The following is a 43,564-nucleotide window of genomic DNA, read 5'->3' as shown; positions in this document are numbered from 1 at the left end:
GCGGCTACTTGTTTCATTGACGGTAGGACCGGTGCCTGCGCAGGCTTCGGTTTAGGTGTCCGGGTTCGTCGCTCTCATCCGCGGCTGCCCACGATTTTTCGTGTGGCTCTCAACTGGACTGCGCCGCCCGGGCACCGCCGGGCAGGAGAGGCTCAAGAAGGGATTGCTCTGCTCTAAGTAGCGGTGCCCTCCACGCCCAACGACCACCACGGTTCCAGGCAATGGAGGACATCATGAGTGAGCAGGTTCAACAGGTGCAGCGGGTTGTGGTCGGGATGGACCCGCACAAACGCACGGTCACGGTCGAGGTGATGGCTGCTGATGAGACGGTGCTTGGCGGGGGGCGGTTCGACACCACCGTCGAGGGGTACATAGCGATGCTGGAGTACCTGACCGCCTGGCCTGACCGGGTCTGGGGCATCGAGGGCTGTGAGGGCATCGGCCGGCACATCGCCCACCGCCTCCTGGCCGACGGGCAGGACATCGTGGACGTCCCGGCGAAGCTCTCAGCCCGGGCCCGAGTCTTCGCGACCGGGCAGGGCCGCAAGACGGACGCGACCGACGCGCACTCCGTCGCGCTGGTCGCCACCCGCATGGCGGGGCTGCGCCCGGTCGTGTCCAACGACGAGCTCGAGGTGCTGCAGCTGCTGGTGGACCGGCGCCGCTCGATCGGTGAAGAACACACCCGCAAGGTCAGCCAGTTACACCGGATCCTGTTGGAAATGTTGCCCGGTGGCGCGAAGAAGCACCTCTCCGCCGCGCAGGCCCGGGCCATCCTGTCCAAGGTCCGCCCGCGGGATGCGGTCGGCAAGACCCGCAAACGGGTCGCGATGGAACTCGTGCTCGACCTCGAGCGGATCTACACCCGGAAGAAGGCCGCGGACAAGGAGCTCACGGCGTTGGTGGCTGCGACCGGTACCGGCCTGCTGGGCCTGCACGGCATCGGGCCCTCCGGCGCGGCGCGGTTGCTCGTCGAGGTCGGGGACCTGTCCCGGTTCCCGAACCGCAACCACTTCGCGTCCTGGACCGGGACCGCACCCATCGACGCGTCCTCCGGGGAACACGTGCGTCACCGCCTGTCCCGGAAAGGCAACCGGCAGATCAACCGGGTACTGCACATCATGGCCACCGTCCAGCTGCGCACCCCGACCGAGGGACGGGCCTACTACGACCGGAAGAAAGCCGGCGGGAAGACCTCGATGGAAGCGATGCGGTGCCTCAAACGGCGCCTGTCCGATGTCGTTTACCGCACGATGCTCGGCGACTACACCGCCGGCAAAATCATCAGCCCGGCAAGCCAGGTGACGGGTCCGAGAGGGCAACGGGGCAACGTCTCTAACTCCAGCGCGACCGGCTCCAAGCCCCACCCCGGCCCTTCGGACAAGCCACTTCCCGGACCCGCCAAGCCCCAGCCTACGACCCCACTTCGACGGGCCTCTTGACACAGAAGGGAGCCAGTTGCGGACGGTTCGGCGTGCGGTCATTCGCGGCGGTTAGACGTGGGTCCCCGAGAACTCTTGTCGCCGCGGCGTGCGAGGAGCCAGGTCAGGCTTCGAGGAGCAGCTCGAACTCGAGTTCGTGGTCGATTCGTACTCCGGTGGCGTCACGTACCGGGATCGTCGGCTTGAGCTTCCTCGACACATGAACGGCATGCCGGTGCAGGGCGCACAGATCCATGCCGAGGCGCTGGTAAAAGCCGATAGCGGCAAGGTTGTTGTTCGTGGTCACGAGCCAGACCCGCCGGCACCCCCTTGCTCGCGCCTCAGCGGCACAGCGCCCCATCAGCGCCCGCCCGATGCCCCGCCGCGGCTCCGTGGTGCCGATGGCGACGACCTCGTACGCACGGTCCTTGACGTCGACCAGGACCAGCCCGACGCGCCGACCACCCAGCGTGGCCAAGTAGCCCGGTAGCCCGGCAGCTTCAACGAGCTCCCCAAGCCTCGCCACGGACGTCGACGTCCACTCCAGCACCAGCGTCTCCGCCACCCAGTCGCGATCACCTTGAGCGATCTGCCTGACCAGCGGAATGGAGTCTGACGGCACGCAACCATCATCCACCCGCTCACGAGCGTGCGGCCATTGCCGCCGCCACCGCGCACCTGCCGGTGTCAGGCACGTCGAGAGACGGCGGAGAGACGCGACGGAAAACCGGCTCCGGGCAACGTCCGACCATCGGCATGACCGGTAAACCCGGACAGCTCCTGGCGCCGAGCGGTAGCACCGGCAGTCGTTACAGGTTGCGTGGAGGCGCAACCCCCTGAGTGCGTTCAAATCTCAGCGATACACGCCGAGGTGTCTGCGGGGGTGCGTCTGGAACCGAGCGACAAACGCGTTCGGATCTCACGGTCATAGCCATCGCGCACGCCGCGGTTACCGTCTGGGTCGAACGACCTGCTCACCCCGTCGACCTGATCACCAGGACGAGAGCAGGAGAGCGTGGGACGCGCTGCGGAGGTCATCTCCGTGGGCGGTCGCGCTCGTGTCTCGGCACGACAATGGCCTGTCGCTGGTGACCGGCGCCAGATAATCGAGGCGGCGCGGGGAGATCCTCTGAGGCGTCGTCTACCAACGGCAGGTAACGGCTGCGTAGATGATCTCTTAGATGGGGCAACGTGAACTGGACGAGGCCATGGCCGGCGGGTTCGATAAGTTCGGCTTCGATCAGGCGGCGGCGGTACTGGTTGGCGTTGTTGCCGTCCGTGCCGAGCCGGGTGGCGACATCGGAGATACGGCTGGGGCCCTCGTCGACGGCCATCGCTGTCACGAACGCGCGGTCAACGTCGGAGATGTCTTTCAGGGCTGCTTCGTGTACCAGTCGCCCCAGCCGGGCGACTGCTTTGTCGACACCCACGTGGGCGTCAGCCAGGCTGATCACGTCGTGCTCACGGTTGGAGTTCCAGGCGTGGTACCCGACCAACTGCACCAGGAAGGAGTACCCCTCGGCGAGCACCTCAAGTGCTTCGGGCGTGATGCGCCTGCCGGCTTGTTCAATCGGAATCTGAATCGCGTATCGCACATCGGGTAGTGGAACGTCCTTCATGGAAAAGCGTTCTGCACGACGGATGAACGTCATCCCTGGCACCGTCAGCAGGTCATCTACCGCAAGCGGTAGCCCCGCCGCTACGAGGGCAACTTGCCGGTCTTCTCGGAACGCGTGCTGCACCGCCTGGGTGATCCTCTCTAGATCCTGCCCTGCTCCAGGGTGGAGCTCATCCAAGGACAGCACCACGCCCAGACCCGGGCTCAAAGCGTCGGTGAGCTTCTCCAGGTAGAACCGAAACGAGGGCGTCACCGGGTAGTTCTCGGTGCGGGTCCGGGTCATCCCTCCCCCGATCCCGGGCAGGCTCACGTTCGCACCCGTGACGTGGTTCTCGATGGCGTCATCCGCGTACGCACCCAGCAGGGCCGGCAGCTGGGTGTCGCGGATCTCATCAGCGACGCCTCGACGCGCAGTCTGCGAGATCACCAGCCAGCCTCGCTGCCGCGCAGCATCCTCCAACGCGTTGAGCATGACCGTTTTACCTGACCCGCGAGGACCGGTCACCAGCATCGCCCGACCGGGCGCGCCAGGGCCGGCATCAAGGGCATCGGTAAAGACCTCGAGCTCCTCGGCGCGCCCGGCCAGCACCGGGGGCGAGGCCCCGAAGGAGGGCCTGAACGGGTTGGTAGACCTTCCCTCACATTCCTTTTATAGGTTTTTACATTCGCTACATTTCGAAGAGCAGATCGGATCGGTCCGCGTACCAGCCCTGTTTGCCGTTAATCGAGGACTTCCCCGGTGTGGGGGTCATAGGGCGGCTCGTCGCTGTCTGGTGACGGTGGGGTGTCTCCCTCGACGACCCGCAGTCGCGGGCCGGAGTCATCGGACGGGTCGGCGGGTCGTTGGAGGCCGGCTTCGTCGCGGGCGAACTGTTCTCGTCGGTGTGTGACGGCGTCTTCGGCGACGTGGCGGGAGAAGCGACCGCGGGCGGGCCATTCTTGGTGGCCGTCTTCGCAGTGGGTCTTGGTGCGGGCTCGCATGCGTTCGGTGAAAGCGGGTAGGGCGTAGCGGTGCCATTCCTCGAGGTGGTCACTGGTCAGGCTGAGACCGGCCCGGTGTCGTTGGTCGGTTAGGACGGCGATCTCGTGGACCAGGTGCGGGTGCTCGGGCCAGCAGGCGGGGATGGCCATGGAGACGTCCCAGACGTATTCGATGTTGTGCCAGGTAACGGCGGCTTCGAGCCAGACCCATAACTCGTGACGCAGGAGGGGATGGCGGACACTGGAGGGCTCCCACGGTCTGGGTAGCATCCGCAGGTTGCCGAGAGCCTGCTGTTGCTCCTTGGTTCCGTTCAGGGCGAGGTCAAGCTCGCGGTAGCACTGGAGCAGTCCGCGGCCCGGTTCGGGGAAGGGGCGCAGCATCGGGGCTGGGCGCAGCTGCTTCGCGCCGGGGTTGCCGCTCATGATTGCAGCTCGTGCGGCTGGGCTCGGTCAGTGTCGGAAAGGCCGTGCCGGCGCGCTTCGGCGAGGGCGGCGATGGCGCGATCTTCCGGGCTGATGGTCAGGCGGTGGTTCGCGACCAGCTTCGCGCGGGTGTCAGCTTGTTGAGCGAGGAGTTCTCGCCCGGCAGGGCCTTTGATGCAGCGACGGAGCTTGGCGATGATGGGTTTTCCGTTCTCGGCCACGACCAGGGCCCGGCCCTCCTGCAGTTGCCTCACCTCGGCGCCGGTGAGGATGGGAATGTCCTCGCCGACGACGTTGCGCCCGGCCATCTGCCCGGACTGCCAGGTGGTTCGGGAGATGCGGACCGGGCCCAGCAGGTCGCTGATCTCCTGGTTGAAGGCGACGTCTTTGCTGCCGCCGAACAGGATGAGGTTGTTCGTCAGGCCCAGCAGGGTGCGGGCTTCTTGCTCGCCGAAAATGGCTGTGAGCTGGGGGCGGGTCTGCGCGGCCCAGATGAACGAGAGACCTAACGCCCGCTCGTTGGCCATCCGGGTGCGCAGCGTCGGTAGTGGTGCGGTGGAGGGAAGCTCGTCCAGGCAGGCGAGCAGGGGCGGGCAGAGCCGGCCCCACGGTGAGCTGTTCGCGGCGGCGAGAGCAGTGTCCAGGACGTGTTCGGCAACGGCAGTCATCAACGGGGACGCGCTGGCGTAAGGGTCTTCACGGCCCAGGAGGTAGATGGTGCCGCCGCGGCGGATGAGTTCGGCGATGTCGGTTCCGGGGTGTCCGAGTCGGGGGACGCAGCGGCGACGGATGGGTTCTTGGAAGAACAAGGACATGGCCTGCTGCACGGTGGTGACGGTGTTGCCGGCCGTGCGGTCATCACCGTTAAGGGCGCCGTTGAGCAACCCGTGCCAGAAGGGTGCGGCGTGGGGGTGTTCGCGCAGAACCTCGGTGGGGTCGGTCGCGCTGAGGGGGTTGGCCACCCAGCGCAGCACGTCCTGCAGGGTGCGCCCGGTCAATGCGGCAGCGTGGAAGAACGTCATGAGCACCTTGGCGGCCTCGGCGGCGTAGAACCGGGCGGAGTCATCACCGTGGCCGCCGGCCACGGCCCCTTTGACGGTGCCGGCGGTGAACGCCTTGGCCCGTCGTTCGGCGACCATCGGGTCGACGCACCCCTCGATCGGGTCCCACACCAGTTCGGGTAGGCCTTGTGCCAGGCCGAACGGGTCGAGCACGACGCAGGGCCGGTCGTTGGCGGACCGGGCGGTGAAGCTGAGCAGCAGGTCGTCGAGCTTGGTCAGGGTCACCAGCGCAGCACCGGGGGCCGCTAGCAGGGCGGGGATGAGCAGGTCGAGGGTTTTCCCGCTGCCCTGCGGGCCGATGACGCCGGCGGTGCGGTCCCACGGCACGAATAGTGGGCCGCTCCTCGGCTGCCAGGCGGTGCCGAGGGGCCAGCCGACCTGGTGGGGTTGGAACTTTGGCGGCATCTTCATGCGCGGTTCTTTCCGTAGAGGTCAGGCCGGATGACCGATGCGGAGCGGCGCAGCCGGCGCCGGCCGAGGAGGTTCTCGACCTCGGCGCGGGTCGCCATGCCACGCATGCGGCCCGGGCCCCACCGAAGCAAGCTGATCGTTCCGGCCCAGAGCATCAGCGCCAGGGAGATCGCCTCGGTGAGGGCGATCCAAACCTGGGTCGCCCTGGGTGCAGCGACGAGGTCGGGCTGGGGGGTCAGACCGGCTGCCGCATCGCCACCGAGCACGCCGGGCAGGCTGGTGATCAGTTTGTCGCTGGCTGGCCAGGTGATCCCGGCCCCGGCGAGCATGTTCGCGACGGTGCGCCCGGCGTGCACTCCGAGCACGAGCAGTAGTAGAACGGCTAACGTTACGGCACAAGGGATCTCCCAGGTGAGTGGATAGGGGTTGGTGCGGCGTGACTGTTGCATGGTGCCTCCTCTTCCACCTAAGCCGTGGTGGTTCATCGGGCGGTCAGTCACGCCTTGGTGAATAACTCTTGAGCCGTCACCGGGTGGCTTGCTGGCTGATAGGCAGGCCGCTCGATCCCGGGGTAGTCGCGGGGTCTACCGGTTCGGGCGCCCTTGTTGCAGTTGGGGCGGCGCGGTTGCCGTGTCGAGGCGCGGACGGTGGCGCCGGTGGTGTTCTTGCTGGTGGCGCCAGAGCCAGGCGTGCGGGTCCTGGCCGCCGTTGGTGCCATCGAGAGTGGGTTGCTCCCAACCTCGTTGCCGCACCACCGAGTGCCAGTGGTAGCTGGGCTGAGCCGGGTCCTCACCCGGGCGCGGGGCCGGCAGGTCGTCTGGCTCCTCGACGTTCACCTCCTGGGCACGACGACGCTCGAGACGGTCTACGGCCTCGCGTTGGTCGACGTCTTGTTGCTGTTGGGCTCGACGCGCGTGTAAGCTCTCCTCGCGGCTGACCCGGTCGTTCGGATCGGCGGTCATGAGGTGGTGGTGGGCTGGTCGGACATGTTCCCGACTCGCCAGATCTCGAAGATGTGCGCCCGGCCCTGTTCACCTTCGTAGCTGAAGTGTCCGACCCCGTCGCGGGTGGAGCGGGCTTCGATGGTGCTCTTACTGGCCGGGTCCCAGACCATGACAACGTGTCCGATCCGGGCAGGTCCGAGGTAGGAGTCCCAGAAGATGAGGTCCCCGGGTCGTTCCTGTCCGGGCTGGACGCGGGACCCGTTGCCTTTGGCGAGCCAGTCCCGTTGCGCGCCGGCGGTTCGTGGCATGGTGATCTTCACTCGGGCATAGGCGTTCTGAACCAGCGATGAGCAGTCCCAGGCGTTCGGTCCGTTGGCGCCCATCACGTAGGCGTCACCGGTTTGTTGACCGGCCCAGGTCAACACCGTCTGCAGGCGGTCGTTCGTCAGTGGAGGAAGCGCCGGGTCTCCTTCGCCGGTGGTTCCGCAGTCGGTGGGGTCGCCCAGTACGGTCCCGCCACCGTAGGCCCGCGCGTAGAACAGCACGTCGTTGACGTACCAGGTGGCGTGGTTGTAGGCCAGGATCGCGGTGGTCACGCCGGTGGGGCCGCTAGCGACGCCGGACTTGGTCAGGTAGTTCGCGGCCGAGAAGATGCTGTCGGCGTCGTTGTGGATGTCGGCGCGGCCGTCTCCGTCACCGTCGAGGCCCATGGTGGCCCAGGTGGCCGGCATGAACTGCATCAGCCCTTGGGCGCCGGCACTGGAGGTGGCGTTGTTCCTGCCGTGGCCGGTCTCCTCCATCCCGATACCGGCGAGCAGGGTCCAGGGCAGCTTGTAGGTGTTCGCGGCCGCGACGTAGAGCCGTTTGATGTCTTCCAGGATGGGCAGGGCCGGTGCGGTCATAGAGTTTTGTCGGGGGGTTCCTGGCCCGGGCAGGGGGAACCCGATCCCGCCTTCAGCGACCCCGACGGGCAGGCTGGGCGGGGGCGCCGCGGGGTTCGTTGTCGGGTCGGTGGTGACGCTGGGTGCGACAGCGCCCCCGGTCAGGGGTGCCCCGTGTTGCGCCATGAAGTCGACTGGGTCAACGGGCTTACCGTTGATGTGGATGCGCAGGTGCAGGTGTGTGCCGGTAGAAGCGCCGGTGGTGCCTTCGACACCGACCTTCTGCCCGATTGGGAGAACCTGCCCGGTGGAGACGCTCACGGAGGATAGGTGGGCGTAGCGGCTGACGATCCCGCCGGCGTGTTCGACATCGACGGCGTTGCCCCACCCGTCGGTGGTGGGCCCGGCGAAGGCGACCCGGCCAGCGGCGATCGCCACTACGGGTCCGGGGCCGGGTTGGGAGACCAGGTCGACCCCGTCGTGCAGGACCCACTTGTGGTACACGGGGTGGTAACGCTCGCCGAACCCGGAGGTCTTGACGTAGGCCTGCTGGAACGGTGGCCGCCAGTCCCCGGTGGGCGGGATCTGCCCCGCACACGAGATGGTGCGCAGCTCCTCGCCGATAGCGGGGGTCGCGGCGGCGGCGATCATGACGGCCACCCCGAGCGGCAACGCGAACAGGATCAGTAGGACGGCCAGGATCTTCTTCACGACGGTGGCCGGTTCACGCGGCGCTGGCGATGTTCTCGTTGGTGTAGGTCAGGGCCTTCTCCACCGGGGTGAGCACGGTCTGGACCTTGTACAACTGGTCACCGACGCACCACAGTGCTCGACCTTTGCCTTGCATGGCCCACCGCGTGACCTGGTCGCGCGCCAGTGCCCCGAGCCCGAGCATGCTCTCCAGCTCTTGGGCGACGCCGAGGTCTTGCCCGTGCAGGATCTTGATGTCGGCCAGGTGCAGCAGGTCTTTGGCGATCGCGACGGCCTGGGAGCCGCTGTCCCCGGCGGAGAGCAGGTCTGAGGGTTTGTGGGCGATCGCGAACTGGATGTCGCCGTCGCGGCGGCTCAGGCGTAGGTCCGCGTCGAAGCTCTTGACCGCTTCGGTACCCAGGCGCAGCTGCTTCCAGGACTCGTCACGCACCACCACCCGCAGATCTCCCGGGGCGGCCATCTCGCGCATCCCGCGGCCCCAGGAGTTCAGGCAGGTCAAGGCAATCCCGACGGCCTCATCGCCCAGCGGTTCGAGCCGGGACAGGCTCAGGGACTGGATGGGCGCGCCCCAGTCGACCTCGATGGTGGTGTGGTCATCGAACAGCCCCGCCAGGGCGCCGTCGACCAGCTGGCCCAGAGCGTCGCGCAACAGCCTCGTGCCGTCGAGGAAGTGTCGTTCGTCGGCGTAGCGGCATTGCTCGACCAGCTGCGCGGACGGGGTGTTCAACAGGTGCCACAGAGCGGGGATGGTGGTCTCGCGCAGGTGGGACTGGCCGTGGCTGTACCCGGTCAGGTGCTGTAGGGCGGCCTTGACGACAACCTCGTCGCTAGGCCCGAACGGCACCTTCAGGTCCCCGATCCGTTGGGAGCCGACGAGCCCGCGCACCAGGGTCAGCCACCGGGCGAAGACGATCGCGGCGCGGCCCTGAGCCTGCTCCGCGCTGAGGGCCTCCCAACCGGTCATCAGCGGCCCGAAAGCCAGCGGGTTGATTCTGGTAGCCAGTCCGTGGCCGATGACGAACGGCTGCACGCCGAGGAACCGGCACAACGCCTCATACTCGTCTTTCGGGTCGCCCAGGATGAGGGTGCGGTACCCGAAGTCCATCATCCGTAGGCAGAACGCCTTGGTGGTGGCGCTCTTGCCGCGTCCGGGTTTGCCGAAGCTGAAGATGTTGGGGTTCGTGACGGGCACGGCGTCGTCCAGGACCCACCCGATGGGGTCGGCGTGGAAGGCTCCCCCGGAGAGCATGTCCGGGCCCATCTGAGCACCGGTCGGAGGCAGGCCGGGGGTGGAGATGAACGGCCACAGCACCGGGGCCTGGTCGCTGGTCATCCGCCACGTCGAGACTGGCGCCGTCGCCGGCGCCCAGCCGCGACCGGGCCGGCGGGCCCCTCGTCGGGGGGCGTGTCGGAACAGTCGGGCCGCCTTGGGCACCTGGATCGGGGCGGGCACCGTGGGCAGCTCGTGACCGAAGTCGGACAGCAGCTGGGACATGTCCCGGCCACCGGACCCGGAGCGAACCCCCTTCATCTCAGTGGGCCTTTCTGGTGAGGCTGATACCCAGCGGCACGGTGGACGCGGCGAAGGCCACGTCCTGGGCCAGGTCCAGTCGCAGCGGCGCGAAACCGGCCCGGCGGACCGAGGCGTCGAGGCGCCGGCCGTACTCGGCGACGCGGGCCGTCTTGGGCGCGCTCACCGTACACACGGCATACGGACGGGTCAGGGCGTTACCCCTGGCCAGCTTGGCGTCGAGACGTCGGACCTTGTCGGACTCGTCACGGGACTTGGAACGCTGCTTGACCTTGGCCCGGTTACGCATCTCGTCACCGATGTCGGCGGCCCACTCGCTCGTGGCGCTCTGCCGCTGCGCGGCGGACTGGGACAGGATCGGGTAGGCCACCATGATGCTGCGCCGTTCGCCGGTGCCGGTCGGGGCGAGGACCGGTGCCAGTGCCCCCATGACGGCCCCCTTGACGGGCAACTTGATCGTCGAGGAGATCGAGTTCCAGGCGTCGTGGCTGTAGTGCCGGGCGGCGGGGTCGGCCCCGGACGGTCCGGCCATGGCCCACGGCACGTCGGCGTTGACCTCGGGGTCGGTGTTGGCCGCCGTGAGAGCGTCGATGATGCCGGCGCGGTCTCCTGGGGCGAACCCGGTGCGGCACGCCAGGGCCAGTTGCGGGCTGGTCAGCCAGTTCACGCTGGTCATGCCCATCCCGCCACGGAGCTGCGCCTCGAGCTCGCTCGCTGCGCCCAGCAGCACCCGGGCGCGGCCATCGACGCCGCCACCAGCCTCTTTGGCCGGCTTGGCCAGCCGGGCCTCCGGGGCCACCAGGGTCACGAAGGCTTCGGTTCGTACGCTGGCGGTGGTGAGCATGTTCTGCAGGTCGTCGTTGACCTGACGGGCTACTTGCGGCCCGTCGCCTTTGCGGTGCCGGCTGATGTACTGGTCTCGCTCGGCGCCGTCCTCTGGGACGGTGCGCACCACGAAGATGACCTCGTCGATCAGTTCGGTGCGTTCGGCCAGATCCAGCAGCTCGCTGAGCCCGGCGCCTTGCCGTGCCCGTTCGTGGGCCTCTTTCAGACCGATCCCGGGGTGGACCATCGCTGCGGTGACCGCCCAGGTCTTGGCCCGGTGGTCCTGGATGATCGCCGTGCGGGTGAATGTGACACCGAACGGGGGCCCGTCGTGGATGGCGACTCCTTGCAGGATCCCCGGTAGATCGGGCTCTTGAAGCACCTCGGCCGCGCCGCGGGCGGCCAGCGGCCGGAACCGAGTCCACCCGGCCAGCCCGCCCACGGCGAAGGTCAGGCAGGCGCTGAGCCACCCGATCGCCGAGCGTCCCCGTACCGGGGTCACGGTGAGCAGGACGATGAACACCCACAGGACCGCAAAGAGGCCCGCGGCCGCCCATGACCCGTGCTGTATTGACCCCGCGATCGGGAGGAACGCCAGCGCGGTGATGCCCAGCTGCCAACCGGACAGGCCGAAGAACCACCCGATCCGCGCCCGGGAGTAGTCCGAGTAGAGCACTGCCATGTCGAGCTCCTTTCCTAGACCGGGACGGCCGACGCGGCGCCGGCTCCCGCCGCGCCACCGCCGGCGGCTCCTGCGCCGCCGGCTCCACCAGGGCCGCCGTTGGGCCCGCCGCCTCCCCCGGCCGAGCTGGGGTCACCGCCGCCCGTCGGGATGGGCGTGGTTTTCGGGCTGTGTGAGGCGCCGGCGCTTCCCGCCCCGCCCGTGCCGATCGCGGGGCTAGCACCCCCACCGGAGTTACCGCCGCTCCCGGATGAGTCGGAGTTGTCGGCCCCGTTGATCGCCGGGTTGTCGTCCTCACGGCTCGGGTTCTTGCTGTTCTTGTCGCGCTTGTTCGAGGAGAAGTCCGGGACGTAGTTGTTGTGCCCTACTCCCATCTGGTTGGTCAGGTCCGCGCCGATCACGGCGCCTCGGGTGCCGAGGGACTGCATGACGCCCAGGCCGGCCACGAACGCTCCGGCGGCCCCCGCCGCGAACCCACCACCTGCCCCCTTAGCGGCGCCGCCGCCGCCACTTCCGCTCCCGCCAGCAGCACTGGGGTTGCCGCCCTGGGCGCCTTGCCCGAAGCGGGTGCTGGTGGTGTCCTCCCCGGCGGTCTCGCCCTGGGAGCGGCCGTGCTCGTCGGTGGTGGAGGCTGCGGAGGAGGTGCTGTCACCGGCGCCTCCCTTGCCGCGCAGCAGGCCACTGAGGCCGCCCTGGGACTGCATCCCAGCGCGCATGGCCGCCCCGGAGGTCGTGCCCGGGTCGGTGAAGGCCAGCAGCTTGAACAGCGCGAGTGGGCTGAAGCAGCCGATGCAGATGAGAATGACGCCGGGGACGGCAGTTCCGATGGACTTCTCGACACTGTTGGTCAGGCCGGTGGCCACGCCCGAGGTCAGCTGCACCCCGATTCCGAGGACGAGGATCATCAGCACCGGGGTGAGGGCGGCGGCGTGGAACCAGCGGAAGCTCTTCCAGAACCAGCTCTTGCCGACGTTGGAGGCTAGGCCGGCCGCTGAGATGGGGGTGGTGGCCGAGAGCACCATCATGGCGCCGGCGCGGGTGAGCATCACCAGGAGGTGCCCGACTGCGGCGAAGACCATGAAGATGCCCATGACGCCCAGGACCGTGGCCACGGTGCCGTCGACGATGTCTTGGGTGGAGACGCGGGGGCCGAAGGCGCTGAACTGCGCCCAGTTGTCGATATGCAGCAGGGATTCCATCAACGATTTGGTCAGGCCACCGCAGGCGGCGATGACGGCTACGCCGTAGCCGACCCAGGCGACCCACACCATCAGGAACTGTGCGGTCCCGACGAGGATCTGGGCCACGGACCGGCCGTCGCGGCGGAACGCGGCGATGCCGACCTGGGCCAGGGTGAGGATCACCATCAGAGAGATCGCCACCCAGAAGGTGACCTGGTATAGCGCCCGGGCGGGTCCGGTCTCGCTCAGGTCTGGGGTGGTGTACGCGTCCACGATCGTCAGGACGAGCTTGAGCAGCCACAGGCCTGCGTTCCAGAACCCAAGCATCGCGGCGGTCCAGGCATCGGCGACGACTTTCCCGGCCGCGGACGCGAGGTAGTCGAAAGGGTTGCCCATCAGTCGGTGCCTTCTCCTGGCCCGGTCCAGGTTCGCCACCCGGCGGCGATCGCCAGGTCAGTCCCGGGCCAGGTCGAGGGCGCCGTAGCGGGGCTGGACCCGGGGGCGATCATCCACCGGCCGCCATCGGCGCCGCTGGCCCACTGCATCCGTTCGCAGTACCCGTAAGCCATGCGCGAGTCAGTCTTGATAACCGCGCGCACATCGAGCAGGACGCAGGCCAGGACCCAGTCGGGACCGTCGGTGCCTTTGACCTGGCCGGCCACCGGAACGGTGGTCACGCTCACGGTGGGGTCTTTGGTCTGGCCCTGCCGGGCGGTCGCGAGGAACGCTTGCACGTTGCCGGTCAGTGGCCAGTGCTCGATGTTTGTGGCGCCGGGCAAAGTCCACTGCTGGTGGACCTGGTTGGTCTGTGGGATTGACATGCCTTGAAGGACGGTGGCCTCGATCGCCGCGAGCTGGCCGACCGCCCCGGCAGGGGTGTGGGTGAAACCGGTCGGGACCTGAGCGGGGCCGGTGCGGGTCGCCGGGGGAACCTGCACGAACGGGCCGGGGGTCGCCGCGGGCGTGCCCTGGCGCGAATCTTCCGGGGTAGCCGCCAGCATGGGCGCCGCCGCGAGCTGGTCCCGGTGTGCCTGGCCTAGGGCGGCTGCGACCTTGTCCGCGGGGTCGACCGTCACGAGCGGGGCTAGGCTCCCCGCGTTCTGACCGATAGGACCGTTGGCGGGTTCGGCCTGGCCGGTTGACCGCAGCGCGTAGTGGGCCGCGAACCCGAGACCGACCGCGAACGCTAGGGCCGCGAGGAGCCCTGCGGTCAGGATGGTTATCAGGCGCACCCGGCCCCAGCCGCTGGAGTCAGTGTCGGTGTTGGTGCTCGCGGTGCGTCCCATCAGACGGCAGGTGCTGGGGTAGGGAGTGTGCAGCCGGAGCCGGTCATGCTTGTCACGATGCCGGGCAGCACGAGGTAGCAGATGATGGCCACGAAGACGACGACGATACCGACGATGCCGGCCTTGCTGGCGTGCGGCATTCCGAAGATGCGGCCGGCCACAATGGCGCCGATCGAGACGATGATGCCGAGGCCGAACAGAATGACAACCCCCCACAGCACGTAGCCCATGATCTGGTCTGTGTACTGCTGGGCTCCTGGGGGGGCGACGGGGCACACCGCTGGCAGTGCGGTCAGGTAGCTGGCGGTCGTGGTGCGGTTCATCGGGGTCGTTGTCCCTTCGTGACGGTTGTTGACTCGGTGAGCCGGAGCAGCTGAGCTCCGGTAGCGAGCAGCCGCGGGTGCAGGAGGTGGTGGGGGTTCAGGCCTCGAACGGCTAGGTTCGGGTCCTCGGGTAGCTCAACGAGGCGCCCGGCCCGGTCCAGGGAGCGGGTCAGTGCGCCCATGGTGGGGCTCACTTCGCGGTGCCATTTCTTGCGGGAGGGGCCACGGACGGCGGCGACGGTCTGTGCGCCGTCCAGGATCGACAGGACCCCTTCGAGTCGCCGCATCCCGGGGATGGTGGCCGTGGTGACCACGACCAGCCACGGGGCGAGCAGGACGTGGTCTCTGACCCATGAGTTGGTGGCCAGGACGTGACCGATCTCCCAGCCGATGTCCAACACTGTCAGCTCGACTGGGCGAGACGGTGAGGCTGGAGGTGGAACCTTGGCGACGCCGTCCATCGCGGCGGCGCCTCGCTCGATCAGCACGCGGTCCCGGCTGCCTTGGACCCACCCGTCGCTGGTGATGCCCAGCTCGGCGTCGGTGGCGGCCGGAAGCCCCGACGCGGTGGCGGTGGCGCATTCGACCAGCCGTGAGGCCCCCGACGTGGTGGCCGCGATGGCCAGGGCAGTCGTGGTCGCTCCCGCACCGCCGAGGCACCCGATGACGGGAAGGACCCGCTCGTGCGGTTCCCATGAGATTGCGCCTTCGATTCGCGAACGATGGGAGTCGGGTTTCGCCGCGAAAGTTGAGGCCTCTTTCGGCGCGTCGGTGCGAAACTGGCCGTTCTGGATGGCGTGCCACGCGCGCTTGAGCTCGTCGACGGCGACCACGGGCCGGGGGGTGAGCTGGGTGTTCACCGATGCTGCCCGCCCAACGACTCGCGCCGGGCGCTCAGCACGGCCCGGAGGGTGTCGGTGTCGAGCTGGGACAGGGCGAGCTTGGCCTGCTTGACCTGGCGCAGCCGGTTCAAGCAGGCATCGAGTTCGGCCAGCGTGGCCTCTTCGGCCCCGGCTGTTCGCACCAATGCATCGAGCTGTTCCCGATCGGTCACTGTCATCACCTCGAGCCCGAAAGCCACCCGGGTGGCCCTGACGGTCACCATCAGGCGGAGATCTTCGCGGCGGCGCAGGCTTCGCGAAGTGACTCGATCGAGCGGCGGGTTCGCCGACGGATCGTGATGGCCGAGACCCCGACCCGCTGCCCGACCTCGTGGGAGACAGCGTTGGACAACAGCCCCGCGTGGCCACGGCCCGAGCGGGCCGGGGCGTGGCGGTCCGCTACTACTGCCACCTGCAGCAGCAGGTCCCGGTCGGCGTCGTCGATGACCTGCAGGGCGCAGGCCGCGGTGAGTAGCTCGGCCAGCTCGTCGCCGGTGGGTGCCACGTCCTCGGTCGCGATCTCCTGCCACAGTCGTTCGCTGGGGTCGACCGGGACACTTCTGCTCCAGGTTCGGTCGGCGCAGACCCCTACCCCGAGATCTCGCATCACGCTCTTGCGGGTGTTCATCAGGATGTTCGCCGCCACCCGGTGGCCTCGCTGCCAGGGGAAGGTGCGGGCCTCGACCCACAGCTGGGCCGCGAGCAGCTGGTCGATCCTCGGGGTCAGCGTGGCCAGGCGGGCGGCCAGCAGGCTGGCTCCCGGCAGCAGAAGCCAGGCCAGTGCCCCGGTGGCGGCGACGTCGTCGCGGCCCTCAGGAGAGGACAGCTCGGCCAGGGCGAGCAGGACCGCGTCGGCGCGGTGAGGCTCGGCCGCGCGCAGCCAACCGGGTAGCCCGAGCAGATCCTGCACCTCGCGCAGCGCTGGGTGGTCGCGCTGCCAAAGAGGCCACCGGGCCCGCGCCAGGGCCAGTACGTCGTTCTCCGGATCGTTGAGACCCAGGTGGGTTGCGACACTCATCTCGAGTTCCTTCCGCCGTGTGGACACGGCATGAAGGTCTCGCCTGGTTCTCCCCGGCTTCGTCCCCAACGCGGCTATTCACAGCGGGGGGACGTCGGGGGGCGGGAAACGATGGTGGGGGGTACAACCCGCTGACCTGGGTAAACGGGTTCGTACCCCAACATGTCAAAGTTTTCGGGATGTCCATCCCGACCATCGCTACACCCACCAGCTGACGATCAATTGTGACCGAACCCGGCGGCGGCAGAGAGCTACCGATTGTGCGAAAGAAGTGACCGTGCCTCGCACTACGTGGCGCAGGGATCGCCGTTCCGATCTGCGGTTGTGACCGGGTGTCGTCGTCCCGACTCGGGGCGGGACAACTCGTGTCGTACGCGGGGTCATCGTCGCGGACGAGGATGCCTTTGGCGACGAGTCGCTTCCACCTGTGGTCAAGGAGGTTCGAGGCGATCCTTATCGAAACACGGTGAGCAGCTCACGGAAGTGGCGGCGGTGCCCCTGACGATGTGTTGCCCAGCACGAGCATCGACCAGTAGTCGCCGCGGGCCTGGACGGCGGTCTGGATGGCACATCTGAAGCGGGGCCGCACGGGGTGATCCTTCGCGGTTGACGACACCTCCTCGTAGTACTTGCGTAGGGCAATCACCATCCTCGAGGAGTTCCCATGGCGACCCGCGCTGACCTCAACATCTCCCTCGACGGCGTCTCCACGCCCACGGATCCGACACCCGAGAAGCCGAAGGGCGCCGACTGGGAGCGTCTGACTGCGGCCTACGCCGCGACCCGCACCTTTCGCGAGCGGGTGCTGGGCGAACCAGCGGTGCGGGGACCACGGGCCTAGACGACGCGTACGCCGCGGCCCACTTCGAGGGGGTCGGTGCCGAGATCATGGGGGCAGAGATGTTTGGCCTGCATTCCTTCCCCGATGACGCTAGCTGGACGGGTTAGTGGGGCGAGGAACCGCCGTTCCGGGCGCCCGTGTTCGTGCTGACCCACGCCCCTCGTCCAACGGTGACGATGGCCAACGGCACCTCGTTCGAGTTCCTCTCGGTGACTCCAGCCGTGGCACTCGAGCGTGCCCGGGGGGCTGCGGGCGGTCAGGACGTGCGCATCGGCGGCGGAACGGGGGTCGTACGTGACTTCCTGCGTGCCGGCCTCGTGGACCACCTCCACGTCAGCATCACGCCGATCGTGCTGGGGCGCGGCGCTTGGCTGTGGGACGGCCTGAGGATGGTCGACAGCGACTTCACCGTCACGAGCGAGACGGCCGAGAGCGGCACCATCCACGTGACCTACCGGCGCTGACCCCCGACCATTGCCGATGGCCTCGCCTCGTGGGTCTGGGCGCCCTCTTGTGAGATGCAGGACGACGCCTGTTCGCGGCGGGGTGACACAGACCTGGACGCCCCATTCGCGGCGAAGTGACGCACTATCCGCGGCCCCTCGGAGACTTCCGGTAGGGTGCGAATCAGATGAACACCGATACGACTATCGATATTTAGCGCTCTGCGTGGACGACCTCTACAAGGCTGTCAGCGATCTCGTCGATAGTAGAGACAGCGGTATTCAGCGCTAGCAGGCCGGCAAGCAGGGGGGAATGACGCTGAACCTCGTCCTTGGAAATGTGGTGCCAGATGGGGAGAACAAGATTCTCCCCTGAGTCCATCTTCTTTCCAAAGAGTGCGTCCAACTCGGCTTGCGTCCACTGCTTCGCGAAGAAGTTGGGCGAGACTATGACGACACCAAAACGGCAGCCAGCGATCCCGGCTTCGATCTCCTGCCTGATGCTTTGGCCAACCTTGATTTTCAGCTCGTCAAACCACACGGTGACTCCGCGTGCTTCGAGGGACTCCCTGAGCGGACGGGCGATCTCGTCCTTATCCTCGCTTGCGTGAGAGAGGAACACGTCGGTGATAGAGGAGTTCCTAACCGGCTCGCTGCCAGAGAGAGCGGAAGTTCGTTCGCCGAAAGAGCTGGCAAGCTGGCGTGGCGCGAACTGCTCGGAGGACTTCTGAGCGGTGCGGCGCAAGTCTGTGAGAGCCTTGGTTTGAGCGTTAGATCGATCCTGCTCGTACTTCTGCTGGGCCTTGGACACCTTGACCTCGGCCTCAGCCAACTTCTTCTCTAGTTCAGCTCGCTTACTCTCCGCTGTGTTGGCTTCCTTCGTGGCACGCTCTGCCTCGGACAACTTGCTCCGGATGGTGGACGCGCTCTTGCTCTTGCCCGCAGCAGCTTGAGCCTCGGTTGCCTTTTTCCGCTTGGTGGCGACGACGGTCGAGGAGCGGGCGATGTCAGTTCGGATCCGGTTCGCCGCTTCACGCAGGCGACGAAGGTCGCTCGCGCTGCTCATCGAGTAACTTCCAAGGCGAACGCTTGTAATCCCATCATCGCTTGATCGTATTCGGCCCCACCGACATTCACGGACAACATCTCGATCGGTCTCGAGGCCACGAGCATGATGCGCGCCCACTCCGACTCGTTGGCGCGCGTCGTGTCGACCCATGGTCGCTCGTTGGCAGACCCGCCTCTTAGGCACTCGGCATGGGGTGAAACGCGCGCCGATAGGCGGCGATGTGACGCGCCTCGGTCGCTGGATCTGTCCCGTGTGGCCTCGAATCCAGGAAAGTCTGGCGACGTCTACTCGGGGTCGTCACCGTTCTCAGTGTGATCGTCGCTCACATTCTCCCCGTGCGCTTCTTTTGCTTCGTGCTCGTCCTGCGGCAACCCCGTGCCTGCAAGCAGCGCGGTCAAGTCAGCCTCGGCGGTCGGGTGGCGGTATCCCAAGATGCGCAGTGCCGCGCGCGCGAGCGTCTCTAAGTCGGAGTCGGGCTTTGCGTCGAGCATCATCTCTGTGAAGTTGGCCGTGATCTCCGACCGCTCGTCACCCACGCCAGTCGCTACCGTGACAGATGGGAGATGGAACGAGTCGTCAGCGGTCCGGATGAACGCCTCAACACGCTGTTTCATGTCCTGCGTCGACTCTTGAGCCCCGTACTGGCTCCTGGTCTGGAGGCCACGAAGGTCCACCGCCGTCACCGTGTACGCCTCCAGGCTGGGCAACAAATCGCCCCAGCGAGCGGGTGTCAGGTCGCGATTCGCAATCTTCATCTTCTGGGCCTTGTTGGCGAACGTGAGCCGCCAGTCGCCGATCTCCGCTGCGAGGAGGTTTCCCTTCGCGGACCATCGGGGTGTGCGATCGAAGTCCTCGACTCCGATCGCGTCCGACCTCAAACTCATCAGCACACGCTTGGCACGCCAAAGCCCGCTTGCGGCTGAGGCGAGCGGCGTCAGATCGAGGTCGGCGAATTGGCTCCACATCTGCTCGATGTCGGTGAGATTGATCAACCGAGCGACAGCTGTCCAGAAATCACGATCGCGAGTGACACCTTGCAAGCTCAGCAGGTACGGCACGAGCTCACGGATCTCGGTCTCGCTGAGCTGCCCTGATAGCAAAAGTGCCTCGACACTTGGCTCGTCCGCGAGCGCCTGCTCAACGATGCCGAACACGCGGTTGATGCGGAGCACAGCATCCTCAGTGAAGACCGACGAGACGGTCTCGGAGAACGCGGCTAACTCCCGTTGCTCGATCTGACGGTCTCGAGGCAGAACGAGGTTCTCGACGTCGGACTCGACTATGGCGCCCTTCGCATTGCGTACGATGCTGGCCCTTACGAGCCCTAATACGGGGTCGGGGCGCTGCGTTGTCGGGGTCAGGTCGTCAAGTGCCGGCACCGTGGTCACCAGTACCCGGCTCCCGCGGTGCTCATTAGCCTGGGCACGGACCTGCCGGGTCTCCTCTTCGGGCTCGGCGGACGCGAGCGACAGGTAGAACGCCGGCAGGTCGTTGCGATTGAAGTTGTCCAGGTCGCCGGATGCTCGACTCGACCGCAATGAGTGCCGCAGGAATATGGGGCGATCGAACGCCTGCCGCCCTTTACCCCACTGCATCACGAGATCGGGCACGTAAGAGTGGTTGAAGTAGCCGGTAATCTCGGCAGTCGCCGTCGGATCCAAGTTTCGCATCTCCTGCGCCACGACCTGATGGACTCGATGGCCGGCCTCCCGAGCGTCGGTCGTGTCCAGCGCGGCCGAGATCCGCTCCGTGAACGTGCTCATGCCCGATACCCTTCCTTCCGCAGGTGATGCAACGCCAAGCCCGCCTCGTCCTTGCTCAGGCGTATATCCACCTGTCGCTGACCCACCACCAAGACGCCGATCCGCTGAGCGACGATTGCCAACAAGTCATCATCAATCTCGGCCCCGTCGAGGAGGCCGAGGTGGTCTTCCACGCATTCCCGCAGGTGCTTGACGGTCAACAGTTCGCTCCACTTCGTCTGGGAAAAGGGGTGATACGTCACCCACAGGAACTCCCGCTCGGCGTCCTCGCCTATCGAGTCGGTCATGTGCACCGTGTTCGCGTACGCAACAGCCAAGAACTCCCTGTAACCCTCCGCCTGACCACCGACAGTGGTGTACTTCTTGCACTCGACGCTCACCGGGCGCGGGCGGTCTCCGGGCCTCCCTACCGTGTTTCCTTCAAGATCGAGCGCCTTCTTGGTGCCGTCTGGACATGGTCGTGTGCACATGGGCTCGCTGTCCCAGACCGTGTAGGTGAACGCGAATCTCATCGTGGCCTCCAGCCACTCCTTGATTTCGTGAAGCCCCTCATACCCGAGCCGTTGTGCAGTTTCCTTCGCCACTCAACCCGCCTCCTGGCAGGTGACTCTAGTGGCGGCGCGTCCTCAAGGCGCGCATACCGGCACAGAATCGCGGCAGAGCTGCGGCGCGGAGACTGAGGGGGGCGCAGCCATTCGCGGTCCAACCCATTCTGGGCGTGGCCCACTCTGGGCGGTAGGCAGCACGTTCGAGACACGCCCTATCTGGGCGGAAAGACGCATCTCATCGGCCGCCTAGGGGGACGGCCAGACGGCTACCGGAAATTTCATGATGCATACGGGGACAGCCGGGTCCTCGTGGCGGGGTGCGGTCGGTTCTGACCAGGACTTAAGGCCGGAGGGTAAGGGTGCTGGTAGGAAGCTGCGCCCACCTGCGGTTTGTCCAACACCTCAGCCAGTCAGCTGGCCTGACGTGTGCCCTTGGCATCAGTCCAATTCTTGCCGGCGATGATCTGCTGGGTCCGCTCACTGAGCTCGGTAGGCGCGTCGTCGTCATCGGAGCGGTTGTACACCTCGTCCCGCAGGAGTCTCTGAGCCTCGCCGGTGTGGCCCTCGGCGTTGGCTATGGCGGCTAGGTCCAGGCGGGGGATCTCCTCATCGGGGGCCGCCAGGGCGGCGGTCTCGGCGGCTAGACGGGCGCGCCGCAGGTCGCCGGTTTGCAGGCTGTAGGTGGTCACCAGGTGGGCGACGTCGACGATGGCGCAGATCATGTGGTGGTCGAGCCGGTCGCCGTCGGCTAGCCAGGACCAACCTCCCGGACGTAAACGGTCGAAGGGGCGGCCTTGGACGAGGCGCAGGGCGGAATCGAGGTCGTCGATGCCGTGCGCGCCTTGAGCCTCCCCTCGGGCCCGTAGCCGACGGAACAGGTCGACATCCTTGAGGAGGTCGAGGATCTCGTAGACGGCGACCCCTCGGTTGCGTGCTGCGGGCGCTTTGCGCGCGTCGGGCAGGTGGTCGTCCCCGGTGCGCGGGTTGGTCCCGAGCCAGCTGCGCACGATGTTCGCGTAGTCGCGGGCTTTGCCGGGGCTGATACCGAAGGCTTCGGCGAGCTCTTCGGGGGTGGCGCCGTGAGCTCTTGTGCTGAGGAAGGCCAGTACCTCAGTGAAGTACGGCTTCCTTTTCGTCACGGGGGTCCCGCGGGTGATGGCCCCGACCGGTCCGAGGAGGCTTAACCGAGGTAGAGGACAGTCACTGGCCCACCAGGCGGCCACATCGTTATCGAGTTCCGGGTCGGCATGCAGTACCGCCGCACTGACCTGCGCCGTGATCTTGGGTGCCAGGGCCTGCAGGTCCTGGCGGGTCGTGGCGCCCGAGTGGACGTACTCCTCGTCCTGCGCCTCGAGCACGGTGGTGGTGAGCCCCTCCTCCTGGCCAGTATTGCTGTCTCGGGGGATGGTGTGTTCTGGCCGGAGCGCGCCGGCCTCGTTGGCCCAGGCCCGCCATCCGTCGGCGTCTTCGTCGCTGGGGATCTCGATGTCGTGCAGGTCATCGCTCTGGGTCAGCAAGGCGGCGCACCCTTGAGCCTCGTCGCTGGTCAGGCCGACCGCGACGAGATCAAGTCCGGAGGCGGGCATCGTGACCCGGCCATTGCTACTGACGTGGAGCGTGATCCCGAGTTCGTTGGTGCTTTCGCCGCGGACGACGATGCTGGTGCCGGTGAGCCCCGGGTGGGTGTGCACCAGCTCGAGGAGGCGGCTCAGTGAATGGGTTTGCTTGGTGGCAGCGTCGAGGATGATCAGGCGAGCCGGCCAGGTGTCCGCACCGGCCTGCGTGGCGCGGGCGTTCGTCACGTCTATGCCGGCGTCCTGGGCCCGGTCGATCATTGCGACGGCGGCGGCCAGGACTTCGGCTGCCGCGTCGCCGTCGTCGTGGACGCGGACCCGGTCGGGGTTCATGGCAGCGACTTCGGTAGCGACTCCGACCAGCTCGGCCCGGACGCCGTGAGACCAGGGGTTGCAGGCGATCTCAGCTACGAGGTACCGGGCGAAGTCGCGACTGTAGTCGAGGTCCCCGGTGATGTTCAGGGTGAGGTCTTCAACGTTGAGGAGCCAGGTGTCTCCTGCTGTCCCGTGACCGATGGTTACCAGCAGCGGGTAGGGCGCCGGCTGGTCGGGCACCAACGGCCCGATCTGTTCGACCGTGTCGGTTGTGGTGTAAACGACCCAGTGCATCGCGTCGGCGCTGCCGTTCCAGGGCTGGGGCAGGGTCATCGGGTTGGACAGGTGCAGGGTCAGGGTGTGGCGGGTGAGCTGAACGGCGGCCACTTCGGGCATGACCAGCTGGCACCCGGTGCGGGCTGCGGCCAGTCTGCACAGGACCTGGTCTAGGCGTTCCACGTCGGGGATGGCCGCGGATCCGATGACGGTGATGGTCTTTTCTACCGGCGCCAGCCGCGGCTGCGGAGTGGCGATGGTTCGCCCAGGCCGACGCGCCCGGAACTGCGCCCGGCGACGACGGCGAAGCACAAGCATCATCGACCCGGCCAGGAAGCCGCCCCCACCGGTCAGACCGGTAAGGACCCATGGGGCCGCAAAGATGGTCTTGGGGGCGGTAGCGGTTTCACTGGTCGTCGCTCTGGGCGTCTCGGCGGGGGGCGTGAGGCTTTTCCCGGCCGGGGCAGTGGGTGCGGATGGCGCGGTCTTCGGAGCTGTGGCGGCGCTCACCCGACCATCGGTGATCCGCCACCACTCGCCCGCACCGACCCGACCAGAGGCGGGGGCCTGGTTCGGGGGGGCGACCTTGGTAGGGGCGCCCACCGCGCCTGCGCGCGCGCGGGGGGCAGCTTCATTTGGGTGTGGTGGCGGGTTCTGCTTTGGTGGTTTCGGGTGGACGTGTGCGGCCTGGTGCGGCGCGGGTGTTCCCGCGCTAGCGGTGGTGGCTGGCTGCGGGATGTTGAGGGCCCAACCGACGTAGATCAGGTTGGGGTCGCGCAGGTGCGCTCCGTCGGGTTGGGTGATGCCGCGTGAGGCGTTGAAGATCTCCGGGTACCTGCCGGCGTTGCCGAGCTCCTCGAGCGCGATCTGCGACAGGGTGTCGCCCTTCTCGACGGTTAGCCGGTGTGCCAGGGTCACGGTAGGGGCGGCGGCCTGGGCCGTCGGGATCTTCAGCACGGTCCCGGTCCGCAGGAAGCCGGGGTTGCGCCCGAGGACGTCGGCGTTGGCGTCTGCGATCTGTGGGAACTGGCGACCATCGCCGAGGTACCGCTCGGCGATGGACCAGAGGGACTCCCCGTGGCGCACGGTGTGGCGCACCAGGGTTTGTGGGGCGGTCGGCGCGGCGGTGGCCTGGGCGGTGCCCCGCTTGGCGTCGGCGGCTGGTCGGAGCGTGGAGGGTTTGACGTTGTGGTTGGCGGCCGATGGCGTGCGGGCTTGGGCCGGGCCGTTGGGGGCCGAGGTTCGGGCCGTGGTGAGGGCAGTGGTGGCGGCCGTGGTGAGGGTGGGGGCGTGGGGGATGGTCGCGTTCGCGTCAGGTGCTGCGGTGGGGATGGCGACGAAAAGTAGCAATGCGGTCGAGACCAGCCCGCGTGCGGTGTTCTGGGGCAGGTGGAAGCCGGGCAGGTGCGGGGCTGTGACCCCGCGTAGCCGGGAGGCGACCTCGAGCACGATCGCCACGGTGAGGTAAGCCCAGGCCGCCCACCCGATCACGGTGAGGATGGTCAAGACCAGGGTGCCGTCATCGCGGCCGAATAGGTCGTCTCGGACCTGGTCGAGGCTGGGAACGGAGTGGGGTAGCTGCCCGGCGGCCAGGAGGGCGAGCGGGAGGCCGACGACGATACCGAGCAGGGTCAGGGCGGCCGCCAGTCCGGCCAACCGCTGGGTAAGCCTCACTGTTCTACCCCCCCGACGGAGCGGGTGATGCGGGAGTCGGCTTCGCCGTGGACGGTGAAGCCGGTGATGCCGATGATGCTCAAGAACTTTGTCTGGTAGCTGTCGGTGGTGTCCACCCGCACCGTTTGCCCGTTGATGATGGTCGCGGACCCGGTCAGGCCTGACCCGGCGAGGTAGGTTTGGGCGGCTTGTTGCGCGGCGTAGGGGTCAGCGAAGGCTCCGTCGCCGCGTACCGCGATGGGCCCTTGCAGCTGCTGGCCTGCGGCGCGGGCGGCTTGCCGGGCGACGTCGCGGGCGTGTTGTTGGGCGTAGACCTGACCGCTGAGGTCGACGGCCAGTCCGACCAGCACGATCATGACCAGGCCTGAGGTGGCGAGCCAGAGGCTGACTGAGCCTCGTTCTCGCTCTCCACGGGTCAGGCGCCGCAGCTGGGTTTCCATTCGCGTGCTCACCGTTCTCGGTAGCTGTCGATGGCTGAGCCCATCGTGGCGCTGAGCGTCCTGGTCCCCGGGAGCCCCGGCAAGGCCAGGTCAGCGAGGTTGATCTGGCAGGTGACCGTGGCCGTGACCTGCGCCGGGGTTCCAGCCGGCGCGGCGAACCCGGTGGTGTCAACTGACACCTCCCGGCTCACGCAGGCCACCCCTTGGTTCGACAAGGAGGTGGCCGCGGCCGCGGCCGCGTCGGAGCTCGCTTGTTCCTGGGTTCGGGCGATGGACGCGGTCCGGGCGGCCTCGTTGGCGGCGGACTCGACGGCCTGGTTCGCGATGGCGATCCGGCCGGCGAAGAAGATCAACCCGACGAACAGCATGAAGGCTGGCACGCCGATGACGGTTTCGATGACGGCTGAGCCGCGGTCCCGCTCCCCGCGCAGGATGTTCATCGGGTGATCCTCTCGACGGGGACGGCTGCGGACTGGTTGATCGCCAGAGCCCAGCCTGGGATGACGCTCATGGCCGTGCCGCGCACGGTCACGGTGGCCGTGGTGGCGCTGCGTTGGCTGCTGACGGACGCGGACCGGATGACCCCGTCACCGCCGGCGTCAGCAACGAACCCAGTAGCGGCGGCGGCGCCCTCGCTACCGGTTCCGCCCTCACTGCCAGCGACGCGAGCCCCTTCCTGCGCTGCGGCGATCGCGACGGTGCGCGCGTGGTAGTACAACGCTCCTTGCATGCCCAGGAACATGACCGTGAACAGCAGCGGCAGCATGGTCACCATCTGGATCGATACCGACCCGCGATCACGCCCCCCTGCCACCAAACGGTGGCTGGGCGAAGCGGTGGGCCGGGGCGCTCTCATGCGCCGGTGCCACCGAGTTTGCTGCTCTGGCTGCGAACATAGGTGGTGACCGCCCCGACGACGATGGCGACGATGCCGATCACGGCGACGGCCCAGAGGACCTGTTCGATCGTCACCGACCCGCGGTCTCGGTCGCCTTTGATCAGGTGGACCTTGTCCTGGACGGTGTCGGTGAGCCGGACCCCGAGCGTGTGCAAGGTAGCTGCCAACTGGATCATTGTTCTTCCCCTTCGGTGGTGGCCATGCTGTGGTGTGTGGGTCCCACGGCGGTGAGTGGGCCGTGGGCGTGGTTGGGCGCCGTACGGGTCATCAGCTGCCCTCGAGTACCCGAAGGAGAGCGGGGGCAACGAGGATGGCGAGGAAGATGACGCCGAGCATGCTCATCGGGATCGACATGCGTTCCCCGATCTCGTTGGCTTTGCCCTTTTCGGCGGCGAGCATGGCGGCGCGCATGGACGCGGACCGGGCCCGCAGGTTGGTGTAGATCTGGGCGTCTTCCTCGCCGGACAGGCGCATGATGTCGGCCAGGTCCTCCAGTTCGGGCAGGCCCAGCTCGTCGGCCAGCCCGCGCAGGGCCTCCCAGGGGGTGACCCCGGACCAGCGGGTGCGGGCCAGCTCCTCCCCCAGGCGGCGGAACACCCAGCTGTCCCCGACCTCGGCCGAGACCTCCATGGCCTGCCGGGGCCCGGCGCCGCCGCGGCGTTCCAGCGCTACGAAGTCGATGTAGGCCCCCAGTGCCCGGGAGAACTCCACCCGGGCCTTCTTCGCCTCGTCGCGCATGTTGTAGTCCGGCAGGAAGAACATCACGATCGCCAGGACGAGCGAGCCGAGCACCGGGATCACCACCGGCAGACCCAGACCCAGGACGGTGAACAGGGCGGTCAGTACCGGCGGAACGAGTAGACCTACCAGGGCGTAGAGGATCTTCTCCCCGTAGAACCGGCTCAACGAGATCCGCATGATCGCCAGCTCTTTCGTGGGGACGGTTCCCCAGGTTCCCGCGGGCAACGCTTTCATGGCCCACAGCCCGAGACGCTCCCGGGTGTCGGTGGCATCGATGCTGAGCCGGGTCCCGCCGGACCGGGTCTGCGGCGTGAGCCGGCTCAGCGCCTCACCGAGGTCGGGGTCGGCGGGCGCGAGCCGCCAGATCAAGAACGCCACTCCTAACCCGATCAGGGCCCCAGCGGCGATGGCCAGCTGCAGTCCGGTGGCCATCAGCGGGCCGCTTCAGCGGCGGCGGCCCCGATGAACCGGGGCAGCCGCTCCCCGGCTGCCATCCGCTTCATCCAGATCAAGGTGGCTACGTAGAGGGCGAGCAGCATCGTGAGCAGCACCTGCCCGAACGGTGACCCGTACGGGGCGACGTACTCCCCCGTGATCGCGAGGAAGGCCAGCACGCCGATGGTGATGATCGTGACCCAGCGGGCCGTGGAGCGGGGCTTGGCGCGGTCGGACTCGATCTCTCGTCGGGCCCGCACGTCGCTGGCTACGGACTCAGCCAAGGCGTCCAGGACGTTCGAGACGCCGCGACCGCGACGGCGCGCGGCCAGGATGAGGTTGCCGGTGATCAGGTCCCCGGTGGCATCGTCGAGCTCATCGGCGAAAGCGCGTAGGGCGTCCTCGGTGCCCCACCGGGCCCGCAGACGGGAGGCCAGCCGGGTGACCTCGGGTCGGATCGGGGCGGGGGTAGAACGCAGGGTACTGATCAAGGCCTGCTCGAGGCCGGCGCCGGCGGTAAGAAGGCCCGCCAACGACCTGGTCCACTCCTCCAGCGCCTCGAGCTGAGCGATCTTGTCCCCGGCTTCCGGGGAAGAGAGCAGGTAGGGCAGGCCGGCCAACGCGGCCGGCACGATGAGCAGGGCCACCACCCACCCGGTGAGCAGGGCGACCACTGCGCCGATTCCCAGCCCTACCAGCAGCAGCAACCGTGTTCGCCGGGTCAGGGCTCCGTACCGCCGGGCCCCGGGGATGCGGTTGCGCCCGGGCGCGGGTGGCCGAGGTGGCGTGCCCCGGAGGCCGATGACGGCCCCGAGGAGGCCGGCCACGATCAGCGCACCCGCCAGGGCTGGGATCAGCGCGGTCACGACGCGGCCTCGCCGCGTTCGCTGTAGAAGCCGGTCAGGTCAAAGCCCCACTGTTCCAGCTCTTTGTAGTCATCGTGCATGACGTTCGGGGTCGCCACTCGGCTGTGTGGTCCGGCCTTGAAAACCGTCGTCGTTGCGTAGCCCAGTTCCTTCTCGCCCGGGGTGACCACGATGATCTCCGACACCCACCGGGACAGCTGTGCTGAGCCGTCGGGTAGCTCGCTCTTGTCCATGGCGACGTGGACGATGATGTCGACGTTCGCGGCGATCTGCCGGATCGCGTACTCGTAGGTGATCTGAGGGCCGGCCTCCAGGGCGCACGTCGCCAGTTTCCCGATCGCACCTACGGCGTTGCGGGCGTGCGTGGTGGAGATGGACCCGTTGGAGGACTCCATGGCCTTGAACATGGCCAGGATCTCCGGCCCGGTCACCTCGCCGACGATCTGGCGGCTGATGTTGAACTTGAACGAGTCGATCAGGGCCTCGGCCAGGGTGAACTCCCCCGCCTTCTTCCCGTCAGGGCCGCGTTCGCCGAACCCGGGCCGCGCTTCCCAGGGGAAGACGATGTCGTGCTGGTCCTCCAGTTCGTGCAGGTGCAGCTCGTAGACGGTCTCGAAGGTGCCGATGATCTCCCGTTTCGGGATCTCTGCGCACAACGCACGCGCGACCGTTGTCTTGCCTGCCCCCTGGGCGCCGGTGACCACGACGCTCCGGCCGGCTTTGACTGCGGCCGCCAGGAAGGAGGCGGCCAGCTGGGTGCACGTCTGCGAGTCGACAAGGTCCTCTAATCTGACCTTCCTGAGGCGATGCCGGCGGATGACCACGGACGGGAACGGGTGCACCCAGGCCACCGCAGCCAACCGGGATCCGTCGTCCAGGCGCAGGTGTAGGCGCGGCTCGGATTCGCTGAACGGTCGCGCGTTGGCCTCTGACCGCGAGGCCAGGAACACCAGGAAGTCGATCAGCTCCTGATCGCTGCTGGCCACCGGTGGCCCCTTGACCAGGCGCCCTCCGGCCAGCTCGAGCCAGACGCGGGCGTGCCCAGCGATCAGGATGTTCTCTACGCGGTCGTCATCAAGGAGCGGCTGCAGACGCCCCATCCCGAACAACGCGGCGTCCAACGCTTCGGCCATCTGCTCCTGGACGGCCAGGGTCCAGGACTCCTCCCCCGCGGTCATCCTCACGGCTGACTCGTCATTGAGGAGCTCGAGGATGATGGCCCGGCCGCGCTCGCGTTGTTCTTTCTTGCTCAGGTGTCCACCGTCGTCTCTGTTCACTTCACTGAGGCGCGCCGACGCCTGTTTGCGCAGAACCGCGATCAGGTCCCAGTCCAGGCCCTCGTTGTACGAATGCCGCGCCCGGTGCACCGGCATCGGCTCACTCGGCTGTGACCTCGGGGAGTGTCTGAGCGCGGCCGGCCCGTCGGAGTCGGCCGGGTGGTTCATCGAAAACGAACCCCTCACCCGGCCCGGGCGGGGTGGTCCCGGTACCGCGAACAGCGGCAGCGACGTAGGGTCCGCTCGGTCGGCCGGGTCGCTCGTGACCTGCGGTCTCTGGTTGTTGCTTCTGCTCATACTGGGCTCCCTACAACCGGCACTACCAGATCCGCACGGTTCGCCGTCACGGTCGAGGTGATGGCGGCGTGCGCGGCCTTAAGACTGCGCACCAGCGCCGAGCCGTCGAAACGTCGCGGCGCGCTCCCTCCCTTGGCGAACACCCGGGCTGCGGGTTCATCCCAAGCCAGTGACGCTGTCACTGGGGCCCGAAGGACTTTGTGGACCTCCCCAGCGGTGTACGGGTCATTTTCGCCGACCATGAGGATCCCCAGAGAGGACGAGCCCCCCACCCCTTCGAACCCGGCCTGGAGCGTTTCCACCCAGGACCGCGCTCCGGACAACGCCACCAGATCAGACCTCATCGTCAACAAACACAGGTCGGCTGCGTACAGCAGTGGCTCTGGTGAACCCGCCAGCCCAAGCCGGCCGGCGTCGACGATCACGTCCTGGCCCGTGCGCTCAAGGCCCTTCAACGCGGCCGCGAGTGGCTGCCACAGGGGCACCAGGCTGCGCGCCTGGGTGTGTGAACGAGTGCCCGGCAGCAGTGACACCTGGGTGTCTTCGATTGTCACCGTCGCCTCGGGGAGCGCCTCCGAGAGCAACCCTTGCCGGTGCGCCAGCGCCAGATCGATCAGTGAGTCGGTCGGGGTTGTCCGTCCCCGCAGGTACCCGGCCAGGATCGAGGATCCCCCGGTGGGGTCGGCCTCGACCAACAACACGGGCGCATCCCACGTCAGGGCCAGCCCCAGAGCCGACGCGGTCACCCCTGGGGAACCGGAAGCGGAAGCCAACACGATCAGCGCCATTCCTCAGCGCTCCCGCGGGTCGAGCACCATCGCGACGCGGCCGGTGGCGGCCCGGGCCGCAAGCTCTGCGGCTTTGTCTTGGCCTACCAGCACCGAGACCACGATCTTGCCTTGGTCGGCGCCCGGGTGAAGGCTGACGACGGTTGCCGCGATCTGCACCTGCGGCCCGGCGGCAACGTTGCCGTCGGCGCCCGGCGTGCTGACCACCCGCACCTGGTCCCCGGCCCGCAGCGGCTCCCCTGGCAGCAACGACGCCGGTAAGGCCACACCGACCACTGACTGTCCTGCCGGTGGGATCACCGTTGGGGCCACGTCCTCTGCGGTGACCAGGCTCCCGGCGGACATGTCCATTGCTGCACGTTGGCCGATCAGCTTGCGCAGATCGCCGCCTGGTGTTGTCTTTAGACTCGGGTCGACACCCACCTGGACGGTGATGAGGTCGTTCTCTGCGATGGTCGCGCCGCGGGCGATGGTGTTCCGGACCGCCACCACAGACTGTGCGTCGCTCACCGACGTCCAGGTCCACACACCCAACATCGCGCCCAGAACGACAGCCGCCACCGACGCCGCAACCAACATCGGCCGCCGGCGCAGTTTCGGAGCCGGCTCCACCGTCCCCGGGCGCTCTTTCGTCGGAGCACCCTTGCCGCTCGACGCCTGGATGCCGTTCTGATTCGTCTTGATGGCGTCGGTTGTTGCCGTCATCGCCCGTCTCCCCCGCCTGATGTGTTGATCATTGGCTGATCACCTGGGCCTCACCGATGGTCAGCGTCGCGTTCTGGGTCAGGTCAAGCGTGATCGTCCCGGCCTGGCCGATCCCGGCCCAATCGATGACCCAGTACGACGTAGCCGTCACCGGGTAGCGGCCCTGGCGGGTGTAGACGTGCCCACAGGTCGGGGACTTCTGCTTGCCGAACCGGGACTCGTACGGGGTGCCCTTACCGCACGTAATCGAAGGCCCGTCGCCCATATCCCAAACCACCCGCGCGACGCGAGCTGTAGCCGTCACGGTGTACCCGCCAGCGGACGCGGTGCGCGTGATCGGCCCGTAGGTGCCGGGGGTCGGCTCCCTCACCCACATGTAGTTCGGGAGCCCCACCAAACCGATTGAACCGGGCTTGGGCAGCGGCACAACCCCAATCGTGATCGGTTGCAGGTCCATCGTGGCGACCGCATCCTGTGCGAGGTCTCGCGGGTCCGGTGGTGGCGGCGCTTTCGGTCCGGTCTTCGACCAGAAGAAGATCGTGTAGCCCGCGACGAACACCTGATTTACGACGCGTGGTCCGACGATGCAGTCGTAGATCGCGCCGCCTTTATGTCCTTTCCACACGGGATCCCCTTGGAGCGGTTGCGGGTCAGATTTTCCTGCGGGAGTGCATTTCACGTAGTCGATAAAGATCGGCTCCACCACCGGAGGCTTGCCGCCGCCCCCTGGGGGCTTGATTACCGGAGGCGGGTTCGAGCCGGGCGGTCTAGGCGGAGGTGGTGGTGTCGGCGGCAGGGTTATCCAGAGGATGCATATGCCACGCTCGTTGAATTTCTTACATGCTGGGGGGGCAGCGTGCGCAGCAGTCGGAGCGATAAGCGTGAGCCCGAATAAGACTGTCGACGCGACCAAGGCCGCCCTGACGCGCGTCAGCATGATTTTCCTGTGGGAACGACGTACCCGACTCGCCATTGAGTGGGGTCGGGGTATTTGTAATTGACGACTATCACATTCTCGATTGCGCGAGGTTTGCGGTCAGGTGGAACAATCGACTTACCGCTGTAGTCAACGACATTAACTTTGCTCACGTCGTAGCAGACACCGAACGTCAGATTTGGCACCGTAGGAGGCGATTCTTTCGGCTTGTTGGTTAGATCAGTCTTAAGAAGCGTGGTCGAGACCACCTGGAGAAACCCGATCTGTTTCGTCTGCGCAGCCTGAGCCGAGCTGAGAGCACTTCGGAGATCGTTAAGCGCTGACGTAGTGGCTACGCTGTCGAAGCACGTTGCCTTTGCTTTCGATGGCTCCTGCAAGCATGCGTCGCTCACCTCGAAGTAGGCCCGCGCCATCTCCTTGGCCCGCTCCTGTGGTGAGTTGGGGTCGTACGCCGTGGAGGGGCTGGCCGTCGTGACCGCGCTCACGCTCGGAGCTGGGGAGGTCGTCGAGGGGGCCGAGGCCGTCGATCGGGTGGGTTTCTCCGACCCGTTACCACCCGAGCATGCACCGACGGCAGTCGCGATCGACGCGGCGGTGAGAGCCGTTACGGTTGCTCGGGTCCACTTCATTCGTTGCTCCTTGATCTCTATGGGAAGCCCGCGCGAGTACCCCTGGCGGTCACTTGAGAGCAAAATCGAGACTGAAACACTAGTGCCCTTACATCGGATCGCACCACAGCCGAGAACCTAAAAACGGCCCCCCCGGCCTTGGAGGCGGGTGACCTGTGCGACCCGATTCGCTTAAGGATGGTCCAGGTCTGCGCCTACCCATCGGACCACAGCGGCGTCGCAATGTGGAGACTCGAAAAACACCTGTGGATAACCCGCAGGCACGGCGTCGCTGTGGAGCAGTGCGATCCGGGTCGATGAACTCCCGCAGAGGAGCTGCCGATCGTGCGTTGCCGTTGCGGACGGTGACGGGCCGGTCAGTCACTAGTACTCCCTCAATGGTCTGACCGTCGTCATGTGTGACGCAGGAACGCGCGCTCAACTTCGCTGACCGTGGTGTCCATGGCTGCGGCCAGCTGCTTCAAGACATGTGGCGGCGGAAGACGTTTGACCCGACCCGCTTCCCATCGCTGGATGTTCGCTACAGACACGTGGACGCGATCCGCAAGTTGGCGAGGTGTCAGCCCGACGAGCAGGCGCATGCGGCGAAGCCCGGAATCATCGCTGTCTGGGGTGAGCAGATCGCCGAGTTTCACGCCGAGGGCTGCCGCCAGCCGTGTCAGCACCAGCGTGCGGGGGGCGGAGGTGCCGAGTTCCCAACGGGAGACCCGTTCACCACCCGCAACACCGATCAATCGGGCCAGCTCGTGTTGCGTGAGCCCTTGCCGGACACGAGCTGCCCGCAAAGCCTGGGGATCAACAGTCGGTTCTTGGCGACGCATCGACCCCACCCTAAGGCCCCGGTGATGCGACTTGCCGCAGGCGAGCCGCGGATATCTACACTCATTTGATCGTCGCCTCGTTGCGGGGCAAGGTGGCGACCTGGATCAGGGCGTCGGGCCACAGCGCAGCCCCCATCCTGCGTGCCCCTTCGACGCGGAGTTCGTCCACCGCGTGCGCGTATCTCTGGGCCGTTGCCATCTCTGTCCATCCCATGATGGCCATAACTGTTCGTAGGTCGACGCCTTGAACCAAAAGCAGGGTCGCTGGTGTGCGTCGGGCCTCGTGTAGTCGCGCATCACGAACTCCGGCGGCTGTCAGTAGCGCCTTCCATTCACGCCAGTCACGAGCCGGGTCCATCGGCCCACCGGCTTTGTCGGGGAAGGCCAGATCTGTCGTTCTGAGAAAGGCCGGGCCGAGGCGCAGGCTCTCCTGCAGCGGCTCACGGCGCTGCAACCGTAGTTCTTCCACCAGGGGCGGGGGCAGCGAGATGGAGCGTCTTGACGCATTGGTTTTCGTCACCAAACGAATACCCCAGTTCCGTCGGTCAGGACAATCTGCCCCTCTCATCCGGTCGCGCGCGGACTGCGGAACGTTAGGCCCGACCGGACATCCGTGCTCCTACGTCTGCCGCTGCACAGCTCGTTGGACACGCAAAGTGCCGTCGTGACAGCGGCCAGGGGAAACTGCCCGAAGGCGGTCATGTAGTTGCCCGGTAGCGGCCATGAAAAGTGCCCGTTGGCAGTCATGGGATCTGCCCGACACGAGTTCGTCTGCTCCTGACCAAGCCCCGCGGTACAGGCCCCTCCTGGGGTGCGGTGGCGTGCGTAAGCGCCTACCACCCCCAGGAGGGACACGTTGAGGTCTGCCGAGAAGATCATGAACATGGTGGAAGCGAGTGTTGCTCATGTGGTCGAACACGGAGCTGTCGACAAGCAGTCGCAGTTGCGGGTGTCCATGGCGAGGAGCTCCACGCTGCACCAGAACGCCTCCAGGCCTCCGAACACGGACAACCACAGCGACAACGAGGCCAGCGCCAGCGTGGACCCGGGCAGACGTCAACCTGCGGTGAGGTCATCGGCGACAGCCGTGAAACCAAGCTCGGCAACTCCCTTGTACTGGGAGCGGCCAAATTCCCTCTCTCTCGAGCGTCGATGACCGCTGGGGTCACCGGGCCAGGCTTAGGGATTTGGGAGGTCACCATGAGCCAGAACAGCCGACGCGAGTTCGAGTCCCTCGCGGCCGCAGCAGAACGCACCGGCCTAAGCATCAAGACCTTGCGCCGCCGCATCTCGAACGGCACCCTCGCGGCTTACCGCAGCGGACCCCGCATCCTGCGGGTCGACCCCAACGATGTGGACAACATGATGGTTCGACTACCAACCCGGTAATCGACTTGAACGTCAGGGTCCTCGTCGACCAAGTGCCAGCCAGTCGGGGACTCGGCATTTCGGGGATTCACGCTCATCGATTCGTGGCTGGCCCGCCTGGCCGATCTCGCTGGCCCGAACCGACAATGCCGCGTCGGTCTCGGCATCTCTGCCTGCCGCGGAGTGTTTGGCAGCGAAGGCTTCCGCCACGGTGTCGACCGGGCCCAATCCGTCCTCCGCGGCCACTTGTCCCGGCTGTCGTCATGGGACCAGGTCAACTGGAGCCTCGGCCTGACGGGCTTTTCCAAGAGCCAGAACCTTAAGGATCGCCCGGATAGGTGATGGCGTGGCGTGGCGGTGAGAAGGGCACGGCGCCTGCTACCAGTGGGACTTGTGAGAAAACTATTGTTAACCAGGTCGGTTCGTTGAGGCGCTCACGGTTTTACCAGAGTCGGCCTGCTGCATCTCGACCATCAGCGGGCCATTCGGTCCCGGCCAGGCCCGCACTCGCGCCGTCGTGACCCGATGTGGACGGGCCGGTTGTCGTTGCCGACATCGGCAGGTGGCATGGTGCCCTGGTAGGCCGTGACGTCTTTCATGGACCACCAAGGTCTTTTTGGGGCCTGTGCGCTGGAAGGCAGGCGTGTGAGCCGTAGACGGTCCGGATCGGGCGTGGACCCTGCACCTAGCCTCGGTGCCCATGAACGGCCGAGCGTGGTGCGCCTGCGGCGGACAATACGGATCCGACACAGCCACCGTGTCGGGCGATCAGGATCAGCCTCCAGGCGGCACGCAGCATGGGTCATCCTCGTGCACCTCGTGCGCGGCCCAGCGTCGCGCCTATCCAAGCATCTGGGCGAGCGGACTGGGCCAATCTGGACCGGAAAATGCAAGAAGGAGCTGGGAGAACCCAGCCCCTTCTTGCACGTATGTTGCACGGTCACAACTTTTCGCGACCCTACCAACCTCTGACCTGCATAAACTCCCGTCGGGCTGACAGGATTTGAACCTGCGACCCCTTGACCCCCAGTCAAGTGCGCTACCAAGCTGCGCCACAGCCCGTGAGCCCCGAAGGGCCGAACGAAACCCTAGCGCACGCCCGCCACAGAAACGAATCACCAGAACGGTGGGCACCGTGCTCCGCGAGCTCAGGTGCAGCGGAAGACCTCCCGACCCTCCGACGATGACGCGGCCTGGAACGACAGCACGTCGCGGATCACGTCGTACACCTCGGCCAGGGGCAGAGGCTGGTCGGCCACCTTCAGTGCGCCTGACGTGACCGCCACAGGGTGCCACCAGGCGCCGTCGACCGTGAGGGTCGGCTCTGGTTCGACGGTGTCCAGGCTGATGTGTTGACCAACGTCAGCGAATCCCTCGGCCGCAACCGGTCGCACGAGCTGGTCTTCCGCGGGGATACCCATCTCGTCGAGAAGGCAGGTCAACGCCGGTACCGACTCGAGATCGGACTCCATGACCGTTGCCGCGACCCGCACTCGAAAACCGAGACCTCGAGCGAGACTGATGCCTTCGAGAGCCCGTTCGTGCGATCCGGCCCCGCGGTTGTCGTTGTGGATCGTCGGTCCTGCCGAGTCGAGGCTGACCTGCAGCGTCACGGCATCTCGGTCCATCGACTCGAGGGTTCGGCGTCGGGCGCCACGACCGAACACCATGGCGTTGGTCAGGATCGTCACGGGAACCTTGGGGTGAACCGCAGCGACGAGGTCGCCAAGGTCGGGGTGCAGGAACGGCTCTCCCCCGGTAACCAGCACCTCTTGGCCCCCCAGCGCGACGAACTCGTCGACCGCACGGGCCGCGAGGTCGACAGGCATGAGCCGTGGCGCTGCTTGGGGTGATGACTCGGCGCAGCAGTAGGAGCAGGCGAGGTTGCAGTGGAAGTTCGAGTAGAGCCACAGACGTCTGCCGAGGGGCGTCGCCTCGCCACGGCTGAAAGCGAGGCCCTTGCTGGATGCCGTCTCAGCGGCATCCGCCCTTGCGGCGCCAGAGGCCCCCGCCGGGGCACCGCGCCGGATGGCGAGATGCCACGGGCCCTTTCGGTCATCGTCGGCCCGAACATCGATGAGCCCATGACCGGCCAGTCGGGCCCACGCCGGCAGGTCGACGAGCACCGACCGCTCGGCCGTGTGGAGCAACAACACCTCCCCCTGACCGATCGCACGCATCGCCACCGTCAGCGACAGCAGGAGACCACTGCCGCAGTCCTGCGTGCCCCCGTCGAGCTCTGCGGCCGACGTCCAGGCAGCGCCCGAAGCCAGGGGTGCAGAACCAGACTCGACCGCGCCGGCCCCGCCGCGGGCAGGTAAGCCCGTGGGCATCATTGACAGCCCCTAGAAGGACAGCGAGGCTGCGCCATCGGCAAGAAGCGCCACCAGCGTGGCCCCACCGACGATCTTGGCGCCGTCGATGAGGTCGTCTTCGCCGATACCCCGCTTCTTGGCGCACGGGCTGCAGACCAGGAACTCTCCTCCCGCCTCCACGAACGAGCTGACCAGGTCGCCGAGGGGGGCGAATCCCTCTTCGTGAAGCGTCTGCGCCACTCCCGCCTTGGCCAGGTGCACGCCTTCGGACGACAGGAACACGGTGGTGGTCTGGGCCGACGCGACGGCGGCCCCGGCGACGACCATGGCCACGCTGGTGCGGTCGACGTCGTCGGAGGAATGGGTGAGATTGATGACGAGGGCTGACATGTCAGAACCTTTCGATGGTGATGGATGGGTCGTCTTCGTGCAGGGCTGGCGCAGAAGCAGGCTCGACATGCCACGGGCGACCTGACTGCGTCGCGGTGGCGTTGGCGCTGATGGCGAGATCGAAACAGGGCCGGCCATCAGGTTGCTCACCCGAGCCTAGAAAAACATGTCCCGTCAGGTGGCACCAGAAGGGGATGTCGATGGGTGCGGCCGGATCGGTGGCCACCACGCGCACCACCGTGCCGTGCGCTAACCCCTTGAGGTGCGCCACCAACCGGAGCAGCAGCTCACCGCAGGCGAGGTCGCCGCCGTCGAAGCAGCTGGCTGGAGGCGAGCCCGCAGCCTCCGTCACGCGCGGCTGTCCGAAGTCGAGGCCGCCTTCGACGTTGAGCGGGTGGCCCTGGAGGCAGGGAGGGGGGCGATATACACGGCGACCAGGCACAGGGCCGCGAAGACCGACACCGTCGAGCCGTTGCCTCCGAGCAGGGTGGCATCACGTCCGTCCAGCACAAGCGTGACCAGGGCCGCGACGCCGGCCACCCCGGCCGCGACGCGCGCGAGCACCGGAGTGCGGACGCACAGCAGCAGACAGGCTCCGATGGCGAGCAGCAGCACTCCGCCCAGCACGTTCCACCCGCCGAAGCTGATCGCGTCACCGAGCCCGAGCCCGGCGCCCCTGCCCCCCACGACATCGCCATCGGCGGCCGCCGAGGCCGTGGCCCAGACGCCCAGTACGAGCGCGACGATGCCCCACGTGCGTGTGCTGAGTACACCGTCGGTCAGCCCCGCTCGCGCACCGTCGGCGCCGCCGTGCCGGCCGGCGGGAAAGACGAAGATCACCAGGTGAAGCGCGATCATCAGGTAGTACGACCACGGCCATTCGTTCGGGGTGGCCAGTACCGACAGCCCGATGACCATCGACTGCCCGATTCCCAGCAGCGCAGCGAGTCGGGTGAAGGAACCGCTCAGTAGCAACGCCCCCAGCGACAGCTCCACCAGCAGCACGCCCCACCCGAAGACGCCGAGGTTGGGGCGAACGAGGTGCTCGAGCAGCCAGCTGAACGGGGGCAGAACCGGATGTTCGATGCCGTCGGTCACGTACTGGTACAGCAGCACCTTGTCGTTGGCGCCGAAGTCGGGTGGCGTCTTCCAACCGGCGTTGGTCACCCACAGCACTCCAAGCATCACGCGCAACCCCGTGAGGGTTCGGGCGGTCCACCTCGGGTCGCTCTCGCTCACGCCCGTCAGGAACGAGCCGGTCCGTCGCCACGTCATGGACTGCATGCCTTCACGGTAGGCCGTCCCGGAGTGTGACGGGTGGTTCCCGCCTTACGGTGCCCTGACGCGTCGGATGCCGGGCGGTACGGCATCCTTCAGCAAACGGTCACCGGCGACGCTTCTCCCGAACCCGCACCGACACCTCGATGGGGGTGCCGTCGAAGCCGAACTGCTCGCGCAGCCGTCGCTCGATGAACCGGCGATAGCCGGCCTCGATGAAGCCGGAGGCGAAGATCACGAAACGCGGCGGCCGGGTCGAGGCCTGGGTGGCGAAGAGGATCCGGGGCTGCTTACCGCCGCGCACCGGGTGCGGGTGGCCGGCGACGACCTCACCGAGGAACGCGTTGAGGCGCCCGGTCGGGATACGGGTGTCCCACGACGCGAGCGCGGTCTCGATGGCTGGCACCAGTCGGTCCATGTGCCGGCCGGTGCGGGCTGAGATGTTGGCCCGCGGCGCCCATGGCACCTGCACGAGCTCCTTCTCGATCTCGCGCTCGAGGTAGTAGCGACGCTCCTCGTCGAGCAGGTCCCACTTGTTGTACGCGATCACGAGGGCCCGACCGGCGTCGATGACCTGCTGGATGACGCGGATGTCCTGCTCGGCGATCGGCTCCTCGGAGTCGATGAGCACGACAGCGACCTCGGCCTTCTCCAGGGCCGTCTGGGTGCGCAGGGAGGCGTAGAAGTCGGCCCCCCGGGTCTGGTGCACCCGTCGCCGGATGCCGGCGGTGTCGACGAAGCGCCACGTGGTGCCGCCGAGCTCGATGAGCTCGTCGACGGGGTCACGAGTGGTGCCGGCCACGGGGTCGACGACGACGCGGTTCTCGCCGGCCAGCCGGTTGAGCAGGCTCGACTTGCCGACGTTGGGTCGCCCGATGAGCGCCACTCGTCGAGGGCCGCCCTGCGCGTAGGCCCCGTGGGCCGACACGGCCGGGAGCACCTCGAGCACGGCGTCGAGAGCATCTCCGCTCCCGCGCCCGTGCACGGCCGAGACGGGCCACGGCTGGCCGAGCCCGAGACTCCACAGCGCGGCGGCATCCGCCTCACCGCGCTGGTCGTCGACCTTGTTGGCGATGAGCACGACGGGCTTGTCGGCCTTGCGCAGCAGGCGCACCACCGACTCGTCGTCGTCGGTCGAGCCGACCGTGGCGTCGACGACGAACATCACGACGTCGGCGAGCTCGATCGCGATCTCGGCCTGTTCGGCAACCCGCAGGTGGATGCCGGTGGCGTCGGCCTCCCAGCCGCCGGTGTCGACGATCGTGAACCGGCGACCGGCCCACTCCCCCTCGTACGACACCCGGTCACGGGTGACCCCCGGCACGTCTTCGACGACGGCTTCGCGCCGGCGCAGGATGCGGTTGACGAGGCTGGACTTGCCGACGTTGGGCCGCCCGATCACCGCCACGACGGGCAACGGGCCGCGTGACTGTTCGTCAGCGGCATCCGGGCCCTCGCCGCTGAGCAGCGCTTCGTCCTCGGGCGCGAGGTCGAACTCGGCGAGGCCGGCGCGCAGCGCTCGCTCGACAGCCTTGTGATCGGCGTTGTCGTGGCTGTCAACGGCGACGTCAACGGTGGCATCCACGGTCGAGATCGGAGCGCCCTCGTCGGTGGGGCGGGCGGTCTCGTCGGTCACGGTGTCCTCAAATCGCTGGCAGGTGCCACCCCTTCTGGGCGCACGGGGCGCGCTCAGTGGAAGTCGGCTGAGGGTCCATTCTCCACCCGCGCGAGGCGCACGTGTGACGCGAGCGTCTCGCGCAGCTGCTCGGAGGCCAGCCGCAGCCGTTCCCGACCGGGCACCCCGCTGGGCACATCGAGCTCGAAGGGGCTTCCGAACACGACGTCGAGCCGCGACCGCAGACGAGGCCAGGCGTCGACGCCCGCCCCCTCGGTGCGTGTGCCCATGACGGCCACGGGCAGCAGGGCGGCACCGGTGCGCAGGGCCAGCCAGGCCGCCCCCTGGTTGACCTCGTCGACGTTGCCGGTGCCGCGGTTGCCCTCGGGGAAGATGCCCACCGCGCCGCCCCGTTCGAGCACGGCTGCCGCGGTGGCCAGGGCGCCCCGGTCGCCGATGCTGCGGTCGATCGGGATCTGCCCTACACCGGCGATGACGGCGCCGAAGAACCCCGTGAAGGCTTCCTGCTTGACGAGGAAGTTGACCGGGCGGGGCACCATCGAGAAGACGAAAGGACCGTCGAGGAACGCCGCATGGTTCGCCACGAGGATCACCGGGCCGCTCAACGGGACTCGTTCGGCGTGCTGGGCCCGACCCCGGTAGGCCGTGTGGAAGATGCCGATGCCGATGTAGCGCCCGATCTGCGCCCGCCTCGGGTGCGGGGCGCTGGGGCTGTGGCTGGCATCGACGGTGCCGGCCCGGCTCGCCGAGTTCACGACAGCGCCGCCTCCACGACCTGGAGCACTGCGGCGACCGACCCGTCGAAGTCGAGGTCGGAGGTGTCGATGGTGGTCACACCGTCGGCGGCCACGGTGAACTGCGAGACGGTGGCGTCGGCCCGGTCGCGGTCGACGATCTGCGAACGGGTGGCAGCTACCGCGTCCGCATGGTCGGCGCCATGCAGCTCGCGCGAGCGTCGGGAGAGGCGGGCCTGCTCCGACGCCGTGAGCAGCACACGCACGGACGCGTCGGGCGCGACCACCGTGGTGATGTCGCGGCCCTCTGCCACGACTCCCCCGGCGGCGGCCGACGCCGCCGTGATCAGCCGGCGCTGGAGGTCACGAAGCACCTCGCGCACCGGCACGACGACCGCCACCTTCGAGACCTGCGTGGAGATCTTCGGGTCGCGGATGGCGCCTGCGACATCGGTTCCGTCGACCGTGACGCTCGGGTCGTCGGGGTCGGTACCGATCACGAGCGGGAAGTCGAGGGCGGCCGCGAGCACGGCGCTCTCGTCGGTCAGGTCGACCGCCCGCTCGAGACACCACCAGGTCAGGGCCCGGTACATCGCCCCGGTGTCGAGGAAGCCGTAGCCCAACGTGCGCGCCACCTGCTTGCTGACGCTCGACTTGCCGGAGCCCGAGGGCCCGTCGATGGCGATGACGAAGCCCTCGAGAGGTGCGTCACCGACCGGGCGGCCGGAGGAGTCGGGGATGGTCGCTTCGGGCTCGGGCATGGGCGGCAGCCTAGCCGCCGCCCGGTGGCCGACGACAACGCGACCAGCCCTGGCCGAGCAGCCGGGCTTGCCTGCCCGAACGTCGGTCGGATGCCGCTGAGCTCAGTCGTGCACGCGCCAGCCGAGCCGCGCCAGCTCGGCTCGCAGCGGTTCGACGGCCGACGGCACGACCGAGATCTCGGCGACGGCGACGGCTTGCCCGAACCCATGCTCCAGCTGCAGGTCCTCGAGGTTGATGCCGGCCGCGCCCATGTCGCCGAACAGCCGACCCAGGGCTCCGGGCTCGTCGGGAACGACCACCGACACCACCTCGTAGACGGCGGGCGCCGACCCGTGCTTGCCGGGGATGCGGGCGTGGCCGAGGTTGCCCGACTCGAGCACGCGGCTGAGGGTGCCTAGCGACCCCTCCCCGTCAGAGTCGACGAGCGTGTCGAGCGCCCCCACGACCTGGTCGACCTGGCTGCTGACCTGGCGCAGCACGTCGCGGACGGCCAGGGCGTTGCCCGCGATGATCTGGGTCCACAGTCGCGGGTCGCTGGCCGCGATGCGGGTCACGTCGCGCAAACCCTGACCGGCCAGGCTGACGGCCGACTCGGGCAGGTCACGCAGGCAGGCGGCGACGATACTCGCCGCCAGCTGTGGCACGTGGGAGACGGCCGCTACGGCCGCGTCGTGCTCGTGGGCCGGCATCACCCGCACGGCCGCCCCCAAGGATGTGGCGAGGTCACGAACCGCTCGCACTGCGGCATCCGACGACCGGTCGTGCGGCACGATCACCCACGGGCGCCCGTCGAACAGGTCACCGCGGGCCGCCGCAGCGCCCGACCGTTCGCGGCCGGCCATGGGATGTGACCCGACGTAGCGGGTCACGTCGAGCGCACCGTCGGCGGCCCCCGACACCAGCACGTCGACCAGCACCGACTCCTTGACCGACGCGACATCGGTGACCACCGCAGACGGAAACCGACGCAGCGCTGCCACCACGACGGTGGCGACCACGTCAGGTGGGGCAGCGACGACAACCAGGTCGGGCTCACCGTCGGCGTCGAGCCCGCCGGCGAGCAGGTCACGCGCCAGCCGCACCGCGGTAGGCGATGGGTCTTCGAGGGTCACCCGAGTTCCGTTGGCGGACAGTGCTATCCCGAGACTGGTACCGATCAGCCCGGTGCCGACGACATGAACGTGGATCACGGCATCACCCTAGCGACTCCACGGGTCACCCGACCTCGCCGCAACGTCGTCCATCGTCGGCCCCTCCGACTCGGGGTGGGCCGCCGCGGAAGCCGCGGCCGCCCACCCGAACCGAGGCCGCTGAGCCGGTGGGTCAGAGATCGGCTGCCTTGTAGAGCGCGCCGACCTCTGCCTTGTTCAGGCGACGCATGCGCCCCAGCTTGAGGTCGGCCAGACGGATCGGGCCGACCTCGGTGCGCACCAGCTCGACCACTGGATGGCCGACGGCCTCCAGCATCCGGCGCACGATGTGCTTGCGGCCCTCGTGCAGCACGACCTCGACCATGGCCTTGCCCGGCTGGTGGTCGATGATGCGGAAGGAGTCGACCTTGACCGG

44 protein-coding genes and 1 tRNA gene (1 of these 45 running past the window's edge) are annotated in these 43,564 nt (G+C 67.7%); 4 read left to right on the top strand and 41 right to left on the bottom strand.

Annotated features, from left to right (window positions below):
• Positions 1–233 precede the first annotated feature (233 nt).
• The gene (locus tag BA895_RS22115) at positions 234–1,442 is read left to right on the top strand and encodes an IS110 family transposase (RefSeq protein WP_070194064.1); all 1,209 of its coding nucleotides are present in this window, start codon (positions 234–236) and stop codon (positions 1,440–1,442) included.
• Positions 1,443–1,545: 103 nt separating this feature from the next.
• Here the strand turns inward: BA895_RS22115 and BA895_RS22110 are convergent, their stop codons facing one another.
• The 15 genes from BA895_RS22110 to BA895_RS22040 form a co-directional block, all read right to left on the bottom strand.
• Positions 1,546–2,043: a GNAT family N-acetyltransferase gene (locus tag BA895_RS22110; protein ID WP_175442415.1), complete on the bottom strand. Its 498-nt coding sequence runs from the start codon at positions 2,041–2,043 to the stop codon at positions 1,546–1,548.
• Between the two features lie 412 nt (positions 2,044–2,455).
• Entirely contained in the window at positions 2,456–3,628 is a 1,173-nt protein-coding gene (locus tag BA895_RS22105; protein ID WP_070194026.1) for an AAA family ATPase, read from the bottom strand.
• Positions 3,629–3,759: 131 nt separating this feature from the next.
• Positions 3,760–4,443, bottom strand: a complete 684-nt coding sequence (locus BA895_RS22100) for a hypothetical protein (protein WP_070194025.1) — start codon at positions 4,441–4,443, stop codon at positions 3,760–3,762.
• Entirely contained in the window at positions 4,440–5,915 is a 1,476-nt protein-coding gene (locus BA895_RS22095; RefSeq protein WP_070194024.1) for a TraM recognition domain-containing protein, read from the bottom strand. Before BA895_RS22095 ends, BA895_RS22100 begins: the two co-directional genes overlap by 4 nt.
• A complete protein-coding gene (locus BA895_RS22090; protein WP_070194023.1) occupies positions 5,912–6,364 on the bottom strand; it encodes a hypothetical protein in 453 nt (150 codons plus the stop codon). The genes BA895_RS22095 and BA895_RS22090 overlap by 4 nt, the downstream gene beginning before the upstream one ends.
• A 135-nt stretch (positions 6,365–6,499) precedes the next feature.
• Positions 6,500–6,877: a hypothetical protein gene (locus tag BA895_RS23775; RefSeq protein WP_139142833.1), complete on the bottom strand. Its 378-nt coding sequence runs from the start codon at positions 6,875–6,877 to the stop codon at positions 6,500–6,502.
• A complete protein-coding gene (locus BA895_RS22080; protein ID WP_070194021.1) occupies positions 6,874–8,451 on the bottom strand; it encodes a peptidoglycan DD-metalloendopeptidase family protein in 1,578 nt (525 codons plus the stop codon). The genes BA895_RS23775 and BA895_RS22080 overlap by 4 nt, the downstream gene beginning before the upstream one ends.
• Before the next feature lie 13 nt (positions 8,452–8,464).
• On the bottom strand, positions 8,465–9,946 hold the full coding sequence (locus tag BA895_RS22075) for an ATP-binding protein (RefSeq protein WP_254666608.1): 1,482 nt from the start codon (positions 9,944–9,946) through the stop codon (positions 8,465–8,467).
• Positions 9,947–9,983: 37 nt separating this feature from the next.
• A complete protein-coding gene (locus tag BA895_RS22070) occupies positions 9,984–11,489 on the bottom strand; it encodes an SCO6880 family protein (RefSeq protein ID WP_070194019.1) in 1,506 nt (501 codons plus the stop codon).
• A gap of 14 nt (positions 11,490–11,503) precedes the next feature.
• On the bottom strand, positions 11,504–13,066 hold the full coding sequence (locus BA895_RS24675) for a hypothetical protein (RefSeq protein WP_070194018.1): 1,563 nt from the start codon (positions 13,064–13,066) through the stop codon (positions 11,504–11,506).
• On the bottom strand, positions 13,066–13,956 hold the full coding sequence (locus BA895_RS22060; protein ID WP_070194017.1) for a hypothetical protein: 891 nt from the start codon (positions 13,954–13,956) through the stop codon (positions 13,066–13,068). Before BA895_RS22060 ends, BA895_RS24675 begins: the two co-directional genes overlap by 1 nt.
• The gene (locus BA895_RS22055) at positions 13,956–14,279 is read right to left on the bottom strand and encodes a hypothetical protein (RefSeq protein WP_070194016.1); all 324 of its coding nucleotides are present in this window, start codon (positions 14,277–14,279) and stop codon (positions 13,956–13,958) included. Before BA895_RS22055 ends, BA895_RS22060 begins: the two co-directional genes overlap by 1 nt.
• A complete protein-coding gene (locus BA895_RS22050; protein ID WP_070194015.1) occupies positions 14,276–15,139 on the bottom strand; it encodes a hypothetical protein in 864 nt (287 codons plus the stop codon). The genes BA895_RS22055 and BA895_RS22050 overlap by 4 nt, the downstream gene beginning before the upstream one ends.
• Positions 15,136–15,333, bottom strand: a complete 198-nt coding sequence (locus BA895_RS22045) for a hypothetical protein (protein ID WP_139142832.1) — start codon at positions 15,331–15,333, stop codon at positions 15,136–15,138. The genes BA895_RS22050 and BA895_RS22045 overlap by 4 nt, the downstream gene beginning before the upstream one ends.
• A gap of 50 nt (positions 15,334–15,383) precedes the next feature.
• Complete coding sequence (locus BA895_RS22040; protein ID WP_070194013.1) at positions 15,384–16,178, bottom strand: hypothetical protein; 795 nt, start codon at positions 16,176–16,178, stop codon at positions 15,384–15,386.
• 664 nt (positions 16,179–16,842) lie between these two features.
• Between BA895_RS22040 and BA895_RS24670 the strand changes: the two genes are divergently transcribed.
• Both BA895_RS24670 and BA895_RS24665 read left to right on the top strand, forming a co-directional pair.
• Positions 16,843–17,019, top strand: a complete 177-nt coding sequence (locus tag BA895_RS24670; protein WP_254666607.1) for a hypothetical protein — start codon at positions 16,843–16,845, stop codon at positions 17,017–17,019.
• Positions 17,020–17,195: 176 nt separating this feature from the next.
• Entirely contained in the window at positions 17,196–17,483 is a 288-nt protein-coding gene (locus BA895_RS24665) for a dihydrofolate reductase family protein (RefSeq protein WP_254666612.1), read from the top strand.
• A 193-nt stretch (positions 17,484–17,676) separates the two neighbouring features.
• Here BA895_RS24665 and BA895_RS22030 read toward each other — a convergent pair whose 3' ends face one another.
• The 16 genes from BA895_RS22030 to BA895_RS23325 form a co-directional block, all read right to left on the bottom strand.
• Complete coding sequence (locus tag BA895_RS22030; protein WP_070194012.1) at positions 17,677–18,528, bottom strand: toll/interleukin-1 receptor domain-containing protein; 852 nt, start codon at positions 18,526–18,528, stop codon at positions 17,677–17,679.
• A gap of 287 nt (positions 18,529–18,815) precedes the next feature.
• The gene (locus BA895_RS22025; protein WP_070194011.1) at positions 18,816–20,294 is read right to left on the bottom strand and encodes a hypothetical protein; all 1,479 of its coding nucleotides are present in this window, start codon (positions 20,292–20,294) and stop codon (positions 18,816–18,818) included.
• Positions 20,291–20,878 carry a hypothetical protein gene (locus BA895_RS22020; RefSeq protein WP_070194010.1) on the bottom strand — a complete coding sequence of 196 codons (588 nt, stop codon included), beginning with the start codon at positions 20,876–20,878 and terminating at the stop codon, positions 20,291–20,293. Before BA895_RS22020 ends, BA895_RS22025 begins: the two co-directional genes overlap by 4 nt.
• A 374-nt stretch (positions 20,879–21,252) precedes the next feature.
• Positions 21,253–24,681, bottom strand: coding sequence for a LysM peptidoglycan-binding domain-containing protein (locus BA895_RS22015; protein ID WP_083283663.1), 3,429 nt, complete (start codon positions 24,679–24,681; stop codon positions 21,253–21,255).
• Positions 24,678–25,121 (bottom strand): pilus assembly protein TadG-related protein, encoded by a 444-nt coding sequence (locus BA895_RS22010; RefSeq protein WP_070194008.1) that lies wholly within the window; start codon positions 25,119–25,121, stop codon positions 24,678–24,680. The genes BA895_RS22015 and BA895_RS22010 overlap by 4 nt, the downstream gene beginning before the upstream one ends.
• Positions 25,122–25,129: 8 nt before the next feature.
• Positions 25,130–25,561 (bottom strand): TadE/TadG family type IV pilus assembly protein, encoded by a 432-nt coding sequence (locus tag BA895_RS22005; RefSeq protein ID WP_070194007.1) that lies wholly within the window; start codon positions 25,559–25,561, stop codon positions 25,130–25,132.
• Positions 25,558–25,977, bottom strand: coding sequence for a TadE/TadG family type IV pilus assembly protein (locus tag BA895_RS22000; RefSeq protein WP_083283662.1), 420 nt, complete (start codon positions 25,975–25,977; stop codon positions 25,558–25,560). The genes BA895_RS22005 and BA895_RS22000 overlap by 4 nt, the downstream gene beginning before the upstream one ends.
• Complete coding sequence (locus BA895_RS21995; RefSeq protein ID WP_070194005.1) at positions 25,974–26,195, bottom strand: hypothetical protein; 222 nt, start codon at positions 26,193–26,195, stop codon at positions 25,974–25,976. Before BA895_RS21995 ends, BA895_RS22000 begins: the two co-directional genes overlap by 4 nt.
• Positions 26,196–26,286: 91 nt before the next feature.
• The gene (locus tag BA895_RS21990) at positions 26,287–27,192 is read right to left on the bottom strand and encodes a type II secretion system F family protein (protein ID WP_070194004.1); all 906 of its coding nucleotides are present in this window, start codon (positions 27,190–27,192) and stop codon (positions 26,287–26,289) included.
• The gene (locus tag BA895_RS21985; RefSeq protein WP_070194003.1) at positions 27,192–28,061 is read right to left on the bottom strand and encodes a type II secretion system F family protein; all 870 of its coding nucleotides are present in this window, start codon (positions 28,059–28,061) and stop codon (positions 27,192–27,194) included. The genes BA895_RS21990 and BA895_RS21985 overlap by 1 nt, the downstream gene beginning before the upstream one ends.
• Complete coding sequence (locus BA895_RS21980) at positions 28,058–29,506, bottom strand: CpaF family protein (protein WP_083283661.1); 1,449 nt, start codon at positions 29,504–29,506, stop codon at positions 28,058–28,060. Before BA895_RS21980 ends, BA895_RS21985 begins: the two co-directional genes overlap by 4 nt.
• 125 nt (positions 29,507–29,631) lie before the next feature.
• Positions 29,632–30,423 carry a hypothetical protein gene (locus tag BA895_RS21975; RefSeq protein WP_070194001.1) on the bottom strand — a complete coding sequence of 264 codons (792 nt, stop codon included), beginning with the start codon at positions 30,421–30,423 and terminating at the stop codon, positions 29,632–29,634.
• A 3-nt stretch (positions 30,424–30,426) separates the two neighbouring features.
• The gene (locus BA895_RS21970) at positions 30,427–31,035 is read right to left on the bottom strand and encodes an SAF domain-containing protein (protein ID WP_254666605.1); all 609 of its coding nucleotides are present in this window, start codon (positions 31,033–31,035) and stop codon (positions 30,427–30,429) included.
• Between the two features lie 121 nt (positions 31,036–31,156).
• The gene (locus BA895_RS21965) at positions 31,157–31,831 is read right to left on the bottom strand and encodes a PKD domain-containing protein (RefSeq protein ID WP_139142831.1); all 675 of its coding nucleotides are present in this window, start codon (positions 31,829–31,831) and stop codon (positions 31,157–31,159) included.
• 1,255 nt (positions 31,832–33,086) lie between these two features.
• Complete coding sequence (locus BA895_RS23330) at positions 33,087–33,515, bottom strand: helix-turn-helix transcriptional regulator (protein ID WP_083283659.1); 429 nt, start codon at positions 33,513–33,515, stop codon at positions 33,087–33,089.
• A 61-nt stretch (positions 33,516–33,576) separates the two neighbouring features.
• Positions 33,577–34,035 (bottom strand): tyrosine-type recombinase/integrase, encoded by a 459-nt coding sequence (locus tag BA895_RS23325; protein WP_175442414.1) that lies wholly within the window; start codon positions 34,033–34,035, stop codon positions 33,577–33,579.
• A gap of 680 nt (positions 34,036–34,715) precedes the next feature.
• Between BA895_RS23325 and BA895_RS21955 the strand changes: the two genes are divergently transcribed.
• Complete coding sequence (locus BA895_RS21955) at positions 34,716–34,904, top strand: helix-turn-helix domain-containing protein (protein WP_070193999.1); 189 nt, start codon at positions 34,716–34,718, stop codon at positions 34,902–34,904.
• A gap of 967 nt (positions 34,905–35,871) precedes the next feature.
• Here BA895_RS21955 and BA895_RS21950 read toward each other — a convergent pair.
• The 10 genes from BA895_RS21950 to BA895_RS21905 form a co-directional block, all read right to left on the bottom strand.
• Positions 35,872–35,945 (bottom strand) — tRNA-Pro (locus tag BA895_RS21950).
• An 86-nt stretch (positions 35,946–36,031) separates the two neighbouring features.
• Entirely contained in the window at positions 36,032–37,219 is a 1,188-nt protein-coding gene (locus BA895_RS21945) for a radical SAM protein (RefSeq protein ID WP_139142830.1), read from the bottom strand.
• A 9-nt stretch (positions 37,220–37,228) separates the two neighbouring features.
• Positions 37,229–37,588 carry a DsrE family protein gene (locus BA895_RS21940; RefSeq protein ID WP_070193997.1) on the bottom strand — a complete coding sequence of 120 codons (360 nt, stop codon included), beginning with the start codon at positions 37,586–37,588 and terminating at the stop codon, positions 37,229–37,231.
• Between the two features lies 1 nt (position 37,589).
• Entirely contained in the window at positions 37,590–37,940 is a 351-nt protein-coding gene (locus tag BA895_RS21935) for a sulfurtransferase TusA family protein (protein ID WP_070193996.1), read from the bottom strand.
• Positions 37,937–38,872, bottom strand: a complete 936-nt coding sequence (locus BA895_RS21930) for a hypothetical protein (RefSeq protein ID WP_070193995.1) — start codon at positions 38,870–38,872, stop codon at positions 37,937–37,939. Before BA895_RS21930 ends, BA895_RS21935 begins: the two co-directional genes overlap by 4 nt.
• A 100-nt stretch (positions 38,873–38,972) precedes the next feature.
• Entirely contained in the window at positions 38,973–40,451 is a 1,479-nt protein-coding gene (gene der, locus BA895_RS21925; RefSeq protein ID WP_254666611.1) for a ribosome biogenesis GTPase Der, read from the bottom strand.
• A gap of 104 nt (positions 40,452–40,555) precedes the next feature.
• On the bottom strand, positions 40,556–41,257 hold the full coding sequence (locus tag BA895_RS21920) for a 1-acyl-sn-glycerol-3-phosphate acyltransferase (protein WP_070193993.1): 702 nt from the start codon (positions 41,255–41,257) through the stop codon (positions 40,556–40,558).
• Entirely contained in the window at positions 41,254–41,997 is a 744-nt protein-coding gene (gene cmk / locus BA895_RS21915; RefSeq protein WP_070193992.1) for a (d)CMP kinase, read from the bottom strand. The genes BA895_RS21920 and cmk overlap by 4 nt, the downstream gene beginning before the upstream one ends.
• A gap of 102 nt (positions 41,998–42,099) precedes the next feature.
• Complete coding sequence (locus tag BA895_RS21910) at positions 42,100–43,188, bottom strand: prephenate dehydrogenase (RefSeq protein WP_070193991.1); 1,089 nt, start codon at positions 43,186–43,188, stop codon at positions 42,100–42,102.
• A gap of 133 nt (positions 43,189–43,321) precedes the next feature.
• Positions 43,322–43,564 carry the end of a pseudouridine synthase gene (locus tag BA895_RS21905; protein ID WP_070193990.1) on the bottom strand. It continues 711 nt past the right edge of the window, so only the last 243 of its 954 coding nucleotides appear in the window; the start codon falls outside the window, past its right edge; it ends in the stop codon at positions 43,322–43,324.

It is taken from the genome of Humibacillus sp. DSM 29435 (assembly GCF_001758225.1).
GTDB lineage: Bacteria > Actinomycetota > Actinomycetes > Actinomycetales > Dermatophilaceae > DSM-29435.
This window is presented reverse-complemented; position numbering and strand designations above follow the sequence as displayed.

Coding starts and splice junctions, on each gene's coding strand:
- BA895_RS22115 (WP_070194064.1), top strand. CDS start 234: ATGAGTGAGCAGGTTCAACAGGTGCAGCGGGTTGTGGTCGGGATGGAC.
- BA895_RS22100 (WP_070194025.1), bottom strand. CDS start 4,443: ATGAGCGGCAACCCCGGCGCGAAGCAGCTGCGCCCAGCCCCGATGCTG.
- BA895_RS22095 (WP_070194024.1), bottom strand. CDS start 5,915: ATGAAGATGCCGCCAAAGTTCCAACCCCACCAGGTCGGCTGGCCCCTC.
- BA895_RS22090 (WP_070194023.1), bottom strand. CDS start 6,364: ATGCAACAGTCACGCCGCACCAACCCCTATCCACTCACCTGGGAGATC.
- BA895_RS23775 (WP_139142833.1), bottom strand. CDS start 6,877: ATGACCGCCGATCCGAACGACCGGGTCAGCCGCGAGGAGAGCTTACAC.
- BA895_RS22075 (WP_254666608.1), bottom strand. CDS start 9,946: ATGTCCCAGCTGCTGTCCGACTTCGGTCACGAGCTGCCCACGGTGCCC.
- BA895_RS22070 (WP_070194019.1), bottom strand. CDS start 11,489: ATGGCAGTGCTCTACTCGGACTACTCCCGGGCGCGGATCGGGTGGTTC.
- BA895_RS24675 (WP_070194018.1), bottom strand. CDS start 13,066: ATGGGCAACCCTTTCGACTACCTCGCGTCCGCGGCCGGGAAAGTCGTC.
- BA895_RS22060 (WP_070194017.1), bottom strand. CDS start 13,956: ATGGGACGCACCGCGAGCACCAACACCGACACTGACTCCAGCGGCTGG.
- BA895_RS22055 (WP_070194016.1), bottom strand. CDS start 14,279: ATGAACCGCACCACGACCGCCAGCTACCTGACCGCACTGCCAGCGGTG.
- BA895_RS22040 (WP_070194013.1), bottom strand. CDS start 16,178: ATGAGTGTCGCAACCCACCTGGGTCTCAACGATCCGGAGAACGACGTA.
- BA895_RS24670 (WP_254666607.1), top strand. CDS start 16,843: ATGGCGACCCGCGCTGACCTCAACATCTCCCTCGACGGCGTCTCCACG.
- BA895_RS24665 (WP_254666612.1), top strand. CDS start 17,196: ATGGCCAACGGCACCTCGTTCGAGTTCCTCTCGGTGACTCCAGCCGTG.
- BA895_RS22030 (WP_070194012.1), bottom strand. CDS start 18,528: ATGAGCAGCGCGAGCGACCTTCGTCGCCTGCGTGAAGCGGCGAACCGG.
- BA895_RS22025 (WP_070194011.1), bottom strand. CDS start 20,294: ATGAGCACGTTCACGGAGCGGATCTCGGCCGCGCTGGACACGACCGAC.
- BA895_RS22010 (WP_070194008.1), bottom strand. CDS start 25,121: ATGGAAACCCAGCTGCGGCGCCTGACCCGTGGAGAGCGAGAACGAGGC.
- BA895_RS22005 (WP_070194007.1), bottom strand. CDS start 25,561: ATGAACATCCTGCGCGGGGAGCGGGACCGCGGCTCAGCCGTCATCGAA.
- BA895_RS22000 (WP_083283662.1), bottom strand. CDS start 25,977: ATGAGAGCGCCCCGGCCCACCGCTTCGCCCAGCCACCGTTTGGTGGCA.
- BA895_RS21995 (WP_070194005.1), bottom strand. CDS start 26,195: ATGATCCAGTTGGCAGCTACCTTGCACACGCTCGGGGTCCGGCTCACC.
- BA895_RS21990 (WP_070194004.1), bottom strand. CDS start 27,192: ATGGCCACCGGACTGCAGCTGGCCATCGCCGCTGGGGCCCTGATCGGG.
- BA895_RS21980 (WP_083283661.1), bottom strand. CDS start 29,506: ATGAACCACCCGGCCGACTCCGACGGGCCGGCCGCGCTCAGACACTCC.
- BA895_RS21975 (WP_070194001.1), bottom strand. CDS start 30,423: ATGGCGCTGATCGTGTTGGCTTCCGCTTCCGGTTCCCCAGGGGTGACC.
- BA895_RS23330 (WP_083283659.1), bottom strand. CDS start 33,515: ATGCGTCGCCAAGAACCGACTGTTGATCCCCAGGCTTTGCGGGCAGCT.
- BA895_RS21955 (WP_070193999.1), top strand. CDS start 34,716: ATGAGCCAGAACAGCCGACGCGAGTTCGAGTCCCTCGCGGCCGCAGCA.
- BA895_RS21945 (WP_139142830.1), bottom strand. CDS start 37,219: ATGATGCCCACGGGCTTACCTGCCCGCGGCGGGGCCGGCGCGGTCGAG.
- BA895_RS21940 (WP_070193997.1), bottom strand. CDS start 37,588: ATGTCAGCCCTCGTCATCAATCTCACCCATTCCTCCGACGACGTCGAC.
- BA895_RS21930 (WP_070193995.1), bottom strand. CDS start 38,872: ATGCAGTCCATGACGTGGCGACGGACCGGCTCGTTCCTGACGGGCGTG.
- cmk (WP_070193992.1), bottom strand. CDS start 41,997: ATGCCCGAGCCCGAAGCGACCATCCCCGACTCCTCCGGCCGCCCGGTC.